Annotated in this window: 48 protein-coding genes, 1 pseudogene and 1 riboswitch (1 of these 50 running past the window's edge); of the genes and pseudogenes, 19 read left to right on the top strand and 30 right to left on the bottom strand. The window is 62.8% G+C overall.

Annotated elements, in window-relative coordinates:
- On the top strand, positions 1–610 hold the 3' portion of the coding sequence (gene arcC / locus CO670_RS12345) for a carbamate kinase (RefSeq protein WP_097590506.1). Its footprint begins 329 nt before the window's first position; the window shows 610 of its 939 coding nt (coding positions 330–939); its start codon lies beyond the left edge, outside the window; the stop codon is at positions 608–610.
- A gap of 24 nt (positions 611–634) precedes the next feature.
- Here arcC and CO670_RS12340 read toward each other — a convergent pair whose 3' ends face one another.
- Complete coding sequence (locus tag CO670_RS12340) at positions 635–1,993, bottom strand: amino acid permease (protein ID WP_097590505.1); 1,359 nt, start codon at positions 1,991–1,993, stop codon at positions 635–637.
- Positions 1,994–2,259: 266 nt separating this feature from the next.
- On the opposite strand from CO670_RS12340, the gene CO670_RS12335 reads away from it, so the two are divergent.
- From CO670_RS12335 to CO670_RS12300, 8 genes are all read left to right on the top strand, one after another.
- Positions 2,260–2,619 carry a hypothetical protein gene (locus CO670_RS12335; protein ID WP_245425810.1) on the top strand — a complete coding sequence of 120 codons (360 nt, stop codon included), beginning with the start codon at positions 2,260–2,262 and terminating at the stop codon, positions 2,617–2,619.
- Between the two features lie 171 nt (positions 2,620–2,790).
- The gene (locus CO670_RS12330) at positions 2,791–3,717 is read left to right on the top strand and encodes a cation transporter (protein ID WP_097590504.1); all 927 of its coding nucleotides are present in this window, start codon (positions 2,791–2,793) and stop codon (positions 3,715–3,717) included.
- 145 nt (positions 3,718–3,862) lie between these two features.
- Complete coding sequence (locus tag CO670_RS12325; protein WP_097590503.1) at positions 3,863–6,124, top strand: Orn/Lys/Arg decarboxylase N-terminal domain-containing protein; 2,262 nt, start codon at positions 3,863–3,865, stop codon at positions 6,122–6,124.
- Positions 6,121–8,484, top strand: coding sequence for an ornithine decarboxylase (gene speC, locus CO670_RS12320; protein ID WP_097590502.1), 2,364 nt, complete (start codon positions 6,121–6,123; stop codon positions 8,482–8,484). The genes CO670_RS12325 and speC overlap by 4 nt, the downstream gene beginning before the upstream one ends.
- 19 nt (positions 8,485–8,503) lie before the next feature.
- Positions 8,504–9,862 carry a putrescine-ornithine antiporter gene (potE, locus tag CO670_RS12315; protein WP_097590501.1) on the top strand — a complete coding sequence of 453 codons (1,359 nt, stop codon included), beginning with the start codon at positions 8,504–8,506 and terminating at the stop codon, positions 9,860–9,862.
- A gap of 17 nt (positions 9,863–9,879) precedes the next feature.
- Positions 9,880–10,797: an amino acid ABC transporter substrate-binding protein gene (locus CO670_RS12310; RefSeq protein ID WP_097590500.1), complete on the top strand. Its 918-nt coding sequence runs from the start codon at positions 9,880–9,882 to the stop codon at positions 10,795–10,797.
- 66 nt (positions 10,798–10,863) lie between these two features.
- Positions 10,864–11,958, top strand: coding sequence for a calcium/proton exchanger (gene cax / locus CO670_RS12305; protein ID WP_097590499.1), 1,095 nt, complete (start codon positions 10,864–10,866; stop codon positions 11,956–11,958).
- A 53-nt stretch (positions 11,959–12,011) separates the two neighbouring features.
- Positions 12,012–12,320 (top strand): potassium channel family protein, encoded by a 309-nt coding sequence (locus CO670_RS12300; RefSeq protein WP_097590588.1) that lies wholly within the window; start codon positions 12,012–12,014, stop codon positions 12,318–12,320.
- 130 nt (positions 12,321–12,450) lie between these two features.
- Here the strand turns inward: CO670_RS12300 and CO670_RS12295 are convergent, their stop codons facing one another.
- The 7 genes from CO670_RS12295 to pobA all read right to left on the bottom strand — a co-directional run bounded on the left by CO670_RS12295 (position 12,451) and on the right by pobA (position 19,604).
- Positions 12,451–13,278: a VCBS domain-containing protein gene (locus tag CO670_RS12295; protein ID WP_097590498.1), complete on the bottom strand. Its 828-nt coding sequence runs from the start codon at positions 13,276–13,278 to the stop codon at positions 12,451–12,453.
- Positions 13,279–13,673: 395 nt separating this feature from the next.
- Positions 13,674–14,390 (bottom strand): ABC transporter ATP-binding protein, encoded by a 717-nt coding sequence (locus CO670_RS12290; protein WP_097590497.1) that lies wholly within the window; start codon positions 14,388–14,390, stop codon positions 13,674–13,676.
- Positions 14,371–15,135 (bottom strand): ABC transporter ATP-binding protein, encoded by a 765-nt coding sequence (locus CO670_RS12285; RefSeq protein ID WP_097590496.1) that lies wholly within the window; start codon positions 15,133–15,135, stop codon positions 14,371–14,373. The genes CO670_RS12290 and CO670_RS12285 overlap by 20 nt, the downstream gene beginning before the upstream one ends.
- Entirely contained in the window at positions 15,132–16,133 is a 1,002-nt protein-coding gene (locus tag CO670_RS12280) for a branched-chain amino acid ABC transporter permease (protein WP_097590495.1), read from the bottom strand. Before CO670_RS12280 ends, CO670_RS12285 begins: the two co-directional genes overlap by 4 nt.
- Position 16,134: 1 nt before the next feature.
- Entirely contained in the window at positions 16,135–16,998 is an 864-nt protein-coding gene (locus CO670_RS12275) for a branched-chain amino acid ABC transporter permease (protein ID WP_088678010.1), read from the bottom strand.
- Positions 16,999–17,064: 66 nt separating this feature from the next.
- Complete coding sequence (locus CO670_RS12270) at positions 17,065–18,237, bottom strand: ABC transporter substrate-binding protein (RefSeq protein ID WP_097590494.1); 1,173 nt, start codon at positions 18,235–18,237, stop codon at positions 17,065–17,067.
- A gap of 194 nt (positions 18,238–18,431) precedes the next feature.
- Entirely contained in the window at positions 18,432–19,604 is a 1,173-nt protein-coding gene (pobA, locus tag CO670_RS12265; RefSeq protein WP_097590493.1) for a 4-hydroxybenzoate 3-monooxygenase, read from the bottom strand.
- Positions 19,605–19,722: 118 nt separating this feature from the next.
- Here pobA and CO670_RS12260 point away from each other — a divergent pair, with 118 nt between their 5' ends.
- The gene (locus CO670_RS12260) at positions 19,723–20,613 is read left to right on the top strand and encodes a helix-turn-helix domain-containing protein (RefSeq protein WP_097590492.1); all 891 of its coding nucleotides are present in this window, start codon (positions 19,723–19,725) and stop codon (positions 20,611–20,613) included.
- Between the two features lie 15 nt (positions 20,614–20,628).
- Here CO670_RS12260 and CO670_RS12255 read toward each other — a convergent pair whose 3' ends face one another.
- From CO670_RS12255 to CO670_RS12240, 4 genes are all read right to left on the bottom strand, one after another.
- Complete coding sequence (locus CO670_RS12255; RefSeq protein WP_097590491.1) at positions 20,629–23,013, bottom strand: phosphoketolase family protein; 2,385 nt, start codon at positions 23,011–23,013, stop codon at positions 20,629–20,631.
- 70 nt (positions 23,014–23,083) lie between these two features.
- Positions 23,084–24,262, bottom strand: a complete 1,179-nt coding sequence (locus CO670_RS12250) for an acetate/propionate family kinase (protein WP_097590490.1) — start codon at positions 24,260–24,262, stop codon at positions 23,084–23,086.
- A 126-nt stretch (positions 24,263–24,388) separates the two neighbouring features.
- The gene (locus CO670_RS12245; protein WP_097590489.1) at positions 24,389–25,960 is read right to left on the bottom strand and encodes a bifunctional diguanylate cyclase/phosphodiesterase; all 1,572 of its coding nucleotides are present in this window, start codon (positions 25,958–25,960) and stop codon (positions 24,389–24,391) included.
- Between the two features lie 516 nt (positions 25,961–26,476).
- Positions 26,477–27,025, bottom strand: coding sequence for a histidine phosphatase family protein (locus CO670_RS12240; protein WP_097590587.1), 549 nt, complete (start codon positions 27,023–27,025; stop codon positions 26,477–26,479).
- 106 nt (positions 27,026–27,131) lie between these two features.
- A riboswitch (cobalamin riboswitch) is annotated at positions 27,132–27,206 on the top strand.
- Between the two features lie 50 nt (positions 27,207–27,256).
- Here CO670_RS12240 and CO670_RS12235 point away from each other — a divergent pair.
- From CO670_RS12235 to CO670_RS12225, 3 genes are all read left to right on the top strand, one after another.
- The gene (locus CO670_RS12235) at positions 27,257–27,466 is read left to right on the top strand and encodes a CbtB domain-containing protein (RefSeq protein WP_097590488.1); all 210 of its coding nucleotides are present in this window, start codon (positions 27,257–27,259) and stop codon (positions 27,464–27,466) included.
- Positions 27,467–27,580: 114 nt separating this feature from the next.
- A complete protein-coding gene (locus CO670_RS12230; RefSeq protein ID WP_097590487.1) occupies positions 27,581–28,315 on the top strand; it encodes a CbtA family protein in 735 nt (244 codons plus the stop codon).
- Between the two features lie 71 nt (positions 28,316–28,386).
- The gene (locus CO670_RS12225) at positions 28,387–28,965 is read left to right on the top strand and encodes a hypothetical protein (RefSeq protein ID WP_245425813.1); all 579 of its coding nucleotides are present in this window, start codon (positions 28,387–28,389) and stop codon (positions 28,963–28,965) included.
- Here the strand turns inward: CO670_RS12225 and CO670_RS12220 are convergent.
- Positions 28,950–29,612 (bottom strand): sulfite oxidase-like oxidoreductase, encoded by a 663-nt coding sequence (locus CO670_RS12220; RefSeq protein ID WP_097590486.1) that lies wholly within the window; start codon positions 29,610–29,612, stop codon positions 28,950–28,952. The two genes, CO670_RS12225 and CO670_RS12220, sit on opposite strands and share 16 nt — an antisense overlap.
- Before the next feature lie 111 nt (positions 29,613–29,723).
- Between CO670_RS12220 and CO670_RS12215 the strand changes: the two genes are divergently transcribed.
- From CO670_RS12215 to CO670_RS12190, 6 genes are all read left to right on the top strand, one after another.
- Positions 29,724–31,598, top strand: coding sequence for a sensor histidine kinase (locus tag CO670_RS12215; RefSeq protein WP_280951337.1), 1,875 nt, complete (start codon positions 29,724–29,726; stop codon positions 31,596–31,598).
- Positions 31,595–32,929 (top strand): sigma-54 dependent transcriptional regulator, encoded by a 1,335-nt coding sequence (locus tag CO670_RS12210; protein WP_097590485.1) that lies wholly within the window; start codon positions 31,595–31,597, stop codon positions 32,927–32,929. Before CO670_RS12215 ends, CO670_RS12210 begins: the two co-directional genes overlap by 4 nt.
- A gap of 212 nt (positions 32,930–33,141) precedes the next feature.
- A complete protein-coding gene (locus tag CO670_RS12205) occupies positions 33,142–34,125 on the top strand; it encodes a tripartite tricarboxylate transporter substrate-binding protein (RefSeq protein ID WP_097590484.1) in 984 nt (327 codons plus the stop codon).
- A 180-nt stretch (positions 34,126–34,305) separates the two neighbouring features.
- Positions 34,306–34,767 carry a tripartite tricarboxylate transporter TctB family protein gene (locus CO670_RS12200; RefSeq protein ID WP_097590483.1) on the top strand — a complete coding sequence of 154 codons (462 nt, stop codon included), beginning with the start codon at positions 34,306–34,308 and terminating at the stop codon, positions 34,765–34,767.
- 9 nt (positions 34,768–34,776) lie between these two features.
- On the top strand, positions 34,777–36,282 hold the full coding sequence (locus CO670_RS12195) for a tripartite tricarboxylate transporter permease (protein ID WP_097590482.1): 1,506 nt from the start codon (positions 34,777–34,779) through the stop codon (positions 36,280–36,282).
- A gap of 108 nt (positions 36,283–36,390) precedes the next feature.
- The gene (locus tag CO670_RS12190; protein ID WP_097590481.1) at positions 36,391–37,560 is read left to right on the top strand and encodes a M20 aminoacylase family protein; all 1,170 of its coding nucleotides are present in this window, start codon (positions 36,391–36,393) and stop codon (positions 37,558–37,560) included.
- A gap of 121 nt (positions 37,561–37,681) precedes the next feature.
- Here CO670_RS12190 and CO670_RS12185 read toward each other — a convergent pair whose 3' ends face one another.
- The 17 genes and pseudogenes from CO670_RS12185 to CO670_RS12105 all read right to left on the bottom strand — a co-directional run bounded on the left by CO670_RS12185 (position 37,682) and on the right by CO670_RS12105 (position 57,354).
- Entirely contained in the window at positions 37,682–39,469 is a 1,788-nt protein-coding gene (locus tag CO670_RS12185; RefSeq protein WP_097590480.1) for an adenine deaminase, read from the bottom strand.
- The gene (locus tag CO670_RS12180; RefSeq protein WP_097590479.1) at positions 39,466–40,386 is read right to left on the bottom strand and encodes a nucleoside hydrolase; all 921 of its coding nucleotides are present in this window, start codon (positions 40,384–40,386) and stop codon (positions 39,466–39,468) included. Before CO670_RS12180 ends, CO670_RS12185 begins: the two co-directional genes overlap by 4 nt.
- A gap of 4 nt (positions 40,387–40,390) precedes the next feature.
- Entirely contained in the window at positions 40,391–41,416 is a 1,026-nt protein-coding gene (locus CO670_RS12175; protein ID WP_097590478.1) for an ABC transporter ATP-binding protein, read from the bottom strand.
- The gene (locus tag CO670_RS12170) at positions 41,409–42,188 is read right to left on the bottom strand and encodes an ABC transporter permease (protein WP_097590477.1); all 780 of its coding nucleotides are present in this window, start codon (positions 42,186–42,188) and stop codon (positions 41,409–41,411) included. The genes CO670_RS12175 and CO670_RS12170 overlap by 8 nt, the downstream gene beginning before the upstream one ends.
- Positions 42,185–43,012, bottom strand: coding sequence for an ABC transporter permease (locus tag CO670_RS12165; protein WP_097590476.1), 828 nt, complete (start codon positions 43,010–43,012; stop codon positions 42,185–42,187). Before CO670_RS12165 ends, CO670_RS12170 begins: the two co-directional genes overlap by 4 nt.
- Positions 43,013–43,077: 65 nt before the next feature.
- Positions 43,078–44,100: an ABC transporter substrate-binding protein gene (locus CO670_RS12160; RefSeq protein WP_097590475.1), complete on the bottom strand. Its 1,023-nt coding sequence runs from the start codon at positions 44,098–44,100 to the stop codon at positions 43,078–43,080.
- A 1-nt stretch (position 44,101) separates the two neighbouring features.
- Positions 44,102–45,146 (bottom strand): annotated as a pseudogene (locus CO670_RS12155) (LacI family DNA-binding transcriptional regulator).
- Between the two features lie 163 nt (positions 45,147–45,309).
- The gene (locus tag CO670_RS12150; protein WP_097590474.1) at positions 45,310–46,746 is read right to left on the bottom strand and encodes an efflux transporter outer membrane subunit; all 1,437 of its coding nucleotides are present in this window, start codon (positions 46,744–46,746) and stop codon (positions 45,310–45,312) included.
- Positions 46,747–46,897: 151 nt separating this feature from the next.
- Positions 46,898–50,008 (bottom strand): efflux RND transporter permease subunit, encoded by a 3,111-nt coding sequence (locus CO670_RS12145; protein WP_097590473.1) that lies wholly within the window; start codon positions 50,006–50,008, stop codon positions 46,898–46,900.
- Between the two features lie 48 nt (positions 50,009–50,056).
- A complete protein-coding gene (locus CO670_RS12140; protein WP_097590472.1) occupies positions 50,057–51,268 on the bottom strand; it encodes an efflux RND transporter periplasmic adaptor subunit in 1,212 nt (403 codons plus the stop codon).
- 158 nt (positions 51,269–51,426) lie between these two features.
- Positions 51,427–52,029, bottom strand: a complete 603-nt coding sequence (locus CO670_RS12135; protein ID WP_097590471.1) for a TetR family transcriptional regulator — start codon at positions 52,027–52,029, stop codon at positions 51,427–51,429.
- Positions 52,030–52,139: 110 nt separating this feature from the next.
- Positions 52,140–53,084, bottom strand: coding sequence for a phosphoribosylaminoimidazolesuccinocarboxamide synthase (locus CO670_RS12130; protein ID WP_097590470.1), 945 nt, complete (start codon positions 53,082–53,084; stop codon positions 52,140–52,142).
- An 85-nt stretch (positions 53,085–53,169) separates the two neighbouring features.
- Positions 53,170–54,912, bottom strand: a complete 1,743-nt coding sequence (locus CO670_RS12125; RefSeq protein ID WP_097590469.1) for an SLC13 family permease — start codon at positions 54,910–54,912, stop codon at positions 53,170–53,172.
- A gap of 93 nt (positions 54,913–55,005) precedes the next feature.
- Positions 55,006–55,692, bottom strand: coding sequence for a phosphoribosyltransferase (locus CO670_RS12120; RefSeq protein WP_097590584.1), 687 nt, complete (start codon positions 55,690–55,692; stop codon positions 55,006–55,008).
- Between the two features lie 14 nt (positions 55,693–55,706).
- Complete coding sequence (locus CO670_RS12115; RefSeq protein WP_097590468.1) at positions 55,707–56,513, bottom strand: pseudouridine synthase; 807 nt, start codon at positions 56,511–56,513, stop codon at positions 55,707–55,709.
- 156 nt (positions 56,514–56,669) lie between these two features.
- Positions 56,670–56,876 (bottom strand): hypothetical protein, encoded by a 207-nt coding sequence (locus CO670_RS12110; RefSeq protein WP_088678037.1) that lies wholly within the window; start codon positions 56,874–56,876, stop codon positions 56,670–56,672.
- Positions 56,877–57,015: 139 nt separating this feature from the next.
- The gene (locus CO670_RS12105; protein WP_097590467.1) at positions 57,016–57,354 is read right to left on the bottom strand and encodes a hypothetical protein; all 339 of its coding nucleotides are present in this window, start codon (positions 57,352–57,354) and stop codon (positions 57,016–57,018) included.
- Between the last annotated feature and the right edge of the window lie 317 nt (positions 57,355–57,671).

Here is a 57,671-nt window from a genome sequence, read left to right as displayed (position 1 = left end):
CGATGCCGCCGATCCCGGCTTCCAGAACCCCACCAAGTTCGTCGGTCCTGTCTACGACCAGGCGGAGGCGGAGCGGATCCGCACGGAAAAGGGATGGGTCTTCAAACAGGACGGTGAAAAATGGCGGCGCGTCGTTGCCTCGCCGGCGCCCAAGCGCATCTTCGAGATCCGTCCGGTCCGCTGGCTGCTGGAGCAGCGCACGATCGTGATCTGCGCGGGCGGCGGCGGCATTCCGACGATGTACGAAAAGGGCGCTGACCGGAAGCTGATCGGCGTCGAAGCCGTGATCGACAAGGATCTGTGCTCGGAGCTTCTGGCGCGCGAGCTTTACGCCGATCTCCTGATCATGGCGACGGATGCCGAGGCTGTCTGCACCGACTGGGGCAAGCCGTCGCAGAAGGCGATCCATCGAGCCCGTCCCGACGATTTCAAGCAGTTTTCCTTCCCGGCCGGATCAATGGGCCCGAAGGTTGATGCCGCCTGCCATTTTGCGCGCATGGGCGGCAGGACCGCTGCGATCGGAGCCCTTGCGGATATTGCGGGAATGGTGCGCGGCGAGCGCGGAACAATCATCAGCGAGAGCTTTGCCGGGTTGAGCTGGCACGCCTGAACCTGTCCGGCCCTTCGAGCCTGCCTATCCCGACACGGCCGGGTGCGTTGCCGCACCTCCTGACGCCTTTTGACGTTCGATCGCCGGCGCCGCATTCCGCCTTTGCCAGACGTAGACGGGGATGCCGAGCATCAGCAGTACCAGCCCATAGAGCACCGGCTCCGCGCCTGAGCCATAGAGGGTAAAGATCGCAAAAGCGAAGGCGATCAGTTCGATGGCGCTTACACGCGGCATTCGCCCGAGCGTCACGCCGGCCACAAGAGTGCCGGCCAGTGAGCAGAAGGCGTAGGGAACGACGGCCGCCATCGTGCTCAGCCCGACCATCAGCCGATAGGCTGCAGCAAATCCTTCGGCCCCGACAGCCTGAGCGAGAACCAGCAGGGTCGCGAACAAGGCCGAGACGATCATGCCCAGAGCCGGGACGCCGCGGGAAGAGAGCCGCGCGAAAAGCGGAGGAAATAGCCCGTCGCGAGCAGCGGCCATCGGCACTTGTCCCATCAGCAGGGTCCAGCCGTTCAAGGCGCCGATCGAGGAGACCAGGACGGCGATCGAGATCGCCAGTTCGCCGCCGCGCCCCCACATCATGCCGGCTGCTTCGGAGAAGGGTGCGACCGAGCGAACCAACTGTTCGCGTGGCACGAGGCCCATCACCACGATGGTGCCGAGCACGTAGAGCACCGCGGCGATCGAGATTCCAAGGACGGTGGAGCGCGGGATGGTCCGCTCCGCGTTTTCGACATCGCCTGCGGGCACGGTTGCCGATTCCAGCCCGAGATAGGCAAACATCGTCAGCGGCGCCAGCGTCGCGATCGACTGCAGCAGCGGCTGGCCGCTTGGATTGAATTCGGAGAAATGGGACGTGTCGATAAAGAAGAGGCCGATGATGGCGACGGCGCCGAAGGGGAGAAGCTTGGCGTAGGTGGTGACCTGCGCAAAGAGACCCGCCGCATGAACGCCGCGGAGATTGACGAGCACAATCGCCCAGATCACCCCAAGCGTCAGCATGGTTGCGGCGAAGCGATTGCCGAGCGCGGGGAAGAGATCGACCATCACGCCGGCAAAGGCAATGGCGATGACCGGCAGAGACGTCCAGATGGAAATCCAGTAGCCCCAAGCAATCAGGAAGCCGGCGAAATCGCCATAGGCGAGCCTCGTATAGGCGTAGGGGCCACCGACGGCGGGCACGAGGCTCGCCAGACGCGCAAAGGTGAGGCCGAGGCAGATCGCGCCCGCGCCCATGAGGATCCAGACGATGATCGCGAGGTTGCCGTAGGGTGCCACCGCGGCCGGCGAAAGATAAAAGCCCGACCCCACCATATTTCCGACCACGATGGCGGTGCAGGCGGCAAGTCCCAGACTCTTGCCATTTGGCGACGTTGTCATGGCCCCCTCCCGAGAGACGCCTTTTCCGATGCCGATATCGGCTCGGACTTCCGTTCCCGGACGCAATTTTCCTCCCAAAGAACGGACGCCGCAATCCGGTTCAATGCGTAGTGGCGCCCGTCTTTTCGGCATCGTGCCGTAGCTGGTGCGAGCAGGCGGGAGGCGCCGTTCTTGTTTGAACGCCATTGATCGTGCTCAATGCCCGGCGCCAGTGCATAAGCTATCCTCTATAGCCGAACATCATTTTGTTCTCGGGAGTTAGTGCGATGAAGATGGCCATGATCATTGGACTTGCCGTAATCACTGCCGCCGCCGGAATTGTCCCGGTCGATGCCCAGCAGACGAGACGCGAATATCGCAGAATGAACTGGAGCGAGAACCTGCCGGAGGCGGTGCGAACCTATCACGACAGACGATTCACGATCGTCAGCTATAGGACGGCGGATTTTTCGGAGACCGGCGCACACCCTACACAGGGAAGCGAGGAGCACGTCAAAGCCATCAGGGATGCGATCCGCGCGAACAAATGGCTTACCGCCCAACTCAAGACCAAAAAGCTCACCGCGAACGACATCGAATGGGTCTCGCGGGCACGCAACGGCAACATGACCTTCTATACGAAATGACCGGTTTCTGCCCAGGACAGACCCAGGCTGAGCCGCGCGGCCTCCTCGCTCGGATACTCGCGCGGTTGCTGCGGGACCGCGACCGCCAGGAGAAAAAGCAGACCCACCTCGCCTTGCCTTCACGATCAGCATAAAACGATTGGCATGAAGGGTGTCGGAGGCGGGGCGAGGATGTTGGGGGAGCAGGGGTTTCTCAGGGTCTCGATCGCGGCGACGGTCGTGGTTGCTACGCTCGGGATTGTCTTCGGCATCCTTTCCGGTTCGTTCTCGATCGCCTTCGACGGCGTTTATTCGCTGGCCGATGCGGCCATGACCGGCCTTGCACTCGGGGTTTCCAGCCTTATCGTCAAATCGACGCAGAGCGACGCGAAATCCGGCAGGATCCGAAACCGCTTTACCATGGGTTTCTGGCATCTGGAGCCCATGGTGCTGATGCTCAATGGCTGTCTGCTGATCGCGGTCGCCATCTATGCGCTGATCAGCGCGATCATCAGCATCCTGAACGGCGGCCACGAACTGCAGTTCGGCATGGCGGTCGCCTATTCCGCGGCGACCCTGCTTGTCTGCGTCGCCATGGTTTTTCTCGGCATCAGGCTGAACGCCCGCATCAAATCCGATTTCGTCTCGCTCGACATCAAGGCCTGGATCATGTCCGGCGCCATCGCGCTAGCCCTGCTGATTGCATTTCTGATCGGTATGGCCGTACAGGCGACGCCGGCCGCCTGGGTCGCCAGCTACATGGACCCCGCGGTTCTGGCGCTGGTCTGCCTGGTCATGATCCCGCTTCCGATCGGCACCGTCTGGAAGGCGTTGACCGAAATCCTGCTGATTGCTCCCGTCGACCTCCAGGAGCATGTCGACCGCGTTGCCTCGGAAGCCGTTCGCCGCCTCGGTTTCCTCTCGCATCGCGCCTATGTCGCCCAGGTCGGCCGGGCAATGCAGATCGAGCTCTATTTCATCGTGCCCGAAGGACTTCCCGCGAAGACGGTGGAGGAATGGGACGCGCTGAGGGACGAGATCGGCGATGCGATCGGCGATGAGAGCGCCAATCGCTGGCTGACGATCGCCTTCACGGCCGATGCGGAATGGGCGGAATAGGCCCCCTATCGATATTGAAATGCTTTGCCTGACGTTGATTGCAATCAACGACGGTGCACCACCCGTCATGTACCATCCTTCCAGCTGAGATGCGGATCGCTGCAGAGCGGCCACGGCCTTTGACGCTCGGTTTCTGGAGGAAGGCATGGAATTCCAGAAGGCATTTCCAATAGCCGTTATCGACGAGGATTTTGATGGCAAGAGCGCCGCCGGACGCGGCATGCGCGATCTGGCTGCTGCAATCGAGAAGGAGGGCTTCCGGATCGTTTCCGGCGTTTCCTATGAGGATGCGCGGCGCCTGGTGCATATCTTCAACACCGAATCCTGCTGGCTGGTTTCCGTCGACGGCGCCGAGGACAAGGTCACGCGCTGGCAGGTGCTCGGAGAGGTTCTGGCCGCAAAGCGCCAGAGGAACGACCGCCTGCCGATCTTCCTGTTCGGCGACGATACGACCGCGGAAGACGTGCCAGCTGCAGTGCTGCGCCACGCCAATGCCTTCTTCCGGCTGTTCGAGGATACGGCGGAATTCATGGCGCGCGCCATCGCGCAGGCCGCCCGCAACTATCTCGACCGGCTGCCGCCGCCGATGTTCAAGGCGTTGATGGATTATACGCTCGAGGGCGCCTATTCCTGGCACACGCCCGGCCACGGCGGCGGCGTCGCGTTCCGCAAGAGCCCGGTCGGCCAGCTCTTCTATACGTTCTTCGGTGAAAACACGCTGCGCTCCGACATCTCGGTCTCGGTCGGCAGCGTGGGTTCGCTACTGGATCATGTCGGGCCGATCGCCGAGGGCGAGCGCAATGCCGCGCGCATTTTCGGCACGGACGAAACCCTGTTCGTCGTCGGCGGCACGTCGACCGCCAACAAGATTGTCTGGCATGGCATGGTCGGGCGCGGCGATCTCGTGCTGTGCGACCGCAACTGCCACAAATCCATCCTGCATTCCCTGATCATGACGGGTGCCACGCCGATCTATCTGATCCCCTCGCGCAACGGGCTCGGGATCATAGGACCGATCTCGAAGGACCAGTTCACGCCTGAGGCAATCGCCGGCAAGATTGCCGCAAGCCCCTTTGCCGGGCAGACGAGCGGCAAGGTCCGGCTGATGGTCATCACCAACTCGACCTATGACGGCCTCTGCTACAACGTCGATGCGATCAAGGCTTCGCTTGGCGATGCGGTCGAGGTGCTGCACTTCGACGAGGCCTGGTATGCCTATGCCAATTTCCACGAATTCTATGATGGTTTTCACGGCATCTCGTCGAACCAGCCGGCGCGATCGAAAAATGCCATTACCTTTGCGACGCACTCGACGCACAAGCTGCTGGCCGCGCTCTCGCAGGCATCGATGATCCACATCCAGCACGCCGAGAACAAACGTCTCGACGTCACGCGCTTCAACGAAGCCTTCATGATGCACACCTCGACCTCGCCGCAATACGGCATCATCGCCTCCTGCGATGTCGCCGCCGCGATGATGGAGCAGCCGGCGGGACGTGCGCTCGTACAGGAGACGATCGATGAGGCGATCAGCTTCCGCCGGGCGATGAATGGCGTGAGAAAACAGACGGAAGGCAGCTGGTGGTTCGATGTGTGGGAGCCGACGGTCGCCGAACAGACGCCGAGCGATACTCATGCCGACTGGGTGCTGAAGCCGGGCGATCCTTGGCATGGTTTTGCAGACCTTGCCGAAAATCATGTCATGGTCGATCCGATCAAGGTCACCATCCTATCGCCGGGTCTTTCGGCCAGCGGCATCATGCAGGAACAGGGGATTCCGGCGGCGGTTATCACCAAGTTCCTCTCCTCCCGGCGGATCGAGATCGAAAAGACCGGGCTCTATTCCTTCCTGGTTCTCTTCTCGATGGGCATCACCCGCGGCAAGTGGAGCACGCTCGTCACCGAGCTCATCAATTTCAAGGACCTCTACGATGCCAATGCGCCATTGACGCGGGCGCTGCCGTCGCTTGCCGCAGCGCATCCGGAAGCCTATGCCGGCATGGGGCTGAAGGATCTGTGCGGAGAGATCCATGCGGTCTACCGCAAGGACGACGTGCCGAAGGCGCAGCGCGAGATGTACACGGTGCTGCCCGAAATGGCGCTGCGTCCTGCCGATGCCTACGACCGGCTGGTCAAGAGCCGGATCGAGAGTGTCGAAATCGACGGTCTCATGAACCGCATCCTCGCCGTGATGATCGTTCCCTATCCGCCGGGAATTCCGCTGATCATGCCGGGCGAGCGGATCACCCAGTCGACGAAGTCCATTCAGGACTATCTGCTCTACGCCCGCGATTTCGACCGAAAGTTTCCCGGTTTCGAAACCGATATCCATGGCCTTCGCTTCGCTCCCGGCGACGGCGGCCGCCGCTATCTCGTCGATTGCATTGCAGAGGAGGGACAGGAATGATCCCGCGCGATGTGAAATCTCCGACGGTTGCCATACCGTTCCACAAGATGCTGAAGATCGTGGCCGTTGTCGACCGTGACAATTCTCAGGCGCAGGAATTGGTCGCACAGATCAATGCCCAAGGCTTCGAGGTGGAACTGCGCGGCGACTATTCGGCCGATGTGTCCGAGGATGCGGATGTCGGCGCCTATGTCGGCTCGGTCGAGGGTGGCAAGCTGCAGGCGGCTCGCGGCTTCCTGCGTTCCGTCAGGGATATTGGTTTCCGCACGCCGATCTGGGCGATGGCCGATACGCTGACGATCGCGGATATGGATGTCGTCGAAATGGCCGGCGAAGTGGATGGCTTCGTTTATCTCGGCCAGCAGACGCCGACCTTCTACGCCAAGCAGATCGTCTCCAGTGCGGTCAATTACGGCAAATCTTTGCTGCCGCCCTTCTTCGGCGGCATGATGGCCTATGACGGGGAGGCCAATATCGCCTTCGATTGCCCCGGCCATCAGGGCGGCCAGTTCTATCGAAAGTCGCCGGCCGGGCAGCTCTTCTTCAAATATTTCGGCGAGAGCATTTTCCGCAACGACCTCTGCAATGCCGATGTCGATCTCGGCGATCTGCTGATCCATGAAGGCCCCGCCGTCGAAGCCCAGAAACAGGCGGCGCGCATTTTCGGCGCCGACCGCACCTATTTCATCCTGAACGGAACGAGCACCTCCAACAAGGTCGTCGCCAACGCGGTGCTGCGCAGCGGCGATCTCGTGCTCTTCGATCGCAACAATCACAAATCGCTGCATCAGGGTGCCCTCGTCCAGGCCGGCGCTATTCCGATCTATCTGCCGACGGCCCGCAACTCCTTCGGTATGATCGGGGCGGTCGATTGGGAGGCCTGGGACGAGAGCTGGCTGCGGCGCAGGATAGAGGAGCATCCGCTCGTCGCCGACAAAAGCCGTGCCAATGCGGAAAGGCCCTTCCGCCTGGCCTGCATCCAGCTCGCGACCTATGACGGCACGATCTACAATGTCAGCCAGGTGATGGAGAAGCTCGGTCATCTCTGCGATTACGTGCTCTGGGACGAGGCCTGGATCGGCTACAACGCCTTCCACCCGCTCTTCGAGGGCCACAGCCCGATGCGCCTGAAAGACCTGAAGGCCGACATGCCGGGGCTGTTCTCCACCCAGTCGGTTCACAAGCAGGGGGCCGGCTTCTCCCAGGCGTCACAGATCCACAAGCGGGACGAACATATCAGCGGCCAGCGCAGGTTCGTCGAACACAAGCGCTTCAATGAATCGCTGCTGATGCATGTGTCCACTTCGCCCTTTTATCCGCTCTTCGCTTCGCTCGATGTCAACGCCAAGGTGCATGAAGGCAAGGCAGGCGAAATGCTTTGGGATCGCTGCATCGAGCTCGGGATCGAGGTGCGCAAGAAGCTGCGCGGTTTCGTTGCGCATTACGAGTCGAAGGCCGCGAGCCCGGAAGAGCAATGGTTCTTCGATCCCTTCGTGCCGGACGGGGTTTCGGTCTCGGGCTCGAAGCATACGAGCGATCTCGTCGACGTCAGATGGGAAGACGTGCCGACCGAGGTGCTGAAGCGCGAGCAGCAGTGCTGGCGGTTCGATCCCGAGGCGAAGTGGCACGGTTATTCAGGCTATGCGCCGGGCTACACCATGGTCGATCCGAACAAACTTGCGATCCTGACACCCGGCATCGACAGGAGCACCGGCGACTATCGCGAATTCGGCATTCCGGCGACCGTCGTTGCCAACTATCTGCGCGAGCAGCGGGTCGTGCCTGAAAAATGCGACTTGAACAGCCTGCTCTTTCTGCTCACGCCGGCCGAAGACGAGAGCAAGCTGAACACGCTCGTCGCCAAGCTGGTCAAGTTCAAGAACCTCTGGGACCGCGATGCGCCGCTGCAGGAAGTGCTGCCCACCGTCTATGCAGCCAATCGCGAGCGCTATGCCGGCTATACCGTCCGCCAGGTCTGCCGGGAGATGCATTCCTTCTATCGCGAGGCGGGCGTCAAGGAGTTGCAGCGCCTGTGCTTCCGCTCCGAGAGTTTTCCGGAGCCGGCAATGGCGCCGAAGCAAGCCTATGAGGCGCTGGTCGCCAACAATGTCGATTATGTGCCGCTGACGCAGGCCGCCGGCCGCATCTCGGCGACGCTGGCGCTGATCTATCCGCCGGGTATCGGCGTCATCGTGCCGGGAGAGCGCTGGGACGAGCGGGCGAAGCCGATGCGGGATTATTTCCTGGCCTTCGAGGAATCCTTCAACCGGTTTCCGGGCTTCAACTACGAGGTTCAGGGCGTGTTCCAGGAACGGATCGAAGGCCGGATCACATTCCACACATATGTCGTGCGCGAGTAGACGCAGGGAGAGTTTCGTCATGACCGATAACGCGATGCATCTTGCGGCCGAGACCACGACCAAGAAAAAGATGAACCTGGTGCAACTGACCTTCATCGTCGCGGTCAACATGATGGGGTCTGGTATCATCATGCTGCCGGCCAATATGGCCCAGGTCGGCGCGATCTCGCTGCTTTCCTGGCTCGTGACCGCCATCGGCTCGATGGCGATCGCTTACGGCTTCGCCCAGGCCGGGCTGTTCAACCAGCGCCCCGGCGGCATGTCCGCCTATGCGGAGGATGCTTACGGGAAAGACGGCTACTTCATGGTGTTCTTCCTGTATTTCCTTTCGCTTGCCGTCGGTAATGTCGCGATCGGCATCTCCGCCGTCGGCTATCTTGCCGGATTTTTCCCGGTGCTGACGTCCACGCCGATCATGACCTGCCTGGCGCTGATCATCCTGCTGTGGCTGACCACGGCCGCCAATTTCGGCGGTCCGCGCATTACCGGGCGCATCGGTTCGGTTACGGTCTGGGGCGTCATCCTTCCTGTCGGCCTGCTGTCGATCATCGGCTGGCTCTGGTTCAGCTCAAGCACTTTCGGCGCCGCCTGGAATCCGAAAGGGCTGTCGCTGGCGCAGGGCATGGGATCGAGCATTTCGCTGACCCTCTGGGCCTTCCTCGGCATGGAGTCGGCGGCGCAGAATTCCGATGCCGTCGAAAACCCCAAGCGCGACGTACCGCTCGCCTGCATGTTCGGCACGCTCGGGGCAGCCGTCATCTATATCCTGTCGACGACGGTCATCCAGGGCATCGTGCCGAATGCCGATCTCGCCACCTCCACGGGGCCCTTCGCATTGGCCTATGCCACGATGTTCAACCCGACGATCGGTTCGATCGTCATGGCGCTGGCGGTGCTCGCCTGCCTCGGCTCGCTGCTGGGCTGGCAGTTCACCATTGCCCAGACGGCGCGAACCGCGGCGGAAGAGCGGATGTTCCCATCCATATTTTCCCGTGTGAACGAGATGGGCGCGCCGGTCAGCGGCATGATCATTCTCGGCATCGTGCAGACGTGCCTGGCGCTGATGACCATATCGCCGACGCTCAGCGAGCAATTTTCGGCGCTGGTCAATCTCGCCGTCGTAACCAATGTGCTGCCCTACATCATCGCGCTTTCGGCGCTGTTCGTCATGATGAAGGCTGCCCGCGTGCCTCAGGCGAAATACCGGCTGAACGCCGTCATCGCCATGGTCGGCATGGCCTACAGCGTTTTCGCCATCTACGCCTCCGGCAAGGATGCGGTTCTCGGCGGCATGATCGTCACAGGGATCGGTTTCATCATTTATGGGCTCATCGCCCCGCGTTTTGCCAGCGGCGTGAACCGGGCGCCGGCCGAGTAACACAAGGAGGACCAATCATGTCAGGGAGAAACGGTCGCTGGGGGGTATTCGCCGCCTCCGTCCTCGCCGCGACGGCCGGGTGGGCCGCCACACTGCACGCGCAGACGCTCGACCGCGTCAGGACGACCAGCGCGTTGAAACTCGGCTACGACCCGGATGCAAGGCCTTTTTCGTTCGACGCCCAGGGCAAGCCCGACGGCTATACGGTTGCCCTCTGCAATGGGATCGCCGACAGTTTGAGGGCGCAGCTGAATCTGCCGAAACTCGATGTGGAATGGATTTCCCTGTCGGGTGAGGCGAAGGTGCGTGCCATACAGGATGGCACGGCGGATCTTGTCTGTGCCGCGGAGCCGGTGACGCTCAACCGCCGGCAGCAGGTTTCATTCTCGCTCCCGATCTTCCCGAGCGGCACCGGGGCGCTGCTCAGCACGAGCGCGCCGCTGGCATTGCGCGAAGTTCTGCAATATGGCGAGCCATCGAGCCGGCCCATCTGGCGCGGCGCGCCGGCCCGCACGATCCTCGAACACAAGACATTCTCCTCGATCGCGGGCACGACGAGCGAAGGCTGGCTGTCCGACAGGATCAAGACCTTCCAGCTCGCGGCGACGGCGACGCCCGTCAGCGACTATCAGCAGGGGATCGAGCGTGTTCTGGACGGCAGTTCGGCGGTGCTCTTCGGCGACATGCCGCTGCTGATGGATGCTGCCGCCCGCAGCGACAGCTCCGGCAATCTCATCGTCCTCGATCGCCATTTCACCTACGAACCGCTCGGTCTCGAGCTGGCGCGCGGGGACGAGGATTTTCGCCTGGCGGTCGATCGCGCCCTGAGTCAAGCCTATGCGGCGCCAGCGTTCCGGGCGTTCTTTACAACATGGTTCGGCCCGCCTGACGATGCCGTCGTGACCTTCTTCCGGCAGACGGCTCTTCCGGAGTGATGCTGCGCGCCGACGCTGCAATGACGGACGGAGGTTCGTCCCTCCGAGTGGTTACGGGAGTGAAGATTGCGCCTCCTTTTCAAAGAGATTCGCCATAGTCCGATATTGTGGCTGCTCGTCGCTGTGCCGGTGGTATTCTCGGCTGCGGTGCTTGTCCCCGAAGCCCATACGGCGCTTTTCGTGCTCTCGGTACTGGCCATTGTACCGCTGGCCGCTCTGCTCAGCCACGCGACCGAATCCGTCGCCGCCAAAACGGGTGATGCGGCCGGCGGACTGCTGAATGCGACGCTTGGAAATCTCACCGAACTGGTCATCGCGCTGACCGCCCTGCGCGCCGGCGAATATACGCTGGTCAAGGCATCCGTCGCCGGCGCGATCGTCACCAACACGCTGTTCATGCTCGGTGCCTCGTTTCTGCTTGGCGGCCTCAAATACCACATTCAGGAATTCAACCGGGCGAGCGCGCGCATTCAGGCCGGCCTGCTTTTTCTGGCGACGATCGCGCTTCTGATGCCGTCGACGCTTGGCGGATTGGAGGCGGCATCGGCGGCGCCGGTCACCCAAGAGCTCAGCCTCAGCCTCGCCGTTCTGCTGATCATCGGATACGGGCTGGGGCTGCTGTTCACGCTTGGGACGCATCGGGAGTTTTTCTCATCAGCGGATCACGGCGAGGCGGGTGAGGCGCCTTGGCCGATCGGTCTCGCCCTCGGGACGCTTGCCGGTGTTACCGTCCTCGTGGCGTTGGTAAGCGAGATTTTCGTCGAATCCGTGCAGGAAGCGGCCGTCGCCTTCGGAATGACCCCGGCCTTCGTCGGCTTCATCGTCGTCGCATTGGTTGGCGCCGCCGCCGAAATGGCCTCGGCATTTTCCGGCGCACGCAAGAACCGGCTCGATCTGAGCGTCGGCATTGCACTCGGAAGCGCGTCGCAGATCGCCTTGTTCGTTGCACCCGTTCTGGTCCTGATGAGTTACGTGATCGGCCCGTCACCGATGGATCTGCAATTCTGGCCGGGCGCCGTGACGATGATGTTCCTTGCGGCCGTCACTGCGATGTTCGTCACCAACAGCGGTCGGTCGGCATGGTTCGTCGGCGTGCTGGTGCTGATGGTCTATATGATTTTCGCCATAACGCTCTACGTCTTGCCGCCGGCAGTGCGATGAGGCTCCGCGTCCGCAAACAGCAGCGGCCAGACGGTATGCCGCACACCCGGCAGATGAGGCGGCTGTTCTTCAGCGCACTCGCAAAGCAGCTTCGCGTCATCTGGCCGATCCTCTCCGGCATCGTGTCGATCATGCTGGCATCCGGCCTTGCCATTTGGCGCATCGAGGATTGGCGGCTTGACGAAGCGCTTTATTTTACCTTCGTGACCGGGCTCACCATCGGCTACGGCGACTTCACGCCCAAACATGTTTCGGCGCGGATACTGGCTTTGCTCATCGGTTTTGCGGGGATCGTGCTGACCGGCGTCATCGCCGCCATCACCGTAAAAGCGCTGAACGAAGCGGACCGGGACAGTCCCTGATCGTAAGCTCTTAGCGCGTGACCCATCTCTGTCGCCAACGTTTCGACAGGCTGGATGGCGTCCCTTTGCGTGGTGTCGTTTCGGTCTCAGCCTTCCGGTGCGGGGAAACCCCGCGCCGGAAGCGCATCGGTCAAACGAGGAAATGAAAATTGTCGTATTGCGCGCCGAAATAATCGGGGCCGCTGTCTTCCGTGATGATCGGTTCGCTGTCGAGCAGGAGATAGTCGATCGGGCCGTAGGCGCTGAGATCGATCAGTTGGGGATCGTCGATGCTGTCGGCGGTGATGGTCACGGTTGTGGAAAAGACGATGTTGCCGTTCAACTGGCCTTCGATCGTCAGGACGTTGTCATAGTTCGACGTTCCGTTCGCGACCTCGAATTGCTTGATCTGAAAGGGGCCGCCATCGGCTGAATAGATGGGGGTCCAGAACATGCCGCCACCCAGATAGTGGTTGCCGTCGCTGTCTTCGCGCACGGTCGCGTCGTCGCCGTCTCGCCACGCGCCCCAATCGAAGCCTTTGTAGCCGGTCGGGAAGTCGCTTTGGCCGACATCCTCGAAATTGACGAAGACGTCGCCGCGTTCCGGCAAGTCTATTGCGATGCTGAACGATCCGAAATCGGTGGCGCCTTTGCCGTCGGATATCTTGAATGTGAATTTTTCGACGAGCTCATCGCCGGGTCCGAGCGCGGCGACTTCCGGTTTGGAATGATCGAGCTCGTAAGTGTAGGTGCCGTTGGAGTAAACGGTGAGCGTACCGTATTCTCCCTCGATGATCGTCTTGACCGGATCGCCCTCCGGATTGGCCGGCTGCTTGATGCGCTGTCCATTGAGGAAATTCAGGCGCACCGCATCTCCGTCGGTATCGTATGAACTTTCGAGGATGTCGCCGCTGATCGGATCATCGATGTTGAAAACAGGCAAGTATACGTTACCCGCATGCGGCTTGTGATTTGCCATTTCTACCTCCCGTTTGATGTTCCGCGTGACTATGCAACCCTGTAGGGTGTCTGGCAATGGAAATTGATCGAGCGGCAGATTATTCTGGCTGCAAAGACCGGCACATTCAGATTGTCCACAGCTCAAATATTTCAGCTGAGCAATCGATGTTGATGTCTGTCCTGTCTATGTTGAAGCTTTCACCGCTGTTGTTGCCGAAATGCCGGTTCGTCGATCATCCTGCCGATGCGATGTCTTGATTTATCGCTGAAACCCTTCAGGCGCGATAATAATGATAGGCCAAGCATGACGTCGTCATGACGATATACTGCATTCGCTGCGATCAGGGCCCAGATCCAACCTCATGCCACGATGGATTTGGCGGACAAATTCCGCCGTTGGCCGCCCTTGAGGCTTCAGTGCAGGCCACCGACCCCGAGCAGGCTCTCGACGGCCTGATGGTCGTCCGACAGGCTTCTTGGCGTTCCAGCCCAGGCCAGTCTGCCGCGTTCGAGAATGATGACCTGATCGGCGAAGTCGAGTGCGCTTTGGATGCGCTGTTCGACAAGGAGGATGGTCATGTCGCCTGATTTGGCGAGTTCGGCGAAGGCGGCCATCAGCTCCTCGCAAATGACGGGTGCAAGGCCCTCCAGCGGTTCGTCGAGGAGCAGAACCGACGGGCAGCCGAGAATGGTGCGGGCGGTGGAGAGCATCTGCTGCTCGCCGCCGGAGAGCTGGCTGCCGAGATTGCGGCGGCGCTCCTTCAGGCGCGGGAACATGGCGTAGGCTTCTTCCAGCGCCGTTTTCGGCCGTGCCTTCAGGCCGACGAAGAGGTTTTCCTCGACCGTCAGCGTCGGAAAGATGCAGCGCGTCTGCGGCACATATCCGAGGCCCTTATGCGCCCGTGCGGCGCTCGGCGCTGCGGTGACATCCCACCCGCCGAGGCGAATATGGCCGTCATATCGCCTGGTCTGTCCGGCAAGCGTTGCGAGAAGCGTCGTCTTGCCCATGCCGTTGCGGCCGAGCACGGCAAGCCGTGCGCCTGCCGGCACCGAGAAGGAAATGCCTTCCAGCACCCGCGTCGGTCCATATCCGGCCGAGAGATTGTCGACCTCAAGCGATATGGCTGGCATTGGCATAGCTCCCGAGATAGGCCTCGCGCACGCGGGCATCCTTGGTGACATCGGCCGGCAGGCCATCGAAGATGATTGCGCCCGCCGCAAGCACGATGACGCGCTTGGCGAAGCGGAAGACGAGGTCCATGTCGTGTTCGATCATCAGCACGGCGAGATCGCCGGGCAGATCGGCAAGCGCTTGCTCGATGCGGCCGGTATCGCTCTGCGGCACGCCGGCGGCCGGCTCGTCCAGCAACAGCACCTTCGGCTTCAGCGCCAGCGCCACCGCGATTTCGAGCAGCCGCTGCTGGCCATAGGCGATCTCGCTCACCCTCCGGTGCATCAGCGACGCCAGCCCGAGTTTTCCCAGGAGTTCGTCGACCTCCGCCATGACATCGGGCATCGACAGGAAGTTTCCGAACATCCGCGTCGTCTTTCCGTCGCGCTGAAGGACGGCAAGCCCCACATGTTCGGCAGGCGTCATGTCCTGGAAAAGCCGTGTCACCTGAAAGGATCGCACCAGGCCGCGCTTGACCCTGCCGATCGCATCGACCCTCGTCACCGCCTCGCCGCCGAGGCGAACCTCGCCGGAATCGGGTGAGAGATTGCCGGTGACGAGATTGACGAAGGTGGTCTTGCCGGCGCCGTTCGGGCCGATCAGCGCGATGCGGTCGCCGGGCGCCATCGCCAGCGAGACATCGTTGGTGACTGCGAGCCCGCCGAAGGCTTTCCGGAGATTGGAGACTTCGAAGACCGGGCTCATGCGCGCGCCTCCTTCCGGCGGCTGACGAAGGCGGCGGCCGTGCCGAAGAGGCCTTTCGGCGCAAAGAGCACGACGGCGATCAGCAATGCGCCGACCATGGTCAGCCAATGGAAGGGATTGGCGGCGGAGACGTAATCCTCGAAGAGCATGAAGATGACGGTGCCGGAGAGCGCCCCGAAGAGCGAGCCGGTGCCGCCGAGCACGAGCATGACCAGCGCTTCGGCCGATTGGGTGAAGGACAGGCTGTCGAGGCCGACGACCTGGGTCGAGATCGCGTTCAGCGCGCCGCCGACACCGGCAACGGCGCCTGATATGACGTACATCCTGATGAGCGCCGCCTTTGGCGAGCCGCCCATGGCGCGGATGCGCAAGGGATCCTGCCTGACGCCGCGGCAGAGCATGCCGAAGGGCGAGCGGACCAGAAAGCGCAGCAGCACGAAGACGACAAGCAGCAGCGCCATTCCGAAAAAGAAGGCGGTTTGACCATAGAGATCGAATTCGAAAAGGCCGAAGATCGGGTCCGGCGCAATGCCGGACAGTCCATCGCTGCCCCCCGTCCAGGACGAGGCCTTGTTGGCGAATTCATGGAAGAGGTGGATGAGGGCAATCGACAGCACGAGCTGCGGCAATCCATGCGCACGCAGGATGATCGCGCCTGACAGCAGCCCGGCGATCGCGCCGGCGGCAATGCCGGCAAGCATCATCAGCAGAGGGTCGTTGATGCCGTAATGCGCCGACAGGATCCCGGCGGCATAGGCGCCGGAGCCGAAAAGCGCGGCATGGCCGAGTGTCGCGACGCCGCAATAACCGGTCACCAGATCGAGCGACAGGACGAGCAGGGCGATGGTGATCATCCGCGTCAGCAGCGCGAGATTATCCGGGAAGGTGAAATAGCCGATCGTGCCGATGGCGATAATGACCGCCAATCCGGCGAGATCGCCGCTGAAGCAGCGCCGATGCTGGAGACGTTCGTTTTCACTGTTCATGACAAGCGCCATGTCATTTCACCCTTCCGGCAAGGCCGCGCGGGAAGACGCAGATGATGGCGATCACGGCGAGATAGAAGAAGAATTCGCCGAATTCCGGCATCAGATAGCGTCCCGTCGTATCGATCGCGCCGAGCAGCAGGCAGGCAATCAGCGCGCCGGGAATGGAGCCCGCGCCGCCGACCGAGACGACGACCAGGAAGGTGACCATATAGCGTAACGCGTAATAGGGTTCGACCGGCAGGAGCTCGGCGCCGACCACGCCGCCGAAGGCGGCAAGCCCGACGGCGACGGCAAAGCTTACCGCGTAGATGATTTCGGTACGCACGCCGAGTGCCGCCGCCATCGCCGCATCGTCGACGGAGGCGCGTAGCTTGACGCCGAAACTGGTCCGGTCGATCGCGAACCAGAGCGCGACTGCGACCACCAGGCCGCAAAGGATGACGAAAAGCCGGTGCACGGGAATGGTGCGGAAGCCGAGGTCGGCCGAGCCCTGCAGGGCGCCGGCAAGCGGTATGGTCTTCAGCGTCGGCCCCATTGCATAGTTCGCAATGCCGATGACGCAGAAGGTGATGCCGATGGTCATCAGCACCTGGGTCAGTTCAGGCGCACCATAGATCCGGCGGTAGAGAAAGCGTTCGAGCGGGATTGCGATGATGATCGTGGCGACCACGGCGGCAATGACCGCGACCGCATAGCCAAGGCCGAGGTCGCGTGCCGCATAGGAAGCGATGTAGCCGCCGATCATGGCGAAGGCGCCGTGCGCCAGGTTGACGACACGCATCAGCCCCATGGTCACGGAAAGGCCGATGGATATCACGAAGAGCACCATGCCATAGGCAAAGGCGTCGACGGCTATGCTGAAGACTGTCTGCATGGAAATACCTTGCTTCGATGCGGCGGGCTCGATGCGCGGGCCCGCCGCTTAACCGGACGCCGGATATTACTTGGCGGCGGCCAGGCCCGGATCGCCCTGCTTCTCGAAGGTCTGGACCTCCTTGTTGATGTAGGTCCCGTCATCGGCTTTGACGACTTCACGGAGATAGATGTTCTGGGTGATATGCCGGCTTTCCGGATCGATCGAAACCGGGCCGCGCGGGCTTACCCACGAAAGGCCCTTCACCGCATCGACGGCCTTCTCAGCATCCTGCTTGCCGCCCGTCGCCTCGATCATCTTGTATATGACATACATGCCGTCATAGGCGCTGACTGCGGGGAAGGAGAGTTCGGCCTTGTTGCCGATCGCCTTGGAAGCTGCCTCGACGAAGGCCTTGTTCTCGGGCGAGTCGTGCGAAACGGCATAATGGAAGGTCGTCTGGATGCCGAGTGCGGCGTCGCCGAGCGCCGGCAGATCGGATTCCTGCGTCAGATCACCCGGTGCAAAGAACTTGATGCCGGCCGCTTTCAGGCCGTTTTCATTGTAGGCCTTGACGAAGCCGAGCGTCGTCGGTCCCGATGGCAGGAAGGCGAAGACGCCCTGCGCGCCGGAATCCTTGATGCGCTGCATGATCGGACTGAAGTCGTTGGTTGCAAGCGGCATGCGGATCGCCTCGACCACCTGGCCGCCGGCCTTCTCGAAGCCGGTCTTGAAGGCGTTCTCGGCATCGATGCCCGGGCCGTAATCGCTGACAACAGAGATTACCTTCTTAACGCCGGCGTCGAAGGCGACCTTGGCGATCGGCGTCGAGGTCTGCCAGGTCGTAAACGAGGTGCGCACGACGAGCGGGCTCTTGGTGACGATCGCCGAGGTGGCGGCGTTCATGATGACCATCGGCACGTTACCCTGCTTCAGGATCGGCGTCACCGCCATGGCATCGGGGGTGAAATAGAAGCCGGCGAGATATTGGACCTTTTCCTTGACGATCAGTTCCTGCGCGAGCGCCTTGGATTGGGCGGGATCGGCCTGGGGCACGTCGCGATAGACGATCTCGACCGTATCGCTGCCGACCTTGTTGCCGTTGACGGCCATATAGGCGTCGATGCCGGCCTTGAAATTCTTGCCCTGAAGCGCGAACGGACCCGAGAACGGGCCGATGACGCCCACCTTGATGGTATCGGCATAGGCGCTCGTGCCGATGGCGATTGCCGCAACGGCGGCCAGAAGCAGTTTCTTCATGTCTCTCTCCCTTGTTGGCGCACTCCAGCGCCGTATTGGCTAGCCGCAAAAATTGCGCGTTAGCTTGTCATGCGAAATGGTGATGTAAAATGAAATAAAAGCCTCAATCCATCACCATGCGATTATGATTATGTGCCGGAACATTCATGGCTGGCTCGGCCGTCGACTGGTCGCACCTGCCTCGGATCTCCGGGTCACAATGGCAATCCCACATAGTTCTCCGCGAGCGCCGTGGAGGCCGCACGCGAATGGGTGAGATAATCGAGTTCGGCCTCCTGGATCTTCTGGTCGAAATCGCCGGTATCAGGAAAACGATGCATCATCGTCGTCATCCACCAGGAAAACCGCACGGCTTTCCAGACACGGGCGAGCGCCCTCTGCGAATAGGCGTCGATGCCGCCATTCGAGCGTTCGCGATAGTGTTCGACGAGCCCGGAGAAGAGGTAATGGACGTCGCTCGCTGCAAGGTTCAGCCCCTTGGCGCCGGTCGGCGGCACGATATGGGCGGCGTCGCCGACGAGGAAAAGCCGGCCGAAACGCATGGGCTCGGCGACGAACGAGCGCAATGGAGCGATCGATTTCTCGAAGGACGGCGCAGTTTTCAATGCTTGCGCGTGATGCGCCGGCAGGCGCCGCCTCAGCTCGTCCCAGAAGCGGTCGTCGCTCCAGGCCTCGACCTTCTCGTCGAGCGCGCATTGGATGTAATAGCGGCTGCGCGTGGTCGAGCGCATCGAACAGAGCGCAAAGCCCCTTGGATGGTTGGCGTAGATCAGTTCATGGCTGACCGGTGCCACGTCGGCAAGCAGACCCAGCCAGCCGAAGGGATAGATCTTCTCGAAATGCCTGATCGCCCCTTCGGGAACGGCCTTGCGGCTCACGCCATGAAATCCGTCGCAGCCGGCGATGAAGTCGCAGTCGATGCGCCTGGCAGCGCCGTCTTTCATATAGGTGACGAAGGGAGAGCGGCCGTCGAAATCATGCGGCGTCACATCGACGGCATCGTAGATCGACAGGGCGCCGCTTGCTTCGCGCCGCTCCATCAGATCGCGCGTCACCTCGGTCTGCCCGTAGACGGTGACGCGCCGGCCACCGGTCAGTTCATGCAGATCGATGCGATGGTCGCGTCCGTCGAAGGCGAGCGAGAAGCCGTCATGCGGCAGGCCTTCGGCATGCAGCCTCGCTCCAGCCTTGGCTTCATCGAGCAGCCCGACAGTGCCTTCTTCGAGAACACCGGCCCGGACCCGGCCGAGGATGTAATCCTTGTTCACCCGGTCGAGGACGACATTGTCGATGCCGGCTTCGGTCAGAAGCTGGCCGAGAAGCAAGCCGGATGGTCCCGAACCGATGATGGCGACCTGGGTTCGCAAATGCTTCCTCCCTGACATTTTTGCGTTTTGTCAGATTCTGCCGCGCCGGCCGGATCGCCACAATGGACATTCCAGCCTAAAAATTGCACTAATCGAACATTGGCGCGGGAGAGAGCCGATGAGCAGACACATACCGACCTACGAGCTCTACGGCGAAAACATCGGGCGATCGCCGGAATTCTGGTTGCATTGCGAAACAATTCGCTCCCGCAGCAGCCTGCATCAATGGGAAATCCGCCTCCACCGTCACGAGAGCTTCTTTCAGATATTGTACATCGAAGCCGGTTCGGGCGATGCAATCTTCGGCGAGAAGAGCCATGCCATCCGGCCGCCGGCGGTCATTACGGTTCCGCCCGGGCTCAATCACGGCTTTCGTTTCTCACGCGATATCGACGGTCTCGTCATCACCATATTGCGGTCCCATCTCAGCCATCCGCCCGGCGAGCGGAGCCATCTCGGCGAATGGCTGGCGACGCCGCATCTGACGCCGCTCGATCGTGATCACGCCGAGGCTGCCCATGTGATGCAGACGCTGCGGCGGCTGGGCGACGAATTCGAAAACCGCCGCAGTGGCCGCAACGAGGTCTTGGCAGCCTACGTCGCCCTGGCGCTGCGGCTGACGGCGCGGATTTCCCATGAGGGGAATGCGCGGGAGCTCTCGTCAAACGAAAACGAGCGACGGATGGAGATGCTGGGCGAACTCATTCAGCAGCATTTTCGATCCCACAAACCCGCATCCTTCTATGCCAGGGAGCTCGGGCTTTCGCCGACGCATCTCACCCGCATCGTCCGGTCGATGACCGGCAGCACGCCGCATGAGCTGATCGCCGGCAAGCTTGTCGAGGAGGCGAAGCGCCAGCTGGTTTTTACGCTCGGCAGCGTTCAGGAGATCGGCTTTCGGCTCGGCTTCACCGATCCCGCCTATTTCTCGCGCTTCTTCCTCAAATATACGGGAGAAACACCGCGGGTCTGGCGCATGAAGGAGAAGAGCCGGCTCGAGGGTGTGTAGCAAGTCTCCCATCCATCACGCCGCCGGCCACTTCCATTCACTCACCTCCGGCATGTCCTCGCCATGTTCCCTGACATAGTCGTGATGCTCGGCAAGCTTGCCGCGGAGGGCGGCGAGGGCTTCATCCGCCTTTTCCTTCAGGCCCGGGACGCGCTCGATGGCTTCGATGGCGAGATGGAAGCGGTCGAGCTGGTTGAGGACGGTCATGTCGAAGGGCGTCGTGGTCGTGCCTTCCTCGATGAAGCCGCGGACGTGGATGTTTTCGTGGTTGGTGCGCTTATAGGTCAGGCGGTGGATGAGATAGGGATAGCCGTGATAGGCGAAGATGACAGGCTTGTCCGATGTGAAGATCGCGTCGAAAGCCTCGTCGGAAAGGCCATGCGGATGCTGGTCGCTGGATTGCAGCGCCAGTAGGTCGACGACGTTGACGGTGCGGATTTTCAGCTCCGGAATAGCCTTGCGTAAGAGATCGACGGCGGCGAGCGTCTCCATGGTCGGCACGTCGCCGGCGCAGGCCATGACAAGATCTGGCGAGATCGTGTCTTCCTCGTTGCTCGCCCAGTGCCAGATGCCGATTCCGGCTTCGCAATGTTTTACCGCCTCGTCCATCGATAGCCATTGCGGCTCCGGCTGCTTGCCGGCGACGATGACGTTGACGCGGTCGTAGGTGCGCAGGCAATGATCGCCGACCCAGAGCAGGGTATTGGCATCCGGCGGCAGGTAGATGCGGACGATATCGGCCTTCTTGTTGGCGACGAGATCGACGAAGCCGGGGTCCTGATGGCTGAAGCCGTTATGGTCCTGGCGCCAGACATGCGAGGTCAGCAGATAGTTCAGCGATGAGATCGGCTTTCGCCATTCGAGCTCGCGCGTCACCTTCAGCCATTTGGCGTGCTGGTTGAACATGGAATCGATGATGTGGATGAAGGCTTCGTAGCAGGAAAAGATGCCGTGCCGGCCGGTCAGCAGGTAGCCCTCCAGCCAGCCCTGGCAGAGATGTTCGGAGAGCACTTCCATGACGCGTCCGTCGCGGGAGAGATTGATATCGTAAGGTTCGATATCTTCCATCCAGACGCGGTCGGTGACTTCGAAGACGCTGCCGAGGCGGTTCGATTCCGTCTCGTCGGGGCCGAAGATGCGGAAGTTCGCCGCCTCGTCATTGAGCTTCATCGTGTCGCGCAGGTAATGGCCGAGGATCTGCGTCGATTGCGCCATGACGCTGCCGCGCCTGCCGGTGTCGACCGCATAGTCCCTGATATCGGGAACGACCAATTCCTTGCGCAGCAAGCCGCCATTGGCATGCGGATTGGCGCCCATGCGGCGTTTGCCGAGAGGGGCGAGGGCGCGCAGCTCAGGCTTTAATCGACCGTCGGAACCGAAAAGATCTTCCGGATTGTAGCTGCGCATCCAGTCCTCGAGGATCTTGCGGTGGCCATCGTCCCCGCGGCAGTTGGAAACCGGCACCTGATGGGCGCGCCAGAAGCCTTCCACCTTCTTGCCGTCCACCTCCTTCGGGCCGGTCCAGCCCTTGGGGCTGCGCAGTACGATCATCGGCCAGCGCGGGCAGCCGTCCGCAGCCTCGCCGTTGCGGGCCTGCCTCTGGATTTCGCTGATGCGGTCAAAGATCCGGTCAAGGGTCGCGGCCATCTGCCGATGCATGTCTTGCGGCTCATGGCCCTCGACGAAGAAGGGTTCGTAGCCGTAGCCCTCGAAGAGGCGCCGGAGGTTGTCGTCACCGGTGCGAGCGAGAATGGTCGGGTTGGCGATCTTGTAGCCGTTCAAATGCAGGATCGGCAGAACCGCGCCGTCGCGGGCGGGATTGAGGAACTTGTTGGAATGCCAGCTGGCGGCCAGCGGTCCGGTTTCGGCCTCGCCGTCGCCGACGACGCAGGTGACGATCAGGTCGGGATTGTCGAAGGCCGCTCCGTAGGCATGAACGAGCGCATAGCCGAGCTCACCGCCCTCGTGGATCGATCCGGGCGTTTCCGGCGCCGCATGGCTCGGAATGCCGCCGGGGGAGGAGAATTGCCGGAAGAGCTTGCGCATGCCTTCGGCATTCTCGGAAATATCGGGATAGATTTCGCTGTAGCTGCCTTCGAGATAGGTGTTGGCGACCATGCCCGGGCCGCCGTGGCCGGGGCCGCACATATAGATGACATCGAGATCGCGGGCGCGGATGAGGCGGTTGAGGTGCGCATAGATGAAGTTGAGGCCGGGCGTCGTGCCCCAGTGGCCGAGCAGGCGCGGCTTGATGTGCTCCGGTTTCAGCGGCTCGCGCAGCAGCGGATTGGCAAGCAGGTAGATCTGGCCGACCGAGAGATAGTTGGCGGCGCGCCAGTAGCGGTCGATCAGGGTGAGTTCGGCGTCTGTCGGAGCGGCGGTCGATACATGCTTTTCCATGGATTTCTCCCGTTCGAAACCTGTTCAACATCAATTCTAACGGCCGGCGCCGAGTTGCCGTTGATCTGGATCAGTCGCCGCGGAGAATGGAGAGCGCCTCGTCGGCGATGACCTGCTCCTCATTGGTGGCGATGACATGAACGGCGATGCGGCTTCCCCTCGTGCTGATGGCAAAGCCGTTGGCGGCATTGGCCTTTTCGTCGAGTGCCAGGCCGAGCCATGAGAGCCGTTTCGCCACGCCGGCGCGGATCTCCGGCTGATGCTCGCCGACGCCGGCCGTGAAGACGATGGCATCAAGGCCGCCGAGCGTCGCCGCCATGCGGCCGATTTCGCCGGCAATGCGCAGGGTGAAGAGGTCGATCGCTTCCCGCGCCTCCGGGCGTCCGTCCTTCAAAAGGTCGCGGGTATCGGCGCTGATGCCGGAAACGCCGAGCAGGCCGGAGCGGTGATAGAGAAGATCCTCGATCTCGCGGAAGGACTGCTTCTTCTCGCCGGCCAGATGTAGGATCACACCGGGATCGAGCCAGCCTGGGCGCGTCGCCATCGGGATGCCGTCGAGCGTCGAAAAGCCCATGCTGCAATCGCGGCTGATGCCTCGGTCGAGCGCGCAGAGGCTGGCGCCGCTGCCGAGATGGGCGACCACCGCCTTTGCCGCATGCGGCGCCCTGGGGCGGAGTTCGCCGGCGATGAATTTATAGGAAAGGCCATGGAAGCCGTACCGTTTGATCCCCTCCTCATGCAGCGCGCGGGGGATGGCGAAGCGGCGAACGAGATCGTCCTGCGTGGCATGGAAGGCTGTGTCGAAGGAGGCCGTCTGCGCAAGATGCGGCTTTAAATGCCGGAGCGCGCGGATGAAGCGCAGCGCCTGCGGCTGGTGCAGAGGTGCGAGCGGGGTCAGGGCTTCCATGGCGTCGATGGCGGCTTCGTCGAGGGCCGCCGGCCCGGTGAAGCGGTCGCCGCCATGGACGACGCGGTGCCCGGCGGCGCGCACGGCGGCAATGTCGAAGTGATCGGCGAGAAGGGCGAAGGTCTCGTCGATGACGTCATGAAGATTGTCCGTCGCTTCCGCGTTCAGCGGGGTGTCGAACGTCTGCTCTCCCTTGGTCAGACTGAAGGAGAGCGGCTCGGCGCGAAGATCGACGATGCCCTTGCCGATGCACTGGGCTTCGGCGCTCTCCATCGCGAAGATGCCGATCTTGACGGTGGAGGACCCGGCGTTGAAGGTCAGCAGGAGGTCGGCCGAGGACATGTATCACGGGCTCCGCGCGAGCATACTGATGAGCGAACTTAGTGCCGGGACTTCATACGGAAAGACATTTATTCGTCCGCTGCGCATTTTTGCGCCGGGCGCTGCAGGTCTTTTAAAGACAAGTCGTCAGGCCGTGGAGGCCAGATTGGCGCTGCGATCGCTGATGAAGGCGCTCGCCTCGGCGGCGGGCATCGCCTTGCCGAACAGATAGCCCTGGCCGATATCGCAGCCGAGCTGCAGCAGGAAGGCGAGCTGGCCGTGGTCCTCGACACCTTCCGCCGTCGTCTTGATGTTGAGGCTCCTGCCGAGGCCGAGCATGGCGCGGACGATCTTTTCCTGCCGCTCGTCTTCGCGGCAGGTGGCGGTGAAGCTTTTGTCGATCTTGATCTTGTCGAAGCGGTAGCGGGCGAGCTGGGCAAGGCTCGAATAGCCCGTGCCGAAATCGTCGAGCGCGATCTGAATGCCGGCTGCGTGCAGCTCCTCGAGGACGATGGCGGCGACGGCCGGATCCTGAATCAGCGCGTTTTCGGTGATCTCTATTTCGAGGCGCTGCGGCGGCAGCCGGCTTGCCGAGAGGACCTTGAGGATGCGCGAGGTCAGCAGCCTGTCTTCCATCTGCACCGGCGAGACGTTGAAGGAGAGCATCACATGCTCGGGCCATGCGAGCGCGTCGCTGCAGGCCTGGGCGAGAAGATCCTCGAACAGAGCGGTGATCATGCCGGTTTCCTCGGCAATGTCGATGAAAACGGGCGGCGGAATGTTGACGCCATCCTCGCCGATCCAGCGGGCGAGCGCCTCGAAGCCGCAGAGCTGGCCCGTCTTGAGATCGATCAGCGGCTGATAGAAAGGTTTGATCGCCTTCTTGGAGATTGCGGCGCGCAGCCTCGTTTCCAGGGCGGCGCGTTCGGCAACCTTGTCCTGCATCGAGGCTTCGAAGACGAGATAGTGGTTGGGTCCGCGCGATTTCGCCTCGTACATCGCAAGGTCGGCGCGGTGGGCGGCATCTTCCAGCGGCTCGCTGCCATCGGCCCAGCGATCGTAACCGACGCTGGCGCCGACTTCGACGCCGAAGCCGTCGATATGGATCGGCCGAGTAACCGCCTGGATCAGCAGCCGGGCAAAACGTTCCTCGCGCTGCGCCGTCAGGCCGAAGGCGATGATGATGAATTCGTCGCCGCCGAAACGATAGACGCAATCGGCATTGCCGAGCGCGCAGATACGCTTGGCGACCTCGATCAGAAGCACGTCGCCGCCCTTGTGGCCGACGAGATCATTGACCTTCTTGAAGCCGTCGAGATCGACGGAGAAGATGGTGACGTTGCGGGCCCACTCGTCGATCTCGGCTTCATCGTCCACGATCGGCCGTGAAAGGATCTTGCGCTCGAAGGCGTAGCGGTTCGGCAGCTTGGTCAGATGGTCGTGCGTGGCGGTCCAGTCGGCCTTTGCCTGGGCGGTGGCGCGCAGTTCCATTTCCTTGCGCAGGTCGGCGATGCGCAGCACCGAATAGATGAAGCTCATGGCGCCGGCGATGCCGAGGGCCAGAACGAGCTTGTCGGCGCCGTATTTGCTGAAACCGGTCATGAAGGAGACCAGGCCGTCGCCAAGGTGCAACAGCGCGCCGAGGATCCAGAGCGTCGCTCCGAGCACCACGACCGACACGCATTGCCTTCCGGCCCTGCTTTGGAAAAACGCCGGCATTATCGCCTTCTCCATCTCCACCCTGCGCCGAATTATCACGAAAATCTGAAATGTTCGTTGAAACCAGAAGGCGAATTATTGGAGGCAGCAGCCTTTTTCGGTGCCGTCGGGGCAGCCGTAGCGCTATCGGACTGCGTTGCAGCAGCGTGGTGCGATGTCTCGGGATGGAACGGTTGGGCTGGCGTTTCTGCAAAGAACGAGGGCGAGCGTGCTGACGCATCGCTCGCCCTGTCTCGCTTTATCAGGCGGTGACGATCAGCAGCGGAACGCTGACGACCAGACCGACCATAATTATCGTGAACGTCGCGACGCGCATCAAGCGCAGGCGCCGCGTACGTTCGCCACTCCAGTCATATGCCATGTCTTCCATCTCCTTGGGACAAGGAAGTAGTCCCGGTCAAACCCGGTTCAACAGAGATGACGCGATTTGCTTGCGTAAGGCTGGATCTTATCAGGGATCGCTAATGCGACGCTTGTTTCTGGTCGCGGTGTTCGGATCCTACGGCCGGTAAGTCTCTAAAGGCGCAGCGACCAGCGCTGCCCGTTGCTGGACATGCGAATGACGGCGAGCGGCTCGACGTCGATCAGCCACAAGGAGGAAAGCGGCGCCTGCAGCACATGCGCGATCGCCGCCCTGATGACGGCTGCGTGGCTGATGGCGATCACATGGCCCGCAAGCCGGGACTGCTCATCCATCCAGCCTGCAACGCGTCTCTGCAGATCGAAAAAGCTCTCGCCGCCGTGCGGGGCGGCTTCCGGATCGCTCATCCAAGCCATGAGATCGTCAGGCTCCTCGGCCCCGATCGCCGTGATCGGCCTGCCTGCCCAGCGGCCGTGATCGCAATCGCGCAGCGCCGGGTCTGTTTCGGCTTGAAGACGAAGGGCTTCGGCGGTCTGGCGGGCCCGCAGAGCGGGGCTCGTGACGATACGGTCGGCGCGGGGCAGGGCGGCCATTCTGCCGGCCTCCTCGGCTGCCCTGTCTTCCAGCGGTTCGTCGAGCGGGAACAGCGCCTTGCGGCTTGCCGCCGTCGCGCCGTGGCAGATCCAGGTGAAGCGCGTATTCACGATCGTTCTCATCTCCCGGAATGCGGTGGGGAGAGCCTTGCCGGCTCCGTGAAGTTTCGTTGACAGTCTCTCCGGCGAGCAGATATAACCGTGGCGTTGCGGGTTTGGAAGCCGGTGAAAATCCGGCGCGGTCGCGCCACTGTAACCAGCGTGTCGAAACTCTTCACGCCGGAAGTCAGACCCTGCCGCACAAGCACTCTTTCGACTGAACGCGTCATTCCGGAGGAATACATGTCTGACACCACTTTCGCGCCCGTCGCAGCGCCGGCGCCGATCCCCGTAGGGGAAATCCTGCCCTGGGCGATCTTCGGCGGCCTGCTGATGATCATCGCCATTTATTTCGTCGGCACCGAGGAAGGCGCAATGGCGCTGTTCAACGGCATGTACGTGCACGAATTCGTGCATGACGGCCGTCACCTCCTCGGCTTTCCCTGCCACTAAAGCGCATCGCGATCTTTCAGATTCGCTTCTCGCGCTTTAGGTCTTTGTTTTACGCATGTCGTTCTCGCAAAACCGCTGCACAGTTTTGCGCGACATGCTTAGGGGGATACTGACATGGTTGGAAATCTTCTGCTTCGCGGCATGCTCGCGGGCCTGATTGCTGGCATTCTCGTTTTCGCTTTCGCCCATGTCTTCGGCGAGCCGCTGGTTGATGCGGCGATCGCCTTCGAGGAGGCGAGCGCGCAGGCGGCCGGCGAAGCTGCCGAGCCCGAAATCGTCAGCCGCGCCACGCAGGCCGGGATCGGCCTTTTCACCGGCGTCATGGCCTACAGCATCGCCGTCGGCGGGCTTTTCTCGCTCGCTTTCGCCTTCGTGCACGGCCGCTTCAGCAGCCTTTCGGCGCGTGGTACCTCGGCCGTCATCGCCATCGCCGCCTTCGTGGCGGTCGTCCTGGTGCCCGGCATCAAATATCCGGCCAACCCGCCGGCGGTCGGCAATCCCGATACGATCGGCGTCAGGACCGAACTGTTCTTCCTGATGATCGTCGTCTCGCTCGCCTCGCTGATCGCGGCGGTCGCGCTTTCACGCCGCCTTGCCGAGCGTTTCGGCCTCTGGAACGGCGCGATCGTCACCGGCATCGCCTATCTCGTTTTCATCGGCCTCGTGCTCTATCTGCTGCCGCCGATCAACGAGGTGCCGGAGAATTTCTCGGCAATGGTGCTGTGGCGTTTCCGCACGACCTCGCTCGGCATGCACGCGATCCTTTGGGCGACACTCGGTCTTGCCTTCGGGGTGCTGGCGGAACAGCGCCTTGCCGCCAAGGGCGGGCTGCGGCCGGCATTTCGGTGATTGGGCGTATCGGTAGGCTTGCCGCATTCCCGCCCTCGGGCTCGACTCGAGGGCTGGTTCTCGGCGCGGGCTTGCTGCTCTTCATTGCCGGAGATTGCCTTGCCCATGGCCGCAGCGCAGGGGGCAGCCATGCCGGCCTCGATATCCAGGAGATTTCCCATGGCGAGATGGCGGTGATTTCCGACTATCGCCGTGGGATCATCGCGCTCGCATCGCAGGCGGTCGATACCAATGAGCGGTTCCGCCGCATCCTGAACTATGCCGAGATCCAATATTCCTATTGCCTCTGGGGCAGGATGCCGGGCAGCGTGACGGATGAGGAAAGCCCCTTCAACGAATGCGCCCATGCCTATCTCGCGGCGACGAAAGCCGTGCTGATGGCGATGCGGGACATGCCGCGGGAGGCCCATGCCGCAGGCGAAATCATCTCGGCCGTCGATGCCGATATGGTGCGCCGCGGGCTTGCGCTCGTCACCTGCCGGTTCAGCGGTGAGGCCTTCAATACTGCCGACATCGTCAAGCCAAATTGGAGCAAAGTGCCGCTTCATCCTGCCAGCATGGCATCGTTGACGGGAGTTGCTGCCCTGTTCGGTCTTGCCGTCCTTGCGCTTAGACGCGTCTTGCGGACGAAGGCTCAGTCGTCGGAATAGCGCTGCTCGCGCCACGGATCGCCATACATGTGGTAGCCGTTCTTTTCCCAGAAGCCGGCCTCGTCGGCAGCCAGGATCTCGATGCGGCGCAGCCATTTGGCGCTTTTCCAGAAATAGAGATGCGGCACGACGAGGCGCATCGGTCCGCCGTGATCCGCCGTCAGCGGCAGGCCTTCCCATGATGTGGCGAGAATGGCGTCCTCGGCGGCGAAATCGGAAAGCGGCAGATTGGTGGTATAGCCGTCATAGCTCGTCAGCATGACGTAGGCCGCTTCCGGTCTCGGCATGGCGCGGTCGAGCAGATCGCGCGTCGAAACGCCTTTCCAGTTGTTGTCGTAGCGCGACCATGTGGTGACGCAGTGGATGTCGCTGACCCTGGTGCTCTGCTCGATCGCCTGGAAATCGACCCAGGTGAGGGTGAGGGTCGTTTCGACGAGGCCGCGCACCTCAAGCCGCCAGCTGTCTGTGGAGATGACCGGCTGCTGACCGAGATCGAGCACCGGCCAGTTCTTGACGAGGTGCTGGCCGGGCGGCAGGCGCTCGGCTTCGGGACGGCTGATGCGGCCGGTGAGGAACTTGCCCTCCGCCGCCCAGCGGCGCTTGGAACTGGTGAGCTTGCTGTCGGCAGGCGTAGGGTCGTCGCTCATGCGCGGATCTCCTTGCAGCGCCGCAATAGGACACCGGCTCCGCCGGCTGTCAAGTTTCGCCAGGCCCTTGGAAATACCCTTCAGCCTCATTAGACTGATCCCCAGTCGGGCATGCCTTGCTGGGGAGCGGAGGCAGGAAGGGAGGAGCCGGATCTGTCTTCGAGATTTCGTGCAATAGCGGCGCTGCTCACGGTGCCGATCGTCATTTTCGCCTTCTTCACCTATGGAAGCGCGATTGCGACGCGCGCCTATATGGAAGAGGCTTCGGCGCAGGCGGGAACGGCGCTGCGGCTTGCCGTTTCGGCGCTGAGCGGCCACCTCAACCGCTATGAGGCGCTGCCGGCGCTGATCGCCGATCATGACGATATCAAGGAACTGGTCAGCGCGCCCGACGACATGGCGCTGCGCGATGCGGCCAATCTCTATCTCAAGGAGATCAACGGGCTCTTGAAATCCTCCGACATCTATGTGGTGAAGCCGGACGGCGAGACGATCGCGGCCAGCAACTATGACGGACCGGCCAGTTTCGTCGGGCAGAATTTCAATTACCGACCCTATTTCCAGGAGGCGATCGAGGGCCGGCAGGCCCGGTTTTACGCCCTCGGCACCACGTCGCTGAAACGCGGCTATTATTTCTCGGCGCCGATAAGGGTCGGCGCGGATGTCCGCGGCGTTATCGTCTTCAAGGTCGATATCGACATGATCGAATCCTCCTGGAGCGGCGGGGAATACAAGATCTTCGTCTCCGATCCCGAGGGCATCATCTTCATGTCCGGCAGCCCGGAATGGCTTTACGGCGCGATCCTGCCCTTGACGGCCGATCGCATCGCCCGCACGGAAGCGTCTCGGCGCTATGCCAATGCCAGGCTGACGGCGCTGCCGGTGACGCGTCATCGCTTCGAGCAGCACGATCTGATGACGCTCGCAAGCGACCGGAGCGCGAGCGAATATCTGGTACTGTCGCATTACATGCCGGCCGAGGACTGGACGGTGAACGTGCTGATGGAGACGAGTTCCATCCGCGCCCAGGCGCGCACCGCCCTTGTCGCCGTTTTTCTCATCCTCTGCATCGCCGCGCTTGCCGTTGCGGTCGTTCGCCAGCGGCGGGCGCGGCTGGCCGAGCGCATGCAGATGCAGGCCGAAGCGCAGGGCGAACTGGAGCGGCGGGTGGAAGAGCGCACCGCCGATCTTGCCCGGGTCAACAGCCGCATCGAAGAGGAGATCGCCGAACGGCGGCTGACCGAGCAGCAGCTTCGCCAGACGCAGGCTGATCTCATCCAGGCCGGCAAGCTTGCCGGACTCGGGCAGATGTCGGCCGCCCTTTCCCACGAGTTCAACCAGCCGCTCGCCGCCGCCAAGACCTATACGGACAGCGCCTCCGTGCTGATCGACCGCGGCCGGACGGAAGAGGCGCGGGACAATATCCGGCGGATCGGCGGGCTGATCGACCGCATGGCCTCGATCAGCCGGCACCTGCGCAATTTCGCCCGCAAGCCGAACGAGAAGCTCGGCCCGGTTCCTCTCGACGAGGCAATGCGCGACACGCTCGAAATTATCGCCTGGCGGCTGAAGGCGGCCGACGCCGAGCTTCGGCTGGATCTCGGGCCGCGGCCGCCGGTCGTGCGCGCCGGCTCGGTGCGCCTGCAGCAGGTGCTCGTGAATGTGATTTCGAATGCCGCCGATGCGGTGGAGGGGCTGGACGACAGGCGCATCGAGATTTCTGCGCTGGAGCAGGCCGGCAAGGTGGTGCTGACGGTGCGCGACCACGGCCCGGGCGTGCCGGCGGCGATCGCCGAGCGCATCTTCGATCCCTTCTTCACGACCAAGGGCGTCGGCAAGGGGCTCGGCCTCGGGCTTTCGATCTCCTACAACATCGTCAAGGATTTCGGCGGCAGCCTGACTGCCGTCAACCATCCCGAAGGCGGCGCGGTGTTTCGCATCGAGCTGCAATCGGCGGCAGGGCTGATGCCGGAGGCGGCGGAATGAACGATGCGAAGATCCTGCTGGTCGACGACGAGGAGGAGCTGCGCCGCTCGACGGCGCAGGCGCTGGAACTCTCCGGCTTCAGCGTCGAGACCTTTTCGAACGGCGATCATGTGCTGGAACTGATCGGCTACAGCTTTCCCGGCGTCGTCGTCAGCGATATCCGCATGCCCGGCATGGACGGCATGACGCTGATGCAGAAGATCCGCGAGATCGATCAGGAGGTGCCCGTCATCCTCGTGACCGGCCACGGCGACGTGCAGCTTGCGGTCAAGGCGATGCGCGAAGGCGCTTATGATTTCATCGAGAAGCCGTTCACGCCTGAAATGCTTGCAGGCGTCATACGCCGGGCGATGGAGCGGCGCGGCCTCGTGCTCGAAAACCGGCTGCTGAAGGCGGTCGCCGGCAAACGCGACGATATCGAGGCGCGGCTGCCGGGTCGTACGCAGGTGATGGTGGATCTGCGCTACCGCATCCGCGCGATCGGCGCGAGCGATGCCGATACGCTCATCGTCGGCGAGACCGGAGCGGGCAAGGAGGTCGTCGCCCGCGCGCTTCACGATATCAGCGCCCGGGCGAGCCGGCCGTTCATCGCGATCAACTGCGCGGCGCTGCCGGCGAACCTGATCGAGAGCGAGCTTTTCGGCCACGAGCCCGGCGCCTTTCCGGGCGCGGTCAGGCCGCGCTACGGAAAATTCGAGCATGGACGCGGCGGCACCATCCTGCTCGACGAGATTGGCTCCATGCCCTTCGACCTTCAGGCGAAGTTTCTGCGGGTGCTGCAGGAGCGGGTGATCTCCCGCCTCGGCTCGAACGAGATCGTGCCGCTCGACGTGCGCTTCATCGCGACGAGCAAGGTGAATCTGGAGGCGGAAGTGGCGGCGGGCCGCTTCCGCGCCGATCTTTTCTACCGGTTGAACGTGGCGACGCTGCACGTGCCGTCGCTATCGCAGCGGCGGGCGGATATTCCGCTGCTTTTCCTGCAGCTGGTGCGGGAAGCGGCGGCCCGCTACGGCCGCGACGAGGTGGCCGTGCCGCCTGAGGTGATCTCCGACATCACCCAGCGCGACTGGCCCGGCAATGTGCGCGAACTCAGGAATGCCGCCGATCGTCTGGTGCTCGGCCTCGACAATGGCGGGCGGCAGGCCGAGGAGGCGACCGGGCTTGCGGAGCGCGTCGCCGAATTCGAGCGCGGGATCATCGCCAGCGCGCTGGTCGCGCATGGCGGCAGCCTCAGGCCGGTCTATGAATCGCTCGGCATCTCGCGAAAGACCCTCTACGAAAAGATGCAGAAATACGGCCTCGACAAGCGGATGTTGATCACCGAAGGCTAGCTGTCGCGGCCGGCGGTGTTGCGATGGGTGGATTTCCACCCATCGCATTCGTCGTTTGTTTCCGAATCGACCCATGCTGCATCGCACTGCCGCAGAATCGTCCTTCGAAAATGATGGCGATGATTGCGGGTTGGGTTTTCCCGGCGGCAAATAGGTCAACCCCGGCGCGGAGGATGTGCCGGCGGGCTCGCTATTTCATCAGGGAGGAAACGATGAAAATCCTGAAGGCCATGCTCGGCCTGACCGCGGCTGCCGCGGTCTCTCTTCTCGCCGGCGTCGCTTCGGCGCAGACCTATCCCGAACGCACCATCACCATGGTCGTGCCCTTTGCCGCCGGCGGCCCGACCGACACCGTCGCGCGTCTTGTCGCCGAATCGATGTCGAAGGATCTCGGCCAGCAGATCGTCGTTGAAAATGTCGGCGGTGCCGGCGGCACGCTCGGCGCCGGCCGTGTGGCGAACGCCGATCCCGACGGCTACACCATCCTGCTGCATCATATCGGCATGGCGACCAGCGCCACGCTCTACCGCAAGCTCGCCTACGATACGCTCGGCGCCTTCGACTATGTCGGCCTCGTCACCGAGGTGCCGATGACGATCGTCGCGCGCAAGGACTTCGAGCCGACCGACCTCAAGGGCCTGATCGAATACGTCAAGGCCAACAAGGACAAGGTGACGGTCGCCAATGCCGGCATCGGTGCCGCCTCGCATCTTTGCGGCATGATGTTCATGAGCGCCATCCAGACCCCGCTCACCACCGTTCCCTACAAGGGCACCGGCCCCGCGATGACGGATCTGCTCGGCGGCCAGGTCGATATCATGTGCGACCAGACCACCAACACGACGAAGCAGATCACAGGCGGCACGATCAAGGCCTATGCCGTGACCTCGCCCAAGCGTCTCGACGTGATGAAGGATATTCCGACAGCGGTCGAAGCCGGCCTGCCGGGCTTCGAAGTCGGTATCTGGCACGGCATCTATACGCCGAAGGGTACGCCGGCCGAGATCAACGAACGCCTGTCGAAGTCGCTGCAGGTTGCGCTGAAGGATCCGAATGTCGGCGCCCGCTTCGCCGAACTCGGCACGGCGCCTTCCTCTGACGCGGATGCGACGCCGGCTGCACTCAAGGCCAAGCTCGAAAGCGAGATCGCCCGCTGGAAGCCGGTGATCGAGGCTGCCGGGGAATATGCGGACTAGTGAGGGATGTGCCAGGAATAGCCCCTCACCCTAACCCTCTCCCCGCCTGCGGGGAGAGGGGACTTGCCCCGAATAGCGGCGGCAAAGGCGAGAGGCTGCGGCGGATCCCCTTTTCCCCGCTGGCGGATGAGGGGCAATCGCAGCCGTAACGACGCTCCATCTCCAACTCCAGGAGACACCATGAAATCCATCAGTTTCGATACCACCAATGCGATCTGCGGCGCGCTTTTCGTCGCGACCGGCGCTTTCTTCGCCTTCCAGTCGCTGGGGCTCGACCTCGGCACGACATTGCGCATGGGGCCTGGTTATTTCCCGCTGCTGCTTTCGGCCGTGCTCGTGCTGCTCGGCGCGATCATCTTCATTCAGGCGCTGCGCGTGGAGGGTGAGCCGGTCGATCCTTTCGCCTGGCGCGGCATGCTGTTCATCCTGCCGGCTCCCGTCTTCTTCGGGCTGACGGTGCGGGGGCTCGGATTTGCGCCGGCGCTGTTCTTCACCGCCTTCATCGCCTGTTTTGCGTCTCGCAAGATGAATGTGGTGTTTGCGCTCATCCTCTCGCTGCTGCTGACGCTCTTTTCGGTCGCCGTCTTCAGCTACGGGCTCGGGCTGCCGTTCGAGCGCTTCGGCCCCTGGGTCCGGTTCTAGGAGGCTATCGTGGATCTCTTCAGCAATCTCGCGCTCGGCTTTGCCACTGCGGCGACGCTCCATAACCTTTTCTTCTGCCTCATCGGCGTCCTGCTCGGCACGCTGATCGGCGTCTTGCCCGGCATCGGCGCGACGGCGACGATCGCCATGCTTCTGCCGATCACCTTCCAGCTCGAGCCGGTTTCCTCGCTCATCATGCTCGCCGGCATTTATTACGGCGCCCAGTATGGCGGCTCGACGACGGCGATCCTCATCAACATGCCGGGCGAATCCTCTTCCGCCGTCACCGCAATCGATGGCTACCAGATGGCGCGCAAGGGCAGGGCCGGGGCGGCGCTGGCGATCGCGGCGCTCGGCTCGTTCTTCGCCGGCACGGTCTCGACCTTCCTCGTGGCGATCTTCGCACCGCCGCTTACCGACATCGCGCTGCAATTCGGTGCGGCGGAATATTTCTCGCTGATGATCGTCGGCCTCGTCTCCTCGATCGCGCTGGCGCATGGCTCGGTCGTCAAGGCGCTGGCGATGGTGGCGCTCGGGCTGCTGCTCGGCCTTGTCGGCACCGATATCTATACCGGCACGCCGCGCTTTACGCTCGGCATCCGCGAATATGCCGACGGGCTGAACTTCGTGGCGCTCGCCGTCGGCGTCTTCGGGGTGGCGGAAATCCTGCGCAACCTCGAAGGCGAATCGACCCGCACGGTGCTGATGGCCAAGGTGTCCGGCCTCCTGCCTTCGCGCCAGGAATTCAAGGAGATGATTGCGCCCGTCATTCGCGGTACGGCGATCGGCTCGGCGCTCGGCATCCTGCCGGGCGGCGGGGCAATCCTGGCGTCCTTCGCCTCCTATACCGTGGAAAAACGCTTGTCGAAGACGCCGCAGGAATTCGGCAAGGGCGCGGTCGCCGGCGTGGCAGGTCCGGAATCGGCCAACAATGCCGGCGCGCAGACCTCGTTCATTCCGCTGCTGACGCTCGGCATTCCCGCCAATCCCGTCATGGCGCTGATGATCGGCGCGATGATCATCCAGGGCATCGTGCCGGGGCCGAATGTGGCGACCGAGCAGCCGGCGCTGTTCTGGGGCATCATCGCCTCGATGTGGATCGGCAATCTGATGCTCGTCATCCTCAACCTGCCGCTGATCGGGCTCTGGGTGAAGCTGCTGACGGTGCCTTACTATGTGCTCTTCCCCATCATCATGGCCTTCTGCTCGATCGGGGTCTACAGCGTCAATTCGAACGTCTACGACCTCTATGCCGTCGCCTTCTTCGGGCTCATCGGCTACGTGCTGGCGAAACTGCGCTGCGAGCCGGCGCCGCTGCTGCTCGGCTTCGTGCTCGGGCCGTTGCTGGAGGAGAACCTGAGACGCGCCATGATCCTGTCGCGCGGCGACCCGACCACCTTCGTCACGCGGCCGATCAGCGCCACGCTTCTGGCGATCGCGCTGGCCGTGCTCATCGTCGTCTTCCTGCCGAGCGTCAGGAAGAAGCGCGAAGAGGTGTTCGTCGAAGAGGCCTGAGGGCTTGAAGTCGCAGCCTGTTTGATGAACAAGAAATGATCTGACGCGGGCGCCGGTTGGGCGCCCGTTTCGCATGAAGGGATATCCAGGCCCCAGGAGCATTGCCCGATGAGCATTCCCGCCCGGATCAAGGACGATCTGCCGTTCCTCACCGCCTTGCGCCGCGATCTGCACGCCCATCCCGAACTCGGTTTCGAGGAGGAGCGCACCGCCGGCATCGTCGCGAGCCTTCTCGAGGAGGTTGGTATAACGGTGCATCGCGGGCTTGCCGGCACCGGCGTGGTCGGCACGCTGCAGATCGGCAATGGCACACGCAGGATCGGGCTCAGAGCCGATATGGATGCGCTCGCCATGCCTGAAATGGCGGAGCGGCCCTATAAATCGACAGTGCCGGGCAAGATGCATGCCTGCGGCCATGACGGGCATACGGCAATGCTGCTCGGCGCGGCGCGGCATCTGGCAGCGACGCGGAATTTTTCCGGTACGGTGCATTTCATCTTCCAGCCGGCGGAAGAGGGGCGCGGCGGGGCAAAGCGCATGGCGGAGGAGGGGCTCTTCCGGCTTTTCCCCTGCGACGCGGTTTATGGCCTGCACAATATGCCGGGGCTTGCGGTCGACGAGATCGCCGTGGTCGCGGGCCCACAGCTCGCCTCTTCCGACAGCTGGCGCATCACCTTTCGCGGGGTCGGCACCCACGGCGCCAAGCCGCATCTTGGCCGTGATCCGATCACGGCAGCCGGCACCTTCCTGTCATCTTTGCAAACGATCGTCGGCCGCGTGGTCGATCCGCTGCAGCCGGCCGTCGTCAGCGCCTGCTTCCTGCAGGCCGGCGATGCGAAGGCGCTGAACGTCATACCCGATACGGTCGAGATCGGCGGGACGGCGCGGGCCTATTCGCCCGAGGTGCGCGACCAGCTGGAGGCCGAGATCGGCAGGCTGGCGAGCGGAACGGCCGCGATGTACGGCATTTCTGCCGACTATCATTTCCAGCGGCGCATTCCGCCGGTCGTCAATGACGCGGACGCGACCGCCCGGGCGCTTGCCGCCGCCGGCACGGTCTTCGGGGAGAAGGTGCGGACGAGTTTTCCGCCATCGACGGCAGGCGACGACTTCGCCTTCTTCGCGCGGAATGCGCCGGGCTGTTATGTCTGGCTCGGCAATGGGCCGGCGATGGATGGGGCGCTGCACCACAACACGGCTTACGATTTCAATGATGAGGCGCTCGGATATGGGGCGGCCTATTGGGCGGCGTTGGTGGAGCGGGAGTTGAAGGGTTAGCTGGCGTTTGCGGCCCCCTCATCCGCCCTACGGGCACCTTCTCCCCGCTGGGGAGAAGGGGATTCGAGACCTCGCAGCACGTCTCTTCTCGCCTGCACGAACATCGCAATTTCACCAAGCCCTAAAAAACCTCCAGCACCGGGCTTTCCAGCACCTTTCCCGTCACCACATCGGCAATCCCCCTGTCCGTCTGGTGCGGGCCGGCATTGCAGGCGAGCGTTGCGCCGAAGCAGGCCTTGAAGACGCGGTAGGGCGGTTTCCAGTCGACGATGCCGTCCATGGCCTTGCGGATCTCGGCGAAGGCTGAGGCGGTGTCTTGCAGTGAGGCGTCGGTTACCAGGCCGGAGAGCGGCAGCGGCAGGATCGCTTCGATCCGGCCGTCTTTGGCGACCGCCATGCCGCCGCCGGCCGATATGACGGCGTTGGCGGCGAGCGCCATGTCGCGGGCATTGCCGCCGAAGACGGTGAGGTTGTGGCTGTCGTGCGAGACGGTCGTGCAGAAGGCGCCGCGCCATTCGCCCCAGCCGGTGAGGAAGCCGATGCGTGGGGTACCATCGGCCTTGCCGTGGCGGTGGGCGACGGCGATCATGGCGCTGCCGGCCGGCGGCACGACGAAGCCGCCCCGGACTTCCGTTTCGGCCTCACCCCATCGGGTGAAACGCGGGCGGTCGATGGTGGCGACGCGGACGCGCTCACCCTCCGCAGGGACGCGGAAATCATTCTCGGTCAGCGTCGGCAGCTTCACGGAATGGGCGAGGGGCGCGGTATCGAGCGGCTGAACGGCCGCTTCCATGCCGCCGTTGCGGGCGACGATGCGGCCGCCTGAGATGACCAGCCGCGCCCGGAATTCCTTGAGGTCTTCGAAGAGTGCGAGATCGGCGCGGCGACCGGCGGCGACAAGGCCGAGATCGGAACGCTTCAGCCGCTGTGCGGCGTTGAAGGTCGCGGCGCGGATCGCCCATTCCGGCTTCATGCCGTAGCGCACCAGCCGGCGGGCGACATCATCGAGGCCGCCGCTTTCGTGGAGTTCATCGGGAAAAACATCGTCGGTGCAGAGCGTGACGGTGGGCGGCAGGTGACCAAGACCGTTTAGCACCTCGACGAATTCCTGAAGCAGATGGTCGTGCGAGCCGCGCAGCTCGATCGTCAGGCCGGCGGCGAGCTTGGCGGCGAAATCGGCGCCGGAGGTGAGTTCGTGGTCGGAGGTGACGCCGGCCGTCATGAAGGCATTGAGATCGGCGCCCTCAAGGCCGCGGGCATGGCCGCAGACGAGCTTGCCGGAGGCAAGGCCGGCATTGACGATGGCGCTCATGCGGGGATCGCCGTCGATGACGCCGCGCATGTTCATGACTTCGGCAACGCCGCCGACGGACGAAGAGCGCAGCATCTCGGCGATGACGGCGGCATCGAAATCGGCGCCGGCAAGTTCCAGGCCCGGTGCGGACGGCACGCAGGAGGGAGCAAGCAGGATCATGCGCAGCGGCAGGGCGCGCGCGGCCTCGATCGCCCAGCGTACGCCGTCGAGGCCATGGACATTGCCGAATTCATGCGGATCCCAGACGACCGTGGTGACGCCGCGCGGCAGCACGGCGCTCGCATATTCTGCGGGCGTCACCATCGAGCTTTCGACATGCATGTGTGTGTCGATCAGCCCCGGCGTCACGATGCTGCCTGCCGCATCGATGATCTCGACGGCATCCGTGCGGCTTGCCGGCGCATGGACGCTGGCGATCAGCGCGCCGACGAGGCCGATATCGGCCTCTCGGATCAGGCCCGTCACCGCATCGAGCAGCCGTCCGCCGGTGATGAGCATATCGAAGGGAGCATCTCCGCGAGCGGCTGCGACGGCGCGGGCTCGCAGGGCTGGATCGTTGAGATCGGAAGGTTCCTGGTGAGGATTGGTGTTCATTTGCGGGCCTCGTTGACCAGGGCGGTGACAACGATGGCGCGCGCCCTATCGGCATCGATGTCGGCAGCGAACTCCGCATTGAAGGCCGCATGCGTGGCGCGGGTCTCGACGACGGTGCGGCCTCGGGTGAGGGCGCCCTGAAGTTCGACGTCGATGCGCGCGGGGCGGAAGCTGACGACGGCTGGATCGATGAAGGCGACGGCGGCCGAGGGATCGTAGATCGCCATTCCAGGGCGGCCGCGGCTGGTGCCGATATTGACATAACCGGCGAACATATCGGCGATCAGTTCGGCATTGGCGCCGCCGGCATTGCGCACCGGCTCAACATCCTCGGGTCTTGCCAGCACCTTGCGGCAGAGGTCGAGATCGACCATCCGCAGCGGCAGGCCATGGGCGATGACGATCGCAAGCGATTCGGGATCGGCAAGCGCATTGAACTCGGCGGAGGCGGTGTGATTGCCCGATGTGACGCCGCCGCCCATCCAGACGAGTTCCCTGACGCGGGCGGCAAGATCGGGGCGGGCCAGCGCTACGGCGGCAATATTGGTGAGGGGTCCGAGGGCCAGGATGCGGTGTGGCCCGTTGCCTTCGAGCCAGCGGCAGAGCGCGATGAAGGCATCGCTTTCAACAAGGGTGGCCGCCTTCGGCAGGTTCTTGCCGATGGTTGGAATGCCGCTTTCGCCGAGGATCGCCTGGGCGGTTTCGAGCTTGCCGAGAACGGGCATGGCGCGGCCCGTATGAATGGGAAATCTCCAGCCGAAAGCGCTGGCGGCGCCGGCGGCGTTCAGCCTCACCTGCGGCAGCGGCGCATTGCCGAAAACCAGGGAGACGCCGTCGATCACATATTCCGACTGCGCCACCACCAGAATGGCGGCGATATCGTCGAAGCCCATATCCGTGTCGATCCACACACCCATGATGTCACCCGAAGCGCTTGAGGTTGGCCGCGCCGGCAATCGGCAGGTCGAAGGCGAGGGTGCTACCGATCTCGTGCGGCGGCAGGCCTGCGTCGATCTCGGCCTTGATCGCCCCAAGCGGCGTATCGAGGAGATATTCGCGGCTGTTGCCGGCAAAAGAAGTGCCGCGCACCGTTCCCTGGAAGGAGCCTGAGCCGAGGACCACCGTGCGCGGACGCCAGGCAAGGCCCGCCGCGGCTTGCGGCGGCGGAGCGGAAAGTGCGACCGGGCCGTTCGGCGTCGCAAGCTTCCCGTCTTTAAGTGCAAAGACGTTCTCGAAGCCGACGAAATCGGCGACGAAGGCGGAGACCGGATTGTTGTAGATCTCTTCCGGCGTGCCGATCTGTTCGATGCCGCCGTTCAGCATCACGACGATGCGGTCGGCGAGCGCCAGGGCCTCCACCTGGTCATGGGTGACGAAGATCATGGTGACGCCGGTCTCCTTCTGCACGCGCTGCAGTTCGGCGCGCATTTCCAGGCGAAGACGGGCATCGAGATTGGAGAGCGGCTCGTCGAGCAGCAGCACCTTCGGCTCCATCACCATCGAGCGGGCGAGCGCGACGCGTTGCTGCTGGCCGCCGGAGAGCTCGGCGGGCTTGCGGCCGGCGAAAGCGGTGAGGCCGACGGATTTCAGGCCGGCGCCGACGCGGGCATCGAGATCCGCGCCCGAGATGCCCTTGAGGCGCAAGCCGAAGGCGACGTTCTCGTAGACCGTCAGATGCGGGAACAAAGCGTAGGATTGGAAGACGAGACCGACGGCACGCTTGTTGGCGGAAACGCGGGTGATATCGGCGCCGTCGAGGCGGATACGGCCGGAGGCGGGCGTCAGCAGACCGGCAATGGCGCGCATCGTTGTCGTCTTGCCGCAGCCGGACGGCCCGAGAAGGGCGACGAGCTCGCCTTTGCCGATCGCAAGATCGAGATCCCTCACCGCGACCGTATCGCCGTAGCTCAGCGTCAGCTTGTCGAGTTGAAGATAGGCATCAGACATAACGCGAAAATCCCAGGAAGCGTTCGGCGAGGAAGACGATGCCGATCGAGAGGAAAGCGAGAAGGGCGGAGAGCGCCGCGATGGAGGGGTCGTAAGTGGTTTCCATATAACCCAGCATGTCGATCGGCAGCGTCCGCACGCCGGGGCCGGAAAGGAAGAGCGAGACCGGCACCTGGTTGAAGCTGGTGACAAAGCCGAGGATGAAGGCGGCCAGGATGCCGCCGCGGATATTCGGCATTACCACGCGGAAGAAAGCGCCGAGCCTGGAGGAGCCGAGCAGGACGGCCGCTTCCTCGATATCGGCCCGCAGATTGTCGAGGCTCGCTGAGACGACGCGCACGGCATAGGGCAGCACGAGGGCCGCGTGGGCGAAGAAGAGCGCGAGCGTGATGTTGAAGCCGAAGGGCACGACGAGATAACGCAGCAATGCCAGGCCGACGATAATGCCGGGAACGATGATCGGCAGCGAGACGATGGTGCGCACGGTTTCGGCCCCAGGCAGCCGGTAACGCGACAGGGCGTAGGCGGCGGGGATGCCAAGGACGAGGGCTGCGAGCGTTCCGAAGACGGCAAGGAACATCGACATGGCGAAACTGTCGCGGAAACTTTCGATGGTGAAGACCTTCATCACCCAGCGCAGCGACAGGCCCTGCGGCGGGAAGGCCAGCGTATCGCCTGCCGAGAGCGAAGCGGCGATGATGATCAGGAACGGGCCAATCAGGAAGACCAGCAAGAGGAAGAGCACGATGGGCGAAAACAGACGGGCGGTCATCGGCGGCTCCTCGCCGTCGCCAGGCGTTTCAGCAGGATATTGGCGGCAAAGCTCATGACGATCAGGATGAAGGCGATGACGCTCGCCGAGACGAAATCATTGGCGACGGAGACCTGCTGGTACATCAGCGTTTCGAGCATCAGCACCTTGGAGCCGCCGAGAATGGCGGGGGTGATGTAGGCGGTGAGCGAGCCGGTGAAAACGAGCGTGCCGCCGATGACGAGCCCTTCGCGGGTCAGCGGCAGGACGACCTTCCAAAATACCTGAAACCAGTTGGCGCCGAGCACGCGGGCGGCGGGAATCGCATCCCTCGGCATGTTTTCAAGGGCGCTGATCAGCGACAGGATCATCAGCGGCAGGAAGAGCTGCAAGAGACCGATGAAGACGGCGGTTTCGGTGAAGAGCAGACGCAGCGGTTCGGCACTGAAACCCAGGCCCGTGATCGCCTGGTTGACGATGCCGGTGCGACCGAGAATGACGATCCAGGCATAGGTGCGCGCCACCGGCGAGATCATCAGCGGCAGGGTGACGAGGCCGATCATGCGCCCTTTGCCCTTCGGAGGCAGGTTGACGATGGCGAAGGCTGCGGCGTAGCCGATGACGGCCGAGACGGCGGTGACTTCGAGGCCGAGCCGGAAGGAGCGCAGAAAAACGGTGCGGTTCAGCGTCTCGGAAAAGAAGCCGGCATAGGCCGACAGCGTCCAGGCGCCGCCGGTGCGGAAGCCTTCCGACAGCAGGATTGCGACAGGCAGCAGGAAGACCAGGGTCGCGAAAACGGCGGCCGGCAGCGCAAGCGCCAGGGCTTCTGCACGGTTCTGGAACATGAGGCGCCTTTCCGGGAGAGGAGGGCGGCCCCGACGAGAAGGCCGGGACCGGTTTCACAAGCGGCTTATTGACCGACCTTGTCGTTCCAGGTCTTCAGCCAGCCGGCCCGATTGTCGAGGGCGATGGCGGACGGGATCAGCTTGAGGCTCTTGGCCGTCTCCTCGCCATAGGTGAGGTTGTTGGCGGCGGCTTCGGAAAGCTTGACCTCGCTGTTGGCGGGGCTGTCGATCAGCTTTTCGGCGAGCTTGGTCTGGGTTTCGGTCGAGAGCCAGAAGTCAATGAACTGCATGGCGAGATCCTGGTTCTTCGAACCTTTGGTCAGCACCAGCACGTTCATGCCGCCGGTCTGACCCTCTTTCGGGGTTGCCCAGGCAACGGGCACGTCGAGCTTGGTGAAGCCCGCCCAGGAGAAGCGGCCGATCGGAGCCGCCCAGATCTCCTCCTGCTGCATGAGCTGCACGAGCTGGGAGGATTTTTCGTAGAAGGTGACGACGTCGTCCTTCTTCTCGCCCAAGGCCTCGATCGGGCTCTTCAGATCGGGCGTATCCTTGTCGAGCGCCAGCCCCAGCATATAGAGCGCCGGCGGGCCCTGGTTGGTGGTGACATTGGGGAAGGCGACATGGCCGACATATTCCGGCTTCAGGAGATCGGCCCAGGATTCGATCTTCATCTTGTCGGAACGATAGGCGATCGAGGTGGCGTAGAATGTATAGCCGACGCTCATGCCGTCGCCGTTCGGATCTTTGGCGACGTCGTAAAGCTTGGTGAAATTGGAAAGCTTGGCGGTATCGATCTTGTCGATCAGGCCGGCGCGCGAGGCGGCCAGCGCGTCGGCCATCGAAACGGCGGCGAGATCGACGGCGGGATTGGCCTTGTTGGCTTCCATCTTGGCCAGGCGCTCGACGCTGTTGCCTGTTTCCACCACCAGCTTGCAGCCGCATTGAGCCTCGAAGGGATCGTAGACCAGCGTCTTGAAATCGTCCTGCGCGAAGGCATAGACGGATATGGTCAGCGTCCGTTCGGCGGCGGCCGCGCCAAGCGGGGACAGCGCCACAAGCGCGACTGAAGCAATAAGAGCTTTCTTCATCTTACATGTTCTCCATCTCTGAGGTTTTTGGTGCCGGGTTCACGAGGCCCGGATGATTGGCGGACGATCAGCTGCATCGGGACGCGTTCGATCTCCGCGGTAACGAGCACGCCTTCCCGGGCGCGGCTTTTTCTTATGGTATCCGCCAGGGCCGATACGGCGATCGCGGCAATCCTGTCCATGTCCATCCTGACCGTCGTCAGCGACGGGGTGACGACGGGCGACCAGATGAGATCGTCGAAACCGGTGACGCTGACATCGGCGGGAACGCTGATGCCGGCCTGCTGCAGCTCCGTCAGCGCGCGCAGCGCCTGCAGATCGGAGAGGGCCGCGAAGGCGGTGAAACCCTGCTTCGCTCTTTCGGCGAGGCCGGGCGGACAGCCGCTGCCGCCATCCCGCTCCAGCCTGTCGATCCACAGGGTTTCAGCCTGCATGCCGGGGCGCAGGCCGGCGCGGATGCCGTTGGCGCGGTCGTTCTGGACGCTGGATTCCTGGTTGTTGCCGATGATGAGGATGCGCTCATGGCCGAGATCGGCCAGATGAAGAGCGATTTCGCGCCCGCCCTGCCAATGATCGGCGGAAACGGTGTTGCCCGGCGTCGAAGGGGTGTCGATGACGGCGACCGGACAGGCGGCGGACGAAATGCGGGTGGCGCGGCGGGGAATGACGACCATGCCATCGACGCCACGTTCGACCAGACGGTTGATCGCCTCGGCCTGGGCGGCGGCATCGCCGCGGGAATCCGCGATCAGCACGCCATAGCCTGCGGCAGAAGCTGCGAATTCGATCGCCTGCGCGATCTTCGGAAACAGAGGATTGGCGATATCGGGCAGCACCAGGCCGAGAACGCCGCTGCGGCCGGTCCTGAGCGCCCGGCCGGCCTGGCTCGGGACATAACCGAGTTCGGCGGCATGTTCGCGAATTCTTTCGACCAGCTGGCCGGAAACCCGGCCTTTGCCGGAAAGCGCGTTGGAGACCGTGGCAATGGAGACGCCGAGCGAGGTCGCTATCCTGCTGAGGTTCGGTCCCGGGCGCGATGAAGCCATGATTCAGGCCGCTCTGATTAATCGTTTAATCAGGCTTATATCAGCGAATGCCGCTTGTCGAATCCAAATTCCCCTTCTGCGCAATTATCCTATGCGAAGCCGCATGAAAAAAGCCCCGCGAGACGATCGCGGGGCTTGGTATTTTCCAGAAAGGCAATGCCGATCAGCTCTTGGCCTTTGCCGGCGCAGGCTTCACCGGCGCGGTGGTCTTGCCGCCGGGAGCATAGCCGCCGCCGACTGCGATGTTCAGCGAGACATAATCCTTGGCCATCTGCTGGACGGCCTGGGCAAGGCTCGCCTGGGCGAGCGAAACCTGGCGCTGCGCGTCGAGAACGTCGAGCAGCGAGGAGGCGCCGTCCTTATAGGATGCCGTGGAAAGTTCGAGCGTTTCCTGCGTGGTCTTCACCTGGGCCTGAAGGGCGGCAACCGTCTGGGCGTCACGCCGGACCGCGGCGAGCGCGTTCTCGACCTGCTCGACAGCGGTCAGCACCGTCGACTTCCAGTTGAGGTAGGCGGTGGCAGCATTGGACTGTGCCGACTTGACGTTGGCGCGCAGACGGCCGCCGTCGAAGATCGGCAGGTTGAGGGTCGGACCGAAGGACCACGGGGTCAGGTCGCCATGAATGCCGCGCTGGTTGATGTAGGAGGGCGAGATCGAGCCGCTGAGCGAGATGCTCGGGTAAAGCTGCGCTTCGGCAACGCCGATATTGGCCGTCGCTGCGGCGAGATCGCGTTCCGCGACACGAATGTCCGGGCGGTTGCGGATCAGGTCTGCCGGGATGCCGGAGTTGATGCCGCCGCGGAATACGGGCTGGCCACGGCCCTTCAGCAATTCATCGACGAGAGCCGAGGCCGGCAGGCCGAGCAGCGTGGCGATGTGATGGGCCGAGATGCGGATGTTGGTTTCGAGGCCGGGGATTTCGGCAAGCGTCGACTGGACGAGGCCTTCGGCCTGGACGACGTCGAGGCGCGAGGCGGCGCCGGCTTCAAGCTGGAACTTGGTGAGTTCGTAGGTTTCCTGACGAGACTTCAGGTTGGCCCTCGAAAGCGCCAGGCGCTGTTGATAGTAGCGAACGTCGATATAGCTCGAGACGAGATCCTGCACGAGGGTCAGCTTGGCGACATCGGCAGATGCATAGGCCGAATCGAGCGAAGCGAGCGCGCTCTCGGTGCTGCGCTTGTAGAGGCCGAAGAGATCGAGCAGCCAGCTCAGCTGGACGTCGCCGGCACTGGTGTTGCGCGTGTCGAACTGCGTGCGCAGTTCGCCCCTCTGGCCGCTGACCGTGTGCGAGCCGCCGACCGTCAGATTCGGCAGGCCGCCGGCACCGGCGGTGGTGACGTTGGCGGAGGCCGCATTGATGCGTTCGATCGCCTGCTGGACGCTCAGGTTCTGGTCGAGGCCGGCCTGGACATAGCCATTCAGTTTGGGATCGTTGAAGGCGGTCCACCAGGCTGCGGTAGCAACGTCACCTACACTCTTCGTCCCGCCTTCTCCGAATTTGGCGGGCAGCGGCATTTCAGGAGGAGCATGATCCGGGCCTACGACACAGCCCGACAGTAATAACAATAATGCCGGTGTGGCAAAACGAAGAGATACCATTCATTTCTTCCTGTACTCGAGCAAGTCAATTCTTGTCCGAAGCTTCATGCTTCACTATCGGCCGCCGCGCCTCGTTCTACCAATAACACACACTCCGAAGCAGTCGGGCGCAATGTAGCAATCGGAACAGCATTATCACAGTGCATTTATATCACACCGCTGCCGCATTTTTGCCGCGTGTGGCAAAGATGCGTCGGATGACGACGAAAAAGGACGGCACGAAGAAAATTCCGAGCATCGTCGCGGCCAGCATGCCGCCGAGAACGCCGATGCCGATGGCGTTCTGCGCCGCCGAGCCCGCGCCTGTCGCGATCGCCAGCGGCACGACGCCGAGAATGAAGGCGAGCGAGGTCATGATGATCGGCCGCAGGCGGAGCCTCGCCGCTTCCAGCGTCGCTTCGTACAGTCCCAGCCCGCTTTCCATACGGTCCTTGGCAAATTCGACGATCAGAATCGCGTTCTTCGCCGCGAGCCCGATGGTGGTGAGCAGGCCGACCTTGAAATAGACGTCGTTCGCCTGGCCGAAGAGCGTTGCCGCCGCCAGCGCGCCGAGAATGCCGACCGGCACCGCCATGATCACCGAGAAGGGGATCGACCAGCTTTCGTAGAGCGCGGCCAGGCAGAGAAAGACGACGAGAACGGAAATCGCATAGAGCATCGGCGCTTGCGAGCCGGAAAGGCGCTCCTGATAGGAGATGCCCTGCCAGGCGACCGTGTAGCCGCCGCCGAGCTGTTCGGTCAGTGCTTCCATTTCGTTCATCGCGTCGCCGGAGGACACGCCGGGAGCCGAAGCGCCGTCGAGCGGGATGGCGCCGACGGCGTTGAAACGGGCAAGCGAGGGTGCGCCCTTGACCCATTCGGTTTTGGTAAAGGCGGAGAAGGGCACCATTTCGCCGGAATTGTTGCGGGCATACCAGTGGTTCAGATCGTCCGGCTGCATGCGGAAAGGCGCGTCGCCCTGGACATAGACCGGCTTGATCTCGCCGTTCAGCGTGAAGTCGTTGACGTCGCGGCCGGTGAAGATGATCGACAGCATCGAATTGACCGAGGCGATGTCGACGCCCATGGCGCCGATCTTTTCCTGATCGAGCACGATGCGCATCTGCGGCTCGACTTCCTTGTTGCTGCTGCGCAGCGCCACGACCTTGCCCGATGCGTTGCCCATTTGGATGAGCCGCTTGGAGGCGGCCGTCAGTGCATCGTTGCCATGGCCGCCGGCATCGACGAGATACATGGAAAAGCCGCTCGACACGCCGAGGCCCTGGATCGCCGGCGGCAGAAGCGCGAAGACCTGCGCCTCGCGTATCGCAAAGAAGCTGCGTAGCGCGCGGTTGACGACCGACTGCGCGCTGAGGTTCGGATCGGTGCGCTCAGAGAAATCCTTGAGTTTGGTGAAGACGATGGCGCTGTTCTGGCCGGAGCCGCCGAAGCCAAAGCCCAGCGCGCCGAAGACGGATTCGACGGCATCCTTCTCGTTCTCGCGATAGTAGTTTTCGACCTTCTCGACGACCGCCTGGGTCTGCTGCGTGGTCGAGCCCGGCGGCGTGGTGACGATGGTCAGCAGCACGCCCTGGTCTTCCTGCGGCAGGAACGAGCTTGGAAGGCGGTTGAAGAGATAGGCGCAGCCGGCGCCGATGAGAAGGAAGACCAGCATGACGCGGATCGGCCGCTTGAGGAGATAGCCGATGGTCCTGACATAGCTATTGGTCGAGCGCGTGAAGTTGCGGTTGAACCAGTCGCCGACGCGGTGCTTCCGGTGTTCGCTGACCGGCTTCAGCATGGTGGCGCAGAGCGCCGGCGTCAGCACGATGGCGACGAGCGCCGACAGCAGCATGGCCGAGACGATGGTGATCGAGAACTGGCGATAGATGATGCCGGTCGAACCGCCGAAGAAGGCCATCGGAATGAAGACGGCGGTCAGCACGAGGGCGATCCCGACGATGGCGCCGGTGATCTCGCCCATCGATTTTTCCGTCGCCTCGAGCGGCGAAAGCTTCTCTTCGGACATGATGCGCTCGACGTTTTCGACGACCACGATCGCATCGTCGACGAGAAGGCCGATCGCCAGAACCATGGCGAACATGGTCAGCGTATTGATGGAATAACCGGTCGCCGCCAGCACCCCGAATGTGCCGAGCAACACCACGGGAACGGCAATCGTCGGGATCAGCGTTGCGCGGAGATTCTGCAGGAAGACGAGCAGCACCACGAAGACGAGGACGATCGCCTCGATCAGCGTATGCACGACCTTTTCGATCGACAGTTCCACGAAGGGCGTGGTGTCGTAGGGATAGGTGATCTTCACACCTTCCGGCAGGGTGCGGCCGATGACATCGAGTGCCGAGCGCACGCGGGCGGCGGTATCGATGGCGTTGGCGCCGATCGCCAGATTGACGGCGAAACCGGTCGATGCCTGTCCATTGTAACGCGAACCGCCGCCGTAGCTTTCCTGGCCGATCTCGATGCGCGAGACGTCGCTGAGGCGCACGGTCGCGCCGTCCTTTTCGACTTTCAGAATGATGTGCTCGAAATCGGCGACGGTGGTCAGCTGGCTTTGCGCGGTGATGGTGACGTTGAGCTGCTGGCCGGGGATCGTCGGCTGGGCGCCGAGCGAGCCGACCGAGACCTGGGTATTCTGCGCCTGGATCGCCGATGTGACATCGCTCGGCGTCAGCTGATATTTCAACAGCTTGAAGGGATCGATCCAGATGCGCATGGCGTATCCCGAACCGAAGACGTTGATGCTGCCGACGCCTTCGAGACGCTGGATCTGATCCTCGATGGAGGTCGACATGATATTGCCGAGATCGACCGAATTGCGCTTGCCGTCGGTCGAAACGAGCGAGCCGACGAGAAGGATGCTCGAGGTCGAGCGCGTCACGCTGATGCCGGCATCGATGACATCACCGGGAAGCTGCGACTGGACGAGCTGCAGCTTGTTCTGCACCTGCACCTGGGCGATATCGGGATCGATGCTGGTTCCGAAGGTGAGCTGGACGCTGGCCGACCCGGTCGACGACGTCGACGTCATGTAGGTGAGGTCGTCGAGGCCGGTCATGCCGTCCTCGATGATCGTCGTCACCGATTTCTCGACGGTCTCGGCGCTGGCGCCGCGATAGGTGGCGTTGATGCGGACCGTCGTCGGGGCGATGTCGGGATATTGCGAGATCGACAGGGTGTAGATCGCCAGCAGGCCGGCGAGCATGATGGCGATCGCAATGACCCAGGCGAAAATCGGACGTCGGATGAAAAACTTGGCCATCGGTTGTTCCTGTGCGGCTGAGACGGTGACGATGCGGGTCCGAAGCGATTACTTCGCTGCGGGCTTCCCAGCGTCACCGGCCGCGGGCTGCTCGGCAGGCACGACCACGCCGTTGTCATTGATCTTCATCGGGACCGGCGTTACCGGCATGCCTGCGGTCACCGACTGCAGACCGGTGACGATCAGCTGATCGCCGTCCTTGATGCCTTCGGTCACCAGCCAGGAATTGTTGGAGGGCGAGCTGTTCTCGAAGGCGCGGGTTTCGACCTTGCCGTCGGCGGAGATGAACTGCGCCGTCAGCCGGCCGTTGGCGTCACGGCTCGTCGCCAGCTGCGGCAGCGCGTAACCGTTCTCGGCGCCGAGCTCGACGGTGGCACGGACATACATGCCGGGCAGGACGATGCGATCGGGATTGGGGAAGAGCACGCGGATGATGAAGGTGCCTGTGGTCTCACTGACCACCTGCTTCGACATATCGAGCTTGCCCTGCTGGTTATATTCCTTGCCGTTTTCGAGGATCAGGTGGAAAGCGACGTTCTCCGCGCCCTTGATGTCGCCGGCCGCCATGGCATCGCGCAGCCGCAGCAGGTTGGTGCTCGATTCCGTCAGCGAGATATAGATCGGGTCGAGCTGGCGGATCGTCGTCAGCGCCGTCGTCTGGTTGGCGGAGACGACGTTGCCGACATTGTAGGCCGTCTGGTCGATGACGCCGTCGAAGGGCGCGACGATCTTCGTATGGTCGAGATCAATCTGCGCGGCGGAAAGGGCGGCCTTTGCCGACTCGACTTCGGCCTTCGCCTGGAGAAGCGTCGTCCTGGCCGTCTCGTATTCGATCTGCGTGGCGCCGCTGCCGACGAGGCGCTGGTAGCGTTCGAGGTTGCTTTCAGCGCTCGGCACGCTCGCCTCGGCCTTGGCGATTGCCGCCTTGGCCTGCTCGACGGCGGCGATATAGGGCGCATCCTCGATCTGATAGAGAAGATCGCCCTTCTTGATCTCGCCACCTTCCCGGAAGGCGATCTCGCGGATGATGCCGCTTACCTGCGGCCGGATGTCGGCGGTCTGGAAGGCTTCGGCGCGGCCGGGAAGGATCGTGGTAACGGGAAAACTGGCCTTCTTCAGCGCGACCACGCCGACGGGCGTTGCCTGCTGCGCCGCACCTGCGCCGGCACTGCCGGCGGGCTTGCCGGCGTTGTCGCTGCAGGCACCGAGCAAGGCGCCGGCCACCAGGGCCGCGGGGATGAGCAGGGCACGCCGTATCATTCTGAATTTCCTCATGCGGTGGCAATCGCCATTCGATCCACGGGCTCGGCCGGGCCGGGCGCAGGCTTATATAAGCGTCAGGATTGATCTGGCTTCAAACGCCATTACCCCGAGTCTAAGAAAAGCTTTACGAAGTGACGTAAGTCAGCAATCGTCACTTAGCAAGCGCTATTTTGCAGTGCGGCATCGACGAAGCCGACGATTTCCCCAGCGCGACGCACCAGCGTCTCCTTGTCGTCGCGGACGATGAGGATGGGGTGCAGCACTGAGGTAAGGACATCGGCGACGGTATGGGCCGCGCGCTCGGGGTCGCGGCAATGATAGCGTCCTTCCGCCATGCCTTTGCGGATGATCTCGCCGAGTTTTTCCTCGATCCGGGCGCGATAGCGATTACCGGCTTCGAGTTTGGCCTCGATGGTCGAAAGCACCATTTCGAAGATGTAGGGGCTCTTCTGTATATCCTGCAGATGGCCCTCGAGCAGGCGGAGCACGAAGCGGAGCAGCTGTTCTTTCGCCGGCATGTCCTCATCGAGAGGGACGAAACGTTCCGCGGCACTGTCGAGATGGCGGCCGGCGATGGCATCGACCAGCGCGACCTTGGAACGAAAATGCTTGAAGACATTGGCGGGCGACATGTTGAGCGCGCCGGCGATATCGGCGATCGACACAGCGACGTAGCCGCGCTCGCGAAACAGCATCTCCGCCATGCAGAGGATGTCCTGCCGCGTTTCCTCGGCCTTGCGCCTCGGCCTTCTCACCATCTGTTCCCCGCCGGGCCATGCCCGGTATCCCTTTTTTGCTTATGCTAGCGCGACTATACGAAAGCTGCCAAGCCGATGCTTTGCCTCGCGCCTTTCGTGTGTCGTCTTTTTCAAGGGAAATAGCGGGCGAGGTTGTTTCGGACACGGGCAAGCGGCGTCTCGCCGCTATCGTCGGGAACGAAGCCTTCGCCGGTGATCGACTCGTAGGCTTTGATGTAGACGGCCGAGGTCTGCTCGATCAGCTCGACGGGAATTTCTGGGATTTCATCCTTGTAGGGATCGCAACGCTCCGCCACCCAGGCGCGGACGAAATCCTTGTCGAAGCTTTCCGGCCGCTTTCCGGCGGCGAAACTTGCCGGATAGCTCTCGGCAAGCCAGTAGCGGCTGCTGTCCGGTGTGTGGATCTCGTCGGCGAGGATGATGTTGCCGTCGCCATCGGTGCCGAATTCATATTTGGTGTCGACGAGGATCAGGCCGCGCTTTGCCGCCATCTCCTGGCCGCGGGCAAAAAGGGCGAGCGCGTATGCCGACAAGGTTTCCCACTGCCGGCTTGTCAGCAGGCCGCGCGTGACGATTTCGTCCGGCGTCAGCGGCTCGTCGTGACCGCCATCGAATTCCTTGCTGGTCGGTGTGATGACGGGCTCCGGCAGGATCTGGTTGTCGCGCATGCCGTCCGGCAGGCGCATGCCGTACATTTCCCGCTCGCCCTTCTTATAGAGCGTCAGGATCGACGTGCCGGTGGTGCCGGCAAGATACCCGCGCACGACGATCTCGACCGGCAGGATGTCGAGCCGCTTGCCGATGACGACATTCGGATCGGGATAGTCGAGGACGTGGTTCGGGCAGATGTCCTTCGTCGCTTCGAACCAATAGCGCGCCGTCTGCGTCAGCACCTGGCCCTTATAGGGAATGCAGGTGAGGATGCGGTCGAAAGCGCTCAGCCGGTCGGTGCTGATGATGATGCGGCGTCCGTCCGGAAGGTCGTAATTCTCGCGCACCTTGCCGCGATAATAGTTCGGCAGTTCCGGGAAATGGGCTTCGGAGAGGATTCGCACGGCGCTCGACTGTCCTTATGTTTGGCTGACCGCTTCCTGCTCTAGTTTCATTGCCGGGGAAGTCAAGTCGAGCCCAACTATCGCATCACAGCCAGAACAGGGCCAGGAAAAACAGAGCAAGGCCATAACATGCGACGGTGAGCGGCCAGCCGGCGCGCAGGAAATCGCTGAAGCGGTAGCCGCCTATGCCCATCGCCAGCGTATTGTTGTGATGACCGAAAGGCGTGAGGAAATCGAGTGACGCACCGGCGGCCACCGCGATCAGATAGGCATCCGGCGTGTGCTGTCCGGCCTTTGCGAATTCGAGCGCGATCGGGGTGAGCACGATCGCGACCGTCGCGTTGTTGACGAAGGGCGTCAATGCCATGGCGAGGAAGAGGATGAGCGCAATGCCGGAGAAAGGATCGGCGATCGGGACGACGATGCTCAGCCAGCCGGCGATGGTTTCGGCCGCTCCGGTGGTGGCCATTGCCTGGCCGATCGGGATCATCGCCGCGAGCATGATGATGATCGGCCAGTTGAGATCGGCCATGGCCTGACGGATGTTCAGATGATTGAGCAGGGCGAGCACGAGCACGACGCAGGCAAAGGCGATATCGGGATGCAGGCCGGCCGCCGAGGCGGCGACGCCGCAGGCAAAGAGCGCAAAGGGCCGCCATGAGAGCGGGGCCGGTTCGACCGGCACTGTCTGAGCGAGCGGCAGGCACTCGCTTTCCTCCAGCGCTTCGGCGATCGCCGTGCGCGATCCTTCCAGCGTCAATATATCGCCGATCGAGAGCTGCAGATCGAGAAAGCGGCCCTCGATGCGCGGGGCGCGCATGGACAAAGCCGTGACCGCGACGCCGCGGCTGTGAAAGACTTCGAGCGAGCGGATGCGCGAGCCGACCAGCGTGCTTTCCGGCATGACGACGCTTTCGACGCGGGCGAAATCCGGCTGAAGGCCATCCGGATGGGCATCGGCCATCAGCGTCTGCGCGGTAGCGAGACCGGTAAAGGTGGTATCGCCGCCTTCGGCAAGCAGCACATCGCCGGCTTCGATCACCGATTGGTCGAGCGGACCGAACACGAAATTGTCGGCGCGGATCAGCGCGTGCGGCTTGATGCCGAAACGCGCCGAACAATCGGAAAGCCGTACGCCGATCAGCGGCGAGACATCGGGAACGCGACGCTCGACGACGATGCGGCGTGCAACCGAAGAGATCGCTGCCGGCGCTTTGTCAGGTTCCGGAAACAGACGCTGCACGCGAAAGGAAATAAGAAGAATGCCGGCGATCGCCACGGGCAGGCCGACATAGGCAAAATCGAAAAAGCGAAAGCCCGTTCCCGTTGCCTTGGCCAGCCCATCGCTGACGAGCAGATTGGCCGGCGTGCCGATCAGCGAGACCATGCCGCCGAGCAGCGCCGCAAAGGAGAGCGGCATGACGATCTGGCGACGGGGAATGGCGAGCGCCGTGCCGAGCCCAAGCGCCACCGGCAGGGTGATGGCAAAGGCGCCGATATTGTTCATGAAGATGGAAATGAAGCCGGCGAGCGAGGACGTGCCAGCTATGACCTTGAAGTTCGAGGGCTTTGCGGCCGCGAAGCGGGTAGCAAGGCTGTCGAACAGCCTGGCGCGTGCCAGCACCTGAACGATCAGCAGGATTTCGATGACGGTGATGACGACGGGGCTGGCGAAGCCGGTGAAGATCTGGTCGGCCGGATAAAGGCCAAGCGCATGACCGGCAAGCAGGCCGGCGATCGAGACGATCTCGATGCGGAAGCGATCGAGCGAAAAGAGAATGAGCATCGCCAGCAGAAGGATCAGCAGGGATGCTTGTTCGAACGACATGGGCGGATCCCGTGTGCATGTGTCAGCCGGACTGTGCTCGTCCCGTGCGCTATAAAGCGATGCCGGCCGGCAAGATTCAATCCCGAGATTTCGTTAGAGTCGTGCTGCCTGCCACCGGCCTGCGGCGTTCCGCTCCAACATCGGCGTTGCGAAGACGCCGGCAATGCGCGCTTCCCATTGCGGCCCGGCCGCCGCCAGCTTTTCGCGCCAGCGCTCCGACTGCAGCATCGCCGCGCCGATGGCGGCAGGTTCGATGCCGCAGGCCGCAAGCAGCTCAAGACCGGCGACGATCGAGGCGCCGCTGGAGATGACGTCATCGATCAGGGCGACGCGCCGTTCCGCAAGCAGCGGCAGCATGCGCGGATCGATATAGAGACGTTTCTGCTGCGTCGGCGTGGTGATCGAGGACAGGGCAACGGAGAGTTCGTCGCGGTACCAGAATTTGCGCGATGTGCCGAGCGGGACGTAGCGGCCATGCCCGAGCTTTTGCGCGACGGCGGCGGCCAGCGTCAGGCCGAGCGTCGGCAGGCCCGCAACGACATCGATCCGCATGGGCCTGATTTTTTCGGCGAGGCTCTCGGCAAGCGCATCGAGCACGGCAAAGCCCGCCTGGTTGACGATGAGCGAGGCGAGGGCATGATTGCCATCCGCGAGCGCCCGGATCGGCAGGCGAAGCTGGCGGCCGTCTTCCAACGCGGCGATATAGAAGGAGGTGAACTCCTCCTGCTCGGCAAATGTGCCGGGCGGGTGAAGTTCCTGCCAGAAGTCGTGCGGCGCCATATCGGTCGGATCGGTCAATTGCGCCTCGTCCTTTCGAGGCCGGCTTTCCGGCGCAGCCCCTGCAACTCCGCTTCGGTCAGCGCTCGCACGGCGCCTTTCGGCAATTCGCCGAGTTCGAGCCCGCCGATCGCGACGCGGACGAGCCGCAGACATTCGGTATCGAGCGCCTCCAGCATGCGGCGGATCTGGCGGTTGCGGCCTTCGTCGAGCTCCACCTCGATCCATGAATTTTTGTCGCCCTGGCGCAGGCGCCGCGCGGCGGTCGCCGTCAGCAGCTCGCCCTCGTGGCGGATGCCTGACGTCATGGCAGCGATCGCCTCGTCGTCCATGAGGCGATCGATCTGGACATGATAGGTTTTCGTTACATGCGTGACCGGATCGAGCAGGATCTGGGCGAATTCCGTGTCGTTGGTGAAAAGCAGCAGGCCTTCGCTCGCCTTGTCGAGCCGTCCGACGGGGGAGAGATGCGGAATGTCGAAATCCTTGAGGCAATCATAGACCGTCGGCCGGCCTTCGGGATCGTCGCGGGTGGTGACGAGCCCGCGCGGCTTGTTGAGCATCAGATAGATTTTCGCCTCGGCGGCGACGAGGCGGCCGTCGACCGTTATCCTTGCCGTGGAAAGATCGACCCAGGCGGAGGCATCGCTGACCCTGCGGCCATCGACTGCAACGCGGTTTTCGGCAATCAGCCGTTCGGCCTGCGTGCGGGAACAATAACCGAGCTTGGAAAGGGCGCGGGGGAGGGTGACCCGCTTGGCTGCGGCGTCGGCGGCCGGCTTTGTCCGCTCGCGTGTCTTATGCGGTGGACGCCGCTCCCTCATCTGCCATCCTTGTGCTGCTTCCGAATGCCTTCTCTTGGCATGAACAGCGCAAGGATGCCAGCAAGGCGATTAAAAACCCAGGGATAAGCGGGCGTCGCAAAAGAACATCAGTGCTTTGGGGCAAAGCGCCGTCAGGCATGAAAGATGGTGCTATCTTCAGCGGCAGGCCATGAAGCCGGCCAGTTCCTTGCGGCTGACAACGATACCGGCTGCGGCCTTGGCCGGATCCGGGTGTGTGTAGGATAGGCTTGGCATTTCCGGCAGTTCGAGTGCCTGACGCATATTCATGATACCGACCGCGTAACGGCCATTGGCGCCGTCGACGCTGACTTCAATGATGCAATTGGCCCTCTTGTTTTCCATTGTCGTCCTCCCTTTAGTTTTTTATGTTCCCACCACTGCCATTAAAAATTGGTTTTTCTGAGACATAAGCATTTACGCACCCTACCGAAAAATAGATCGGCGGGTGCGTAAAAAGGCTGATTTGCAGCGGATTGGCGTTTTAGCGCCACCAATGGCGGGGCTGCGGCTGCGAACTGCCGGCAAGCAGATAGCCGGCGAGGAAGCCAAGAGCCCCTGCCAGCACCAATGCGGTGGTGGTTGCGGCCGCATGCTCACGGGCGGCCCCGGCGGCCGCGGCTCCTTCGGCGCGGATCTGGGCCACGGCGTTTTTAGCGCGGGGAAGGGCGTCTTCATAGACTTTGCCGGCGCGGCCGCGCACCTCGTAATAGGCTTCGGCGCCCTGCGCGGAAATCATCTTCTGCAAGCGCGAGACTTCCTGTTGGAGTGCGGCGATGTCCTTGCTTACGGATGTTCTGATATCATCGGTATTGGCAGCCATGTCGGTCTCCTTTCTTAATGGGAAAGACAACACCTCAGACGGCGATAGGTTCCGAAATGGCAGCCGTTGATTTGTGACGGAAATTTAAAGGGTGCCGGGCGGAGGCATCTTCATCCCCCGTTAACCATAAATCCCCTCAAGGCGCTGTTTTTTCGTCATCTTTCGGCGGTGGACGATGGGCTTCCAGCGGATTTTTGACCGGCTGATAAAAGAATTTTCGCCGATCCAGCCCGAAAAGGCAGCCTGTGGACAATGGCGACCGGCAAAAACATGTTCCGAATCAACCTGTTACAAAATTGTCAAAAAACTTTTGTGAT

Origin of the sequence: Rhizobium sp. J15 (assembly GCF_002531825.1) — a bacterium.
GTDB lineage: Bacteria > Pseudomonadota > Alphaproteobacteria > Rhizobiales > Rhizobiaceae > Rhizobium.
Note: the sequence above shows the minus strand (reverse complement) of the source record. Positions and strands in the feature narration are given on the sequence as shown.

Excerpts from the sequence above, each read along its gene's own strand:
- CO670_RS12170 (WP_097590477.1), bottom strand. The coding sequence starts at position 42,188 with ATGACCGCCCGTCTGTTTTCGCCCATCGTGCTCTTCCTCTTGCTGGTC.
- CO670_RS12310 (WP_097590500.1), top strand. The coding sequence starts at position 9,880 with ATGTCAGGGAGAAACGGTCGCTGGGGGGTATTCGCCGCCTCCGTCCTC.
- CO670_RS12110 (WP_088678037.1), bottom strand. The coding sequence starts at position 56,876 with ATGGAAAACAAGAGGGCCAATTGCATCATTGAAGTCAGCGTCGACGGC.
- CO670_RS12295 (WP_097590498.1), bottom strand. The coding sequence starts at position 13,278 with ATGGCAAATCACAAGCCGCATGCGGGTAACGTATACTTGCCTGTTTTC.
- CO670_RS12245 (WP_097590489.1), bottom strand. The coding sequence starts at position 25,960 with ATGCCGGCGTTTTTCCAAAGCAGGGCCGGAAGGCAATGCGTGTCGGTC.
- CO670_RS12280 (WP_097590495.1), bottom strand. The coding sequence starts at position 16,133 with ATGGCGCTTGTCATGAACAGTGAAAACGAACGTCTCCAGCATCGGCGC.
- CO670_RS12270 (WP_097590494.1), bottom strand. The coding sequence starts at position 18,237 with ATGAAGAAACTGCTTCTGGCCGCCGTTGCGGCAATCGCCATCGGCACG.
- CO670_RS12165 (WP_097590476.1), bottom strand. The coding sequence starts at position 43,012 with ATGTTCCAGAACCGTGCAGAAGCCCTGGCGCTTGCGCTGCCGGCCGCC.
- CO670_RS12125 (WP_097590469.1), bottom strand. The coding sequence starts at position 54,912 with ATGTCGTTCGAACAAGCATCCCTGCTGATCCTTCTGCTGGCGATGCTC.
- CO670_RS12140 (WP_097590472.1), bottom strand. The coding sequence starts at position 51,268 with ATGATACGGCGTGCCCTGCTCATCCCCGCGGCCCTGGTGGCCGGCGCC.
- CO670_RS12135 (WP_097590471.1), bottom strand. The coding sequence starts at position 52,029 with ATGGTGAGAAGGCCGAGGCGCAAGGCCGAGGAAACGCGGCAGGACATC.
- CO670_RS12255 (WP_097590491.1), bottom strand. The coding sequence starts at position 23,013 with ATGGAAAAGCATGTATCGACCGCCGCTCCGACAGACGCCGAACTCACC.
- CO670_RS12215 (WP_280951337.1), top strand. The coding sequence starts at position 29,724 with ATGCCTTGCTGGGGAGCGGAGGCAGGAAGGGAGGAGCCGGATCTGTCT.
- CO670_RS12260 (WP_097590492.1), top strand. The coding sequence starts at position 19,723 with ATGAGCAGACACATACCGACCTACGAGCTCTACGGCGAAAACATCGGG.
- CO670_RS12220 (WP_097590486.1), bottom strand. The coding sequence starts at position 29,612 with ATGAGCGACGACCCTACGCCTGCCGACAGCAAGCTCACCAGTTCCAAG.
- CO670_RS12185 (WP_097590480.1), bottom strand. The coding sequence starts at position 39,469 with ATGAACACCAATCCTCACCAGGAACCTTCCGATCTCAACGATCCAGCC.
- CO670_RS12200 (WP_097590483.1), top strand. The coding sequence starts at position 34,306 with ATGAAATCCATCAGTTTCGATACCACCAATGCGATCTGCGGCGCGCTT.
- CO670_RS12250 (WP_097590490.1), bottom strand. The coding sequence starts at position 24,262 with ATGTCCTCGGCCGACCTCCTGCTGACCTTCAACGCCGGGTCCTCCACC.
- CO670_RS12115 (WP_097590468.1), bottom strand. The coding sequence starts at position 56,513 with ATGAGGGAGCGGCGTCCACCGCATAAGACACGCGAGCGGACAAAGCCG.
- CO670_RS12230 (WP_097590487.1), top strand. The coding sequence starts at position 27,581 with ATGGTTGGAAATCTTCTGCTTCGCGGCATGCTCGCGGGCCTGATTGCT.
- CO670_RS12175 (WP_097590478.1), bottom strand. The coding sequence starts at position 41,416 with ATGTCTGATGCCTATCTTCAACTCGACAAGCTGACGCTGAGCTACGGC.
- CO670_RS12325 (WP_097590503.1), top strand. The coding sequence starts at position 3,863 with ATGGAATTCCAGAAGGCATTTCCAATAGCCGTTATCGACGAGGATTTT.
- CO670_RS12285 (WP_097590496.1), bottom strand. The coding sequence starts at position 15,135 with ATGAGCCCGGTCTTCGAAGTCTCCAATCTCCGGAAAGCCTTCGGCGGG.
- CO670_RS12210 (WP_097590485.1), top strand. The coding sequence starts at position 31,595 with ATGAACGATGCGAAGATCCTGCTGGTCGACGACGAGGAGGAGCTGCGC.
- CO670_RS12235 (WP_097590488.1), top strand. The coding sequence starts at position 27,257 with ATGTCTGACACCACTTTCGCGCCCGTCGCAGCGCCGGCGCCGATCCCC.
- CO670_RS12120 (WP_097590584.1), bottom strand. The coding sequence starts at position 55,692 with ATGGCGCCGCACGACTTCTGGCAGGAACTTCACCCGCCCGGCACATTT.
- CO670_RS12145 (WP_097590473.1), bottom strand. The coding sequence starts at position 50,008 with ATGGCCAAGTTTTTCATCCGACGTCCGATTTTCGCCTGGGTCATTGCG.
- CO670_RS12275 (WP_088678010.1), bottom strand. The coding sequence starts at position 16,998 with ATGCAGACAGTCTTCAGCATAGCCGTCGACGCCTTTGCCTATGGCATG.
- CO670_RS12190 (WP_097590481.1), top strand. The coding sequence starts at position 36,391 with ATGAGCATTCCCGCCCGGATCAAGGACGATCTGCCGTTCCTCACCGCC.
- CO670_RS12340 (WP_097590505.1), bottom strand. The coding sequence starts at position 1,993 with ATGACAACGTCGCCAAATGGCAAGAGTCTGGGACTTGCCGCCTGCACC.
- CO670_RS12160 (WP_097590475.1), bottom strand. The coding sequence starts at position 44,100 with ATGAAGAAAGCTCTTATTGCTTCAGTCGCGCTTGTGGCGCTGTCCCCG.
- CO670_RS12335 (WP_245425810.1), top strand. The coding sequence starts at position 2,260 with ATGAAGATGGCCATGATCATTGGACTTGCCGTAATCACTGCCGCCGCC.
- CO670_RS12105 (WP_097590467.1), bottom strand. The coding sequence starts at position 57,354 with ATGGCTGCCAATACCGATGATATCAGAACATCCGTAAGCAAGGACATC.
- potE (WP_097590501.1), top strand. The coding sequence starts at position 8,504 with ATGACCGATAACGCGATGCATCTTGCGGCCGAGACCACGACCAAGAAA.
- CO670_RS12150 (WP_097590474.1), bottom strand. The coding sequence starts at position 46,746 with ATGGTATCTCTTCGTTTTGCCACACCGGCATTATTGTTATTACTGTCG.
- CO670_RS12330 (WP_097590504.1), top strand. The coding sequence starts at position 2,791 with ATGTTGGGGGAGCAGGGGTTTCTCAGGGTCTCGATCGCGGCGACGGTC.
- CO670_RS12205 (WP_097590484.1), top strand. The coding sequence starts at position 33,142 with ATGAAAATCCTGAAGGCCATGCTCGGCCTGACCGCGGCTGCCGCGGTC.
- CO670_RS12180 (WP_097590479.1), bottom strand. The coding sequence starts at position 40,386 with ATGGGTGTGTGGATCGACACGGATATGGGCTTCGACGATATCGCCGCC.
- CO670_RS12290 (WP_097590497.1), bottom strand. The coding sequence starts at position 14,390 with ATGCCAGCCATATCGCTTGAGGTCGACAATCTCTCGGCCGGATATGGA.
- CO670_RS12300 (WP_097590588.1), top strand. The coding sequence starts at position 12,012 with ATGAGGCGGCTGTTCTTCAGCGCACTCGCAAAGCAGCTTCGCGTCATC.
- speC (WP_097590502.1), top strand. The coding sequence starts at position 6,121 with ATGATCCCGCGCGATGTGAAATCTCCGACGGTTGCCATACCGTTCCAC.